At 64.0% G+C, this 56,438-nt stretch carries 54 protein-coding genes, 1 rRNA gene and 1 pseudogene (1 of these 56 running past the window's edge); 34 read left to right on the plus strand and 22 right to left on the minus strand.

What is annotated here, in order from left to right; all coding sequences use genetic code 11:
• Positions 1–433: 433 nt before the first annotated feature.
• From QPK31_RS00005 to rrf, 5 genes are all read right to left on the minus strand, one after another.
• Positions 434–2,854 (minus strand): penicillin acylase family protein, encoded by a 2,421-nt coding sequence (locus QPK31_RS00005; protein WP_290420899.1) that lies wholly within the window; start codon positions 2,852–2,854, stop codon positions 434–436.
• 195 nt (positions 2,855–3,049) lie between these two features.
• Positions 3,050–3,871 carry a M48 family metallopeptidase gene (locus tag QPK31_RS00010; protein WP_290420900.1) on the minus strand — a complete coding sequence of 274 codons (822 nt, stop codon included), beginning with the start codon at positions 3,869–3,871 and terminating at the stop codon, positions 3,050–3,052.
• Positions 3,868–4,341 carry a YbjQ family protein gene (locus tag QPK31_RS00015; protein WP_290420901.1) on the minus strand — a complete coding sequence of 158 codons (474 nt, stop codon included), beginning with the start codon at positions 4,339–4,341 and terminating at the stop codon, positions 3,868–3,870. The genes QPK31_RS00010 and QPK31_RS00015 overlap by 4 nt, the downstream gene beginning before the upstream one ends.
• 1 nt (position 4,342) lies before the next feature.
• The gene (locus QPK31_RS00020) at positions 4,343–4,657 is read right to left on the minus strand and encodes a YbjQ family protein (protein WP_290420902.1); all 315 of its coding nucleotides are present in this window, start codon (positions 4,655–4,657) and stop codon (positions 4,343–4,345) included.
• A gap of 282 nt (positions 4,658–4,939) precedes the next feature.
• Positions 4,940–5,052: ribosomal RNA gene (gene rrf / locus QPK31_RS00025) — 5S ribosomal RNA — on the minus strand.
• 145 nt (positions 5,053–5,197) lie between these two features.
• On the opposite strand from rrf, the gene QPK31_RS00030 reads away from it, so the two are divergent.
• The 11 genes from QPK31_RS00030 to QPK31_RS00080 all read left to right on the plus strand — a co-directional run bounded on the left by QPK31_RS00030 (position 5,198) and on the right by QPK31_RS00080 (position 15,519).
• On the plus strand, positions 5,198–6,685 hold the full coding sequence (locus QPK31_RS00030; RefSeq protein ID WP_290420903.1) for a B12-binding domain-containing radical SAM protein: 1,488 nt from the start codon (positions 5,198–5,200) through the stop codon (positions 6,683–6,685).
• Positions 6,686–6,741: 56 nt separating this feature from the next.
• Complete coding sequence (locus tag QPK31_RS00035) at positions 6,742–7,875, plus strand: ABC transporter permease (protein ID WP_290420904.1); 1,134 nt, start codon at positions 6,742–6,744, stop codon at positions 7,873–7,875.
• A complete protein-coding gene (locus QPK31_RS00040) occupies positions 7,875–8,735 on the plus strand; it encodes an ABC transporter ATP-binding protein (RefSeq protein ID WP_290420905.1) in 861 nt (286 codons plus the stop codon). The genes QPK31_RS00035 and QPK31_RS00040 overlap by 1 nt, the downstream gene beginning before the upstream one ends.
• 1 nt (position 8,736) lies before the next feature.
• Entirely contained in the window at positions 8,737–9,684 is a 948-nt protein-coding gene (locus tag QPK31_RS00045) for an MlaD family protein (RefSeq protein WP_290420906.1), read from the plus strand.
• A gap of 14 nt (positions 9,685–9,698) precedes the next feature.
• Positions 9,699–10,319 (plus strand): ABC-type transport auxiliary lipoprotein family protein, encoded by a 621-nt coding sequence (locus tag QPK31_RS00050; RefSeq protein WP_290420907.1) that lies wholly within the window; start codon positions 9,699–9,701, stop codon positions 10,317–10,319.
• Positions 10,316–11,476 (plus strand): VanZ family protein, encoded by a 1,161-nt coding sequence (locus tag QPK31_RS00055; protein ID WP_290420908.1) that lies wholly within the window; start codon positions 10,316–10,318, stop codon positions 11,474–11,476. Before QPK31_RS00050 ends, QPK31_RS00055 begins: the two co-directional genes overlap by 4 nt.
• A gap of 258 nt (positions 11,477–11,734) precedes the next feature.
• The gene (locus tag QPK31_RS00060; protein ID WP_290420909.1) at positions 11,735–12,061 is read left to right on the plus strand and encodes a ferredoxin; all 327 of its coding nucleotides are present in this window, start codon (positions 11,735–11,737) and stop codon (positions 12,059–12,061) included.
• 13 nt (positions 12,062–12,074) lie between these two features.
• Positions 12,075–12,716, plus strand: a complete 642-nt coding sequence (locus QPK31_RS00065) for an alpha/beta hydrolase (RefSeq protein ID WP_290420910.1) — start codon at positions 12,075–12,077, stop codon at positions 12,714–12,716.
• Positions 12,717–12,868: 152 nt separating this feature from the next.
• Entirely contained in the window at positions 12,869–14,014 is a 1,146-nt protein-coding gene (locus QPK31_RS00070; RefSeq protein WP_290420911.1) for a D-alanyl-D-alanine carboxypeptidase family protein, read from the plus strand.
• A gap of 277 nt (positions 14,015–14,291) precedes the next feature.
• Positions 14,292–15,206: an aldo/keto reductase family oxidoreductase gene (locus QPK31_RS00075; protein ID WP_290420912.1), complete on the plus strand. Its 915-nt coding sequence runs from the start codon at positions 14,292–14,294 to the stop codon at positions 15,204–15,206.
• Positions 15,207–15,210: 4 nt separating this feature from the next.
• Complete coding sequence (locus tag QPK31_RS00080) at positions 15,211–15,519, plus strand: metal-sensitive transcriptional regulator (RefSeq protein ID WP_290420913.1); 309 nt, start codon at positions 15,211–15,213, stop codon at positions 15,517–15,519.
• Here the strand turns inward: QPK31_RS00080 and pssA are convergent.
• Entirely contained in the window at positions 15,516–16,313 is a 798-nt protein-coding gene (pssA, locus tag QPK31_RS00085; RefSeq protein WP_290420914.1) for a CDP-diacylglycerol--serine O-phosphatidyltransferase, read from the minus strand. The genes QPK31_RS00080 and pssA overlap by 4 nt on opposite strands.
• A gap of 147 nt (positions 16,314–16,460) precedes the next feature.
• Between pssA and QPK31_RS00090 the strand changes: the two genes are divergently transcribed.
• Together QPK31_RS00090 and QPK31_RS00095 are read left to right on the plus strand one after the other, a co-directional pair.
• Complete coding sequence (locus QPK31_RS00090) at positions 16,461–17,477, plus strand: CAP domain-containing protein (protein WP_290420915.1); 1,017 nt, start codon at positions 16,461–16,463, stop codon at positions 17,475–17,477.
• 5 nt (positions 17,478–17,482) lie between these two features.
• The gene (locus QPK31_RS00095) at positions 17,483–18,145 is read left to right on the plus strand and encodes an Hpt domain-containing protein (protein ID WP_290420916.1); all 663 of its coding nucleotides are present in this window, start codon (positions 17,483–17,485) and stop codon (positions 18,143–18,145) included.
• Between the two features lie 75 nt (positions 18,146–18,220).
• On the opposite strand, the gene QPK31_RS00100 is transcribed toward QPK31_RS00095, so the two are convergent.
• The 7 genes from QPK31_RS00100 to rpmH form a co-directional block, all read right to left on the minus strand.
• Positions 18,221–18,388, minus strand: coding sequence for a hypothetical protein (locus QPK31_RS00100; protein WP_290420917.1), 168 nt, complete (start codon positions 18,386–18,388; stop codon positions 18,221–18,223).
• 378 nt (positions 18,389–18,766) lie between these two features.
• Positions 18,767–19,336 carry a DUF1439 domain-containing protein gene (locus QPK31_RS00105; protein WP_290420918.1) on the minus strand — a complete coding sequence of 190 codons (570 nt, stop codon included), beginning with the start codon at positions 19,334–19,336 and terminating at the stop codon, positions 18,767–18,769.
• A gap of 186 nt (positions 19,337–19,522) precedes the next feature.
• Complete coding sequence (gene mnmE, locus QPK31_RS00110) at positions 19,523–20,902, minus strand: tRNA uridine-5-carboxymethylaminomethyl(34) synthesis GTPase MnmE (protein WP_290420919.1); 1,380 nt, start codon at positions 20,900–20,902, stop codon at positions 19,523–19,525.
• Between the two features lie 68 nt (positions 20,903–20,970).
• Positions 20,971–22,641 (minus strand): membrane protein insertase YidC, encoded by a 1,671-nt coding sequence (gene yidC / locus QPK31_RS00115; protein WP_290420920.1) that lies wholly within the window; start codon positions 22,639–22,641, stop codon positions 20,971–20,973.
• A gap of 11 nt (positions 22,642–22,652) precedes the next feature.
• Entirely contained in the window at positions 22,653–22,913 is a 261-nt protein-coding gene (yidD, locus tag QPK31_RS00120) for a membrane protein insertion efficiency factor YidD (RefSeq protein ID WP_290420921.1), read from the minus strand.
• The gene (gene rnpA / locus QPK31_RS00125; protein WP_290420922.1) at positions 22,910–23,329 is read right to left on the minus strand and encodes a ribonuclease P protein component; all 420 of its coding nucleotides are present in this window, start codon (positions 23,327–23,329) and stop codon (positions 22,910–22,912) included. Before rnpA ends, yidD begins: the two co-directional genes overlap by 4 nt.
• A gap of 28 nt (positions 23,330–23,357) precedes the next feature.
• Entirely contained in the window at positions 23,358–23,492 is a 135-nt protein-coding gene (rpmH, locus tag QPK31_RS00130; protein ID WP_040378179.1) for a 50S ribosomal protein L34, read from the minus strand.
• Between the two features lie 337 nt (positions 23,493–23,829).
• On the opposite strand from rpmH, the gene dnaA reads away from it, so the two are divergent.
• From dnaA to QPK31_RS26195, 4 genes are all read left to right on the plus strand, one after another.
• A complete protein-coding gene (gene dnaA, locus QPK31_RS00135; RefSeq protein WP_290420923.1) occupies positions 23,830–25,227 on the plus strand; it encodes a chromosomal replication initiator protein DnaA in 1,398 nt (465 codons plus the stop codon).
• A gap of 260 nt (positions 25,228–25,487) precedes the next feature.
• Positions 25,488–26,594, plus strand: a complete 1,107-nt coding sequence (gene dnaN / locus QPK31_RS00140; RefSeq protein WP_229439883.1) for a DNA polymerase III subunit beta — start codon at positions 25,488–25,490, stop codon at positions 26,592–26,594.
• 88 nt (positions 26,595–26,682) lie between these two features.
• On the plus strand, positions 26,683–29,184 hold the full coding sequence (gene gyrB / locus QPK31_RS00145) for a DNA topoisomerase (ATP-hydrolyzing) subunit B (protein WP_290420924.1): 2,502 nt from the start codon (positions 26,683–26,685) through the stop codon (positions 29,182–29,184).
• Between the two features lie 633 nt (positions 29,185–29,817).
• Positions 29,818–30,798 (plus strand): HNH endonuclease signature motif containing protein, encoded by a 981-nt coding sequence (locus QPK31_RS26195; protein ID WP_290420925.1) that lies wholly within the window; start codon positions 29,818–29,820, stop codon positions 30,796–30,798.
• A gap of 43 nt (positions 30,799–30,841) precedes the next feature.
• Here QPK31_RS26195 and QPK31_RS00155 read toward each other — a convergent pair whose 3' ends face one another.
• Positions 30,842–31,984 (minus strand): acyltransferase, encoded by a 1,143-nt coding sequence (locus tag QPK31_RS00155; RefSeq protein ID WP_290420926.1) that lies wholly within the window; start codon positions 31,982–31,984, stop codon positions 30,842–30,844.
• A gap of 274 nt (positions 31,985–32,258) precedes the next feature.
• Here QPK31_RS00155 and QPK31_RS00160 point away from each other — a divergent pair, with 274 nt between their 5' ends.
• On the plus strand, positions 32,259–33,986 hold the full coding sequence (locus QPK31_RS00160) for a diguanylate cyclase (RefSeq protein WP_290420927.1): 1,728 nt from the start codon (positions 32,259–32,261) through the stop codon (positions 33,984–33,986).
• Between the two features lie 56 nt (positions 33,987–34,042).
• Here QPK31_RS00160 and QPK31_RS00165 read toward each other — a convergent pair whose 3' ends face one another.
• Positions 34,043–34,237: a hypothetical protein gene (locus QPK31_RS00165; RefSeq protein WP_290420928.1), complete on the minus strand. Its 195-nt coding sequence runs from the start codon at positions 34,235–34,237 to the stop codon at positions 34,043–34,045.
• Between QPK31_RS00165 and QPK31_RS00170 the strand changes: the two genes are divergently transcribed.
• From QPK31_RS00170 to QPK31_RS00180, 3 genes are read left to right on the plus strand one after another with little or no spacing between them, the layout of a single operon-like run.
• Positions 34,236–34,730 (plus strand): type VI secretion system tube protein Hcp, encoded by a 495-nt coding sequence (locus QPK31_RS00170; protein ID WP_290420929.1) that lies wholly within the window; start codon positions 34,236–34,238, stop codon positions 34,728–34,730. The genes QPK31_RS00165 and QPK31_RS00170 overlap by 2 nt on opposite strands.
• Before the next feature lie 8 nt (positions 34,731–34,738).
• A complete protein-coding gene (locus QPK31_RS00175) occupies positions 34,739–35,119 on the plus strand; it encodes a hypothetical protein (protein WP_290420930.1) in 381 nt (126 codons plus the stop codon).
• A complete protein-coding gene (locus QPK31_RS00180; protein ID WP_290420931.1) occupies positions 35,100–35,681 on the plus strand; it encodes a hypothetical protein in 582 nt (193 codons plus the stop codon). The genes QPK31_RS00175 and QPK31_RS00180 overlap by 20 nt, the downstream gene beginning before the upstream one ends.
• A 98-nt stretch (positions 35,682–35,779) precedes the next feature.
• Here the strand turns inward: QPK31_RS00180 and QPK31_RS00185 are convergent, their stop codons facing one another.
• Positions 35,780–36,343: a flavin reductase family protein gene (locus tag QPK31_RS00185; protein WP_290420932.1), complete on the minus strand. Its 564-nt coding sequence runs from the start codon at positions 36,341–36,343 to the stop codon at positions 35,780–35,782.
• Positions 36,340–37,983 carry an ATP-binding domain-containing protein gene (locus tag QPK31_RS00190; RefSeq protein ID WP_290420933.1) on the minus strand — a complete coding sequence of 548 codons (1,644 nt, stop codon included), beginning with the start codon at positions 37,981–37,983 and terminating at the stop codon, positions 36,340–36,342. The genes QPK31_RS00185 and QPK31_RS00190 overlap by 4 nt, the downstream gene beginning before the upstream one ends.
• Positions 37,984–38,161: 178 nt before the next feature.
• Between QPK31_RS00190 and QPK31_RS00195 the strand changes: the two genes are divergently transcribed.
• The 10 genes from QPK31_RS00195 to QPK31_RS00240 all read left to right on the plus strand — a co-directional run bounded on the left by QPK31_RS00195 (position 38,162) and on the right by QPK31_RS00240 (position 50,583).
• A complete protein-coding gene (locus tag QPK31_RS00195) occupies positions 38,162–40,630 on the plus strand; it encodes a PAS domain S-box protein (protein ID WP_290420934.1) in 2,469 nt (822 codons plus the stop codon).
• A 314-nt stretch (positions 40,631–40,944) separates the two neighbouring features.
• A complete protein-coding gene (locus QPK31_RS00200; protein ID WP_290420935.1) occupies positions 40,945–41,418 on the plus strand; it encodes an Rrf2 family transcriptional regulator in 474 nt (157 codons plus the stop codon).
• Positions 41,393–42,313 carry an NAD(P)/FAD-dependent oxidoreductase gene (locus QPK31_RS00205; protein ID WP_290420936.1) on the plus strand — a complete coding sequence of 307 codons (921 nt, stop codon included), beginning with the start codon at positions 41,393–41,395 and terminating at the stop codon, positions 42,311–42,313. The genes QPK31_RS00200 and QPK31_RS00205 overlap by 26 nt, the downstream gene beginning before the upstream one ends.
• Before the next feature lie 344 nt (positions 42,314–42,657).
• Positions 42,658–44,529 (plus strand): AI-2E family transporter, encoded by a 1,872-nt coding sequence (locus QPK31_RS00210; RefSeq protein ID WP_290420937.1) that lies wholly within the window; start codon positions 42,658–42,660, stop codon positions 44,527–44,529.
• A 69-nt stretch (positions 44,530–44,598) separates the two neighbouring features.
• Positions 44,599–45,228, plus strand: coding sequence for an HAD hydrolase-like protein (locus tag QPK31_RS00215; protein ID WP_290420938.1), 630 nt, complete (start codon positions 44,599–44,601; stop codon positions 45,226–45,228).
• Between the two features lie 222 nt (positions 45,229–45,450).
• The gene (locus tag QPK31_RS00220) at positions 45,451–45,921 is read left to right on the plus strand and encodes a MarR family winged helix-turn-helix transcriptional regulator (RefSeq protein WP_290420939.1); all 471 of its coding nucleotides are present in this window, start codon (positions 45,451–45,453) and stop codon (positions 45,919–45,921) included.
• The gene (locus tag QPK31_RS00225; protein ID WP_290420940.1) at positions 45,918–47,966 is read left to right on the plus strand and encodes an FUSC family protein; all 2,049 of its coding nucleotides are present in this window, start codon (positions 45,918–45,920) and stop codon (positions 47,964–47,966) included. Before QPK31_RS00220 ends, QPK31_RS00225 begins: the two co-directional genes overlap by 4 nt.
• A complete protein-coding gene (locus tag QPK31_RS00230; protein WP_229439865.1) occupies positions 47,963–48,169 on the plus strand; it encodes a DUF1656 domain-containing protein in 207 nt (68 codons plus the stop codon). The genes QPK31_RS00225 and QPK31_RS00230 overlap by 4 nt, the downstream gene beginning before the upstream one ends.
• Before the next feature lie 24 nt (positions 48,170–48,193).
• Positions 48,194–49,135: an HlyD family secretion protein gene (locus tag QPK31_RS00235; protein WP_290420941.1), complete on the plus strand. Its 942-nt coding sequence runs from the start codon at positions 48,194–48,196 to the stop codon at positions 49,133–49,135.
• A 5-nt stretch (positions 49,136–49,140) separates the two neighbouring features.
• Positions 49,141–50,583: an efflux transporter outer membrane subunit gene (locus QPK31_RS00240; protein WP_290420942.1), complete on the plus strand. Its 1,443-nt coding sequence runs from the start codon at positions 49,141–49,143 to the stop codon at positions 50,581–50,583.
• Between the two features lie 313 nt (positions 50,584–50,896).
• Here the strand turns inward: QPK31_RS00240 and QPK31_RS00245 are convergent, their stop codons facing one another.
• A complete protein-coding gene (locus QPK31_RS00245; protein WP_290420943.1) occupies positions 50,897–52,138 on the minus strand; it encodes an RtcB family protein in 1,242 nt (413 codons plus the stop codon).
• Positions 52,139–52,343: 205 nt separating this feature from the next.
• On the opposite strand from QPK31_RS00245, the gene QPK31_RS00250 reads away from it, so the two are divergent.
• Complete coding sequence (locus tag QPK31_RS00250; RefSeq protein WP_290420944.1) at positions 52,344–52,880, plus strand: PEP-CTERM sorting domain-containing protein; 537 nt, start codon at positions 52,344–52,346, stop codon at positions 52,878–52,880.
• Positions 52,881–53,012: 132 nt separating this feature from the next.
• Positions 53,013–53,417: a hypothetical protein gene (locus QPK31_RS00255; RefSeq protein WP_290420945.1), complete on the plus strand. Its 405-nt coding sequence runs from the start codon at positions 53,013–53,015 to the stop codon at positions 53,415–53,417.
• A gap of 22 nt (positions 53,418–53,439) precedes the next feature.
• On the opposite strand, the gene QPK31_RS00260 is transcribed toward QPK31_RS00255, so the two are convergent.
• From QPK31_RS00260 to folE, 3 genes and pseudogenes are all read right to left on the minus strand, one after another.
• On the minus strand, positions 53,440–54,048 hold the full coding sequence (locus tag QPK31_RS00260) for a phosphatase PAP2 family protein (RefSeq protein WP_290420946.1): 609 nt from the start codon (positions 54,046–54,048) through the stop codon (positions 53,440–53,442).
• A gap of 338 nt (positions 54,049–54,386) precedes the next feature.
• Positions 54,387–54,662 (minus strand): annotated as a pseudogene (locus QPK31_RS00265) (transposase); the annotation flags it as partial.
• A gap of 75 nt (positions 54,663–54,737) precedes the next feature.
• Positions 54,738–55,304 (minus strand): GTP cyclohydrolase I FolE, encoded by a 567-nt coding sequence (gene folE, locus QPK31_RS00270; protein ID WP_290420947.1) that lies wholly within the window; start codon positions 55,302–55,304, stop codon positions 54,738–54,740.
• A 149-nt stretch (positions 55,305–55,453) separates the two neighbouring features.
• On the opposite strand from folE, the gene QPK31_RS00275 reads away from it, so the two are divergent.
• A complete protein-coding gene (locus QPK31_RS00275; protein WP_290420948.1) occupies positions 55,454–56,377 on the plus strand; it encodes a hypothetical protein in 924 nt (307 codons plus the stop codon).
• Here QPK31_RS00275 and nudC read toward each other — a convergent pair.
• Positions 56,374–56,438: the end of an NAD(+) diphosphatase gene (gene nudC / locus QPK31_RS00280; protein ID WP_290420949.1), read on the minus strand. The gene runs 754 nt beyond the window's last position; 65 of the gene's 819 nt are visible here — the last part of the coding sequence; the start codon falls outside the window, past its right edge; its stop codon occupies positions 56,374–56,376. The genes QPK31_RS00275 and nudC overlap by 4 nt on opposite strands.

Genomic DNA, 56,438 nt, shown 5'->3' on the forward strand with positions numbered 1-56,438 from the left:
AGCTGGCACCTTCATCAAACGCCCACACTTATCGACTGTTAATTGTTAAAGAACTTATTCGGTGTTGCTTGCTGCATTTTCGACAAATCGTTTTGTTTGTCAGCAGCAGAGAAGTGAGATTATGCAGTGTTTCGCGATCTTCGTCAACCCCTTCGTTGCTTCAGCTCAGTTTCCTGAGTTCGCTGTTGTTAGATCAACTACTTGATTTCGTTGACGTTTTCATACAGCGCTGAAGCGGAGGCGAATCATAGCAAAGGTGCGTAGGGGTTCGCAAGGGCTTTGCGTGACTATGTTCAAGAGGGGGTACGGATGTGCATGCGGTGAGACGGCGTGGACATTAGGGCTGGCTAGATGCCAGCACTACGAATGTCCACCTTACCAAAGCCAAGGCAAGGTGGGTTCGAGAACCCACCCTACGGAGCGTCATCGGGTCTTACTCTTTTAGTGTGACCGTGGTGTAGTTGGGGTCGGCCTTGATCTTCGCTGCGGTGAACGGCAGCACCGGCCATTCCTTGCGCGAGAAGACCTGTACCTGGTCGGCATACCAGGGCGACTTGGGATCGGTGGACTGGCCATAGGTCAGCATGGCTTGCGCTACCGGGCCGGCGTCGTCGAAGGTGACGGTCTGGATGTAGCTTTGGCCCCAGTGCACGCCCTCGTAGCCGCCTGCGCCGAGCGGGTTGCGCATGGTCAGCGAGTTATACGAGCCGTCGAGATTGCCGATGCCGCCGTGCAGCGGGATGCGGACCCCATTGCGCGGTTCCACCTGATAGTCGCCGAGGCGGCCATCCAGGGGAATGCCGAGGCCCTGTAATTTAAGTGCGGCATTCTTCAGCGCGCTCAGCATGGCAGGCACGGCAGCTGGTGCGACGCCGCCTGGCGTGTGGATCGGGTCGGCCGGGTTGAACGGTACCGCCCACTTGTTCGGAATGCCGGCAGCCGTATTCCAGAACTCGCGGAACAGGACGGCGCCGCGGCTGTCGACGTTCACGCGGCGGTCCCAGGCGCCCAGCACGGTGCAGGCCTGGACCAGCACGGCGTCGGCATTGCCGGCACAGGCCGGCAGCAGCTCGGGCAGCACCAGCTCGGCCGCGTACAGTCGGTTGGCAAAGGCCAGCTCCTGGATATCGGTGAGCTTGAGCTTGCCGCGCTGGGCGACCATGTCCTCGAACTGCAGGAAGCCGATGCGGGTGCGCAGGCTCTGCTCGACACCCACGCGGCCGTACAGCGGCGAGAAGCCTAGCGGCGCCGGGCCGGTGAGCAGGGCCTTTGGATTGCTCAGCCAATAGCTGTCGTTCGAATTGCCGACGTAATCGGTGCGGAGCAGCCAGGGAGCCGTGGCCGGCGAGTAGATGCCCGGCGGCGCGCCGGCGTCCTGGCCCCAGCCGCAGCTGCTGCGCGAGCCGTCGAACAGCAGCGCCGCCTGCAGCAGCAGGCAACCGTTGGCGAACTTGTCGGCGTTCATGTGCGGCACCACGCTGGCGTCCGCGTACAGGGCGTTGCCGTCGCGGTCGGCGGCCACGGTGTTCACCCAGGGCAGGCCCACCGTTTTATCGAGCGCGGCTTTCAGCGTCTGCACGCTGGTGGCGGTGCCGATACCCAGCCATTGTTCGAGCATGCGCGTGTTGTTGCGGTTCGGATCGGCCAGTACATAGGCGGCGCTCGACGTCCAGGTCAGGCCTGCCTCCGGCTTGACGATCACGGCGCCCTGCTTCGCGAAGTAGAAGGTCTTGCTGCGCTTCTGGATGGCGCCGTCGGCCTGCAGCAGGTCGACCGTCACCGTCTTCGATGTCATCTTCTGGCGCTCGCCATCGACCATATAGGTCGTGCCGGTGGCGTCGCCGGCATCGAGCGCCAGGCGGAAGGTAGTGAAGTGCATCGCCGTGGTCACCGTATGGCTCCAGGCAATGTCTTTATTAAAACCAATGACGATGGCCGGCACGCCGCCGATGATCACACCCATGGCGTCGTAGCGGTTCGGCACCGTCAGGTGGGCCTGGTAGAAGCGGTCGGTGGTGGTCCAGGGATAGTGCGGGTTGCCAAGCAGGAGACCACGGCCGCTGGCGGACAGATCCTTGCCGACCGCCAGCGCATTGCTGCCGAAGCCCTGCGTGTTCAATTGCTCTAGCCGCGCCAGCAGGAAGGCAGGGTCGAGCTTGCGCGCCGCCCGTTTGGCCAGGCTGACCGGGGCGCTGGGCGTGCGTCCTGCGGCGACGAATTCTTTCGAGAATGCCTGGCCGGAAGCGTGCAGCGCCTTTTCCGCGATCACTAAGTACATGTCGTCGAGCGTGATCGGGCGCACCCATTTGGCGCTCGCGCAGGGTGCGGGCAGCTTGCCGGCGTAATCCTTCAGGTAGCGGTTATAGCCTTCAACATAGCCTTCGAGAATGTCGCGCGGTTCCTGGGCGCCGGCGGCATAGTTGGCGCGCAATTGTTCGATGTCGAGGTAGCCCTTGAAGAAGAAGTCGCTGTCCTCGTTCTTCAGGTCCATGAAGCCGCTGGCGGCGCCGTACTCGTCGGCGGTGCGTTTCGGCGCGCGCGCTTCGCCGCCAAAGAAGGCCGAGCGCTCGCCGCGTACCGTCAGCAGCGAGTCGGCGAACATGCAGACATTGTCCTGGGCATACGCATACGCCAGCCCATAGCCGAGGCTGCGGAAATCCTGGGCCTGCACGTGCGGCACGCCGTGGGTGGTGCGGGCCAGTTCGACGGTGATGCGCGAGGCGGTTACCGGCGGCGGGGGCGGCGCCGGTTCGTCATCGTCATCGTGGTGGTGGCAGGCGCCCAGGCTCAGGGCAAGGGATGCTGCAAGGAAGAGTCGGCACGGCTGGGTGACCGCACTGTTGCTACGCTTCATATGGACGCTTTCTGCGGCGACGGCCGCTTGACCGGGTGGTGAAAGTGAACTGTCTTGGGGCGGGCCTGCCCCAGATTGATGCGAAGAACCAGCTTGAATGCTGGCATGCCCCTTACAAACTCGTCAAGCCAATGGACGCGCTATCCCTGCCGTGTTTCCGCAGATGTCGCTTTTATGCGGAGCACGCCGACTTTCTTACTTTGGAGCAACGAGCGGGACCGCGGCGCGGGTCTGCATGCCCTGCCGGGCGATCGCAGCCTGCAACGCGGCGATGCGGGCACGCATGGCCGGGTGCGAATCGAAATAATGCGAACCCGGGATGGCCTTGTCCTCGCCTTTGTCCAGCGCTTCGAAGAATTCGGTGGCGCCGCCGGCGTGGCCGTAGCGGCAGGCCAGCACCTGCAAGGCCCTGGCGTCGGCCGCCGCTTCGCGCGTGCGCGAGTAATCGGCATCGCCCAATTGCTTGACCGGCGCCAGCACGCTGGCCAGGGCCGAGGTATCGCCGCTGAGCAAGGCGGCCAGGCCATACAGCACGATGCCGCGCCCGAGTGCGCGCAGGTGGTCGCGGTGCGACAGGTGGGCCATCTCGTGGGCCAGCACGAAGGCCAGGCCATTTTCCGATTGCACGTGCTCGAGCAGGGCCGAGAACACGTAGATGTTGCCGCCCGGGACCACGACCGCATTCGGCGTCTTCGATTCGACCAGCCTGACCGTGGCCGGGCCGGTGAAGCGGGCGCAGCTGCGCAGGCTGTCGACCAGGGCCTGCAGCCGGGCTTCGCGCACATCGCCCTGCCCCGGCGCAACGATCGCGGGCGCCTTGTCGGCGAGCAGGCGCGTCAGCGAAGCCTCGGTGGACGCGTCCATGCGGTCGACCACGGCGTCGACCAGCAGGCCCAGCACGAAGAAGGCCAGCAGCGCCAGCGCCGCCAGCTTGACCAGGATCGACACGAAGTCCTTGAGCGGATGCTCGTCGCTGACATTGTCGTTGCGGCTGGGCAAGGACGGCTGGTACTTCATGCTGCGCTTGGTTCCACCATATAGATCGCCGTGGCAAAGGCGAACACTTCGACGGCGCCGATGCCGCCCCGCGCGTTCTTCGACAGCGAGGCCGTCTCCAGGCGCAGGTTGACGATCTCGTGCGCGCCGGGGCAGCTTTCCTTCAGGCGCAGCACGGCTTCGCGCTTGGCGCGGTCGAGCAGGCTTTCATACGACTTGACCGGGCCGCCGATGATGCTGCGCAGGCCGGCGGCGGCACGCTTGAAGTAATCGATCGAGACGACGACGCTGCCGCCGACCAGCTCGCTACGCGCCACCTGGCCTGGCAGCAAGGGATAACGGCTGGCCGTGGCCGGCAGGTGCAGCCAGGCTTGTTCGCGTTCGTGGATCGAGCGGTAGTGGCGTTTTTCGTTGAGTTGCCCGAAGAAGAAGCCGAGCACGATGGGCACCACCCAGATCAGCAGCGGGAAGAAGGGAGCAAAGGCTTCCATGTCAGGCGACCGTGACCGCGGTACCGTAGACGTAGATCTCGGCCGCGCCGACCGCCACCGACGAGGTCGAGAAGCGCACATTGACGATGGCATTCGCGCCCATCTGCTGGGCTTGCGCCTTCATGCGTTCGATGGCCTGGTCGCGCGATTCGTTCAGCAGTTCGGTATAGCCGCGCAGTTCGCCGCCGACGATGTTCTTCAGGCCAGCCATGATGTCGCGGCCGACGTGCTTGGCGCGCACGGTGCTGCCCGAGACGACGCCGTGGCTGGCGGTAATGGTTTTGCCGGGGATGGTTTCGATATTGCTGAGGTACATGATTTACTTTCATGAAAAATCGCAGAGCATGCATTCTATGCATGATCGTTTGATAATTTCAATGCGGAAAGCATGTAGGGTGGGCGCCCCGTGCCCACGCGTGAGCTATGAACATTGTTGGCCGAGTTTAGTGTCAACACCATGCACATGTCACGCGTGGGCACGGAGCGCCCACCCTACGATTTCACCTGTCCACGGCCAAAAGTGCCGGTAACGAGCACAAAAGCAAAAAACCCCGCCAAGCTCACTTGGCGGGGTTTTCGCATTTACTACATATAACTAGCCTGACGATAACCTACTTTCACACTGGTTGCAGCACTATCATCGGCGCAAAGTCGTTTCACGGTCCTGTTCGGGATGGGAAGGGGTGGGACCGACTTGCTATGGTCATCAGGCATAACTTGCTGGAAAACTGTTCCACAACTGGGCAACAGGCTTCCTGAATTCCGGGGCGCATTCTAACAGGCAATATCTGAAAACGCTAGTGCCGCAGGAAGCGCCAGCGCGTAAAATGCCGGTTTCTCCAGACCGCACCGCGCCATGACCATCCTGCTCGCCACCCTGAACGCCCGCTACGCCCACGCTTCCCTGGGCCTGCGCTATCTGCTGGCGAACATGGGGCCGCTGCAGGAACAGACCGCGCTGATGGAATTCGTGATCGGCGCCAAGACCACCGAGGTGGTCGAACGCCTGCTGGCGCGCAAGCCACGGATTGTCGGCTTCGGGGTCTACATCTGGAACGTGGAAGAGACCACCAGGATCGTCGCCATGCTGAAACGTGTGGCGCCCGAGGTGACCGTCGTGCTGGGCGGCCCGGAAGTCTCGTTCGAGACGAACGAGCAGGAAATCTGCAGGCTGGCCGACTACGTCGTTACCGGCTGGGGCGACGTCACCTTCCCGAAACTGTGCGGCGAGATCCTGCACGGCCCCAAGCCACTGATGAAGGTGCACGCCGGCGTGCAGCCGCCGATGGCCGACATCGCCCTGCCCTACTCTTTATATAGTGCCGAGGACATCGCCCACCGCACGATCTACGTGGAAGCTTCGCGCGGCTGCCCCTTCAAGTGCGAATTCTGCCTGTCCTCGCTCGACAAAACGGCCTGGCCCTTCCCGCTGGATGATTTCCTGGCGCAGATGGAAGACCTGCACGCTAGAGGCGCGCGCCTGTTCAAGTTCGTCGACCGCACCTTCAACCTGAACGTGAAGACCAGCCTGCGCATCATGCAGTTCTTCCTCGACAAGCTGGAAGCCAACCCCGACGACCCAGTGTATGCCCACTTCGAGCTGGTGCCCGACCACCTGCCGGAAGCGCTGAAGGAAACCATCGCCAAGTTCCCGGCCGGCGCCCTGCAGTTCGAGATCGGCATCCAGAGCTTCAACCCGGAAGTGCAGGCCCTGGTCAGCCGGCGCCAGAACAACGAGAAGGCCGCCGACAACATCCGCTGGCTGTGCGAGCAGTCGCAGGCCCACCTGCACGTCGACTTGATCGCCGGCCTGCCCGGCGAAGACATGGCCAGCTTCGCGCGCGGCTTCGACCAATTGGTGGGCCTGGGCGCGCACGAGATCCAGTTCGGCATATTGAAACGCCTGCGCGGCACGCCGATCATCCGCCATACCGAGCCGTTCGCCATGGTCTACGACCCCTACCCGCCCTACACGGTGCTGGCCACCAGCACGGTGGACTTCACCACCATGCAGCGCCTGGTGCGCTTTGCCCGTTACTGGGACCTGGTGGCGAACTCGGGCCGCTTCGCGCACACGGTCAAAGCCTTGCTCGGCGACCAGCCTTTCGTCAACTTCATGGCCTTCTCGGACTGGATCTACGCCCGCACCGACGCCACCCACCGCATCGCCCTCGACAAGCTGGCCAGGCTGGTGGGCGAGTGGCTGGTGGAAAGCGGCATGGCGCGCGAACAGGCGGCAGCCCTGCTGGCCAGCGACTACGCCGGCAATGTCGACGCCAAGGCAAAAACCGCGCCGCAACAGGTCGCCGCCCCGGCAAGGCAAGTCCGCCACCTGGCAGCCTGAACACTCTACAGGAGCGCGAATGAGCAAAATTGGCCGATTCCTTTTACACTGCAACAATGCAGATTGATAATGCGCCAATATTAACTATCCAGAAATCCGCCTCCGGCGCGGGGCAATCTGTCATGGCGAGCGGCGTCTGGCAGGTGCACGCCCTCACCGCCAGCGGCAAGCTGAAGGGAATCAACCGCAGCCTGGCAGCCCTGAGGAAGGGCGGCCAGCTCGAATGGGACCTGACCGAAGTCGAGAGCATCGACCACATCGGCGCCCAGATGTTCTGGAATGCCTGGGGCAAGAAGCGCCCCGCCAGCTTGCGGCTCGACCCGCGCCAGGAAGAACTGTTCGCGCGGATCGAAAAAGCCAACGAAATCAACATGCCGCGCCAGCGCGTCAGCGCGCTGAACTGGATCATCGTGCTGGGCCAGGGTTTACTTACCTTCTTCGAGCACCTGCACGGCTTCATCGAACTGATCGGCCGCCTGGTGCAAGACCTGTGGCGCTTCGTGCGCCGTCCGAACACCGGGCCCTGGCGCGAAATCTCGGCCAACATCTACCACTCCGGCTTCCAGGCCCTGGGCATCACGGCCCTGGTCGGCTTCCTGATCGGGGTGGTGCTGTCCTACCTGTCGGCGCAGCAGCTGCGCCAGTTCGGCGGCGACATCTACCTGGTCGACATCCTCGGCATGGCCGTGATCCGCGAACTCGGCCCGCTGCTGGCGGCGATCCTGGTGGCCGGCCGTTCCGGCTCCTCGATCACGGCCCAGCTGGGCGTGATGCGGGTGAACGAGGAACTCGACGCCATGCTGGTGATGGGCATCTCGCATGGCTACCGCCTGATCATGCCGAAGGTGATCGCACTCGGCATCGCCATGCCGCTGCTGGTGGTCTGGACCGACGCCATGGCCCTGCTCGGCGGCGCCGCCTCGGCCAAGCTGGAACTCGGCCTGTCGTTCCGCTACTTCCTGCAAAAGCTGCCGGACGCGGTGCCGATGGCGAACTACACGATCGGCCTGCTGAAAGGGATGACCTTCGGCATGCTGATCGCCCTCGTCTCTTGCCACTTCGGCCTGCGCATCAAGCCGAACACCGAAAGCCTGGGACGCGGCACCACCACGTCCGTGGTCACCTCGATCACCGTCGTCATCCTGGCCGACGCCGTGTTCGCCATCATCTTCAGCGGAGTGGGCTTCTGATGGCCGACCAAAACCAGCCGCGCCAGCAGCGCCTGAACCGCAAGCCGGAAGAAGACGTCGGCCCGCCGGTGGTCGACATCCGCAATCTGTGGACCAAGTTCGGCAAGACCGTGGTGCACCAGGACCTGAACCTGGAAATCTATTCGGGCGAGATCCTGTCGATCGTCGGCGGCTCGGGCACCGGCAAGACCGTGCTGCTGCGCCAGATGCTGGGCCTGGAACGGCCGACGCGCGGCTGCGTGCGCGTGTTCGGCGAAGACATCAGCGAGGCCGGTCCGGAACAGCTGCAGCGCATGCGCAACCACTGGGGCATGCTGTTCCAGCAAGGTGCGCTCTATTCGGCCCTGACGGTGTTCGACAACATCGCCCAGCCGATGCGCGAGCTGCGCGCCCTGCCCGAGGACGTGATCCGCGACGCCGTGCTGCTGAAGATGGACATGGTCGGCCTCGGCGCCGAGCACGCCAACAAGATGCCGTCGGATCTGTCGGGCGGGATGATCAAGCGCGCCGCACTGGCGCGCGCCCTGGCGCTGGAGCCGCGCCTGCTGTTCCTGGACGAGCCGACCGCCGGTCTCGACCCGGACCTGTCGGATGCCTTCGTGGCCCTGATCCAGGCCCTGCACCGCGAACTGAAACTCACCGTGGTGATGGTGACCCACGACCTCGACACGCTGTTTGCGCTTTCCTCGCGCATCGCGGTCCTGGCCGAGAAGCACGTGCTGGCGGTCGGTCCGTCGCGCGACGTGCTGCGGGTCGACCATCCGTTCATCAAACATTTCTTCCTCGGCTCGCGCGGGCGCCGTGCACTCGAAGTGCTCGACGAACGCGACGAAGCCGCCGAAGACGAAGCGAAGGAGTGACATGGAAAACCGATCGTATGCCCTGATGACAGGCGTGTTCACGATTGCCCTCTTGGTGGCCACCGTGCTGGTGGGCCTGTGGCTGAACCGCGACAAGACCGAACTCTCACCTTATGAGATCGTCACCACCCAGTCGATCCCGGGCCTGAACCCGCAGGCGACGGTGCGCTACCGCGGCCTGGAAGTCGGGCGCGTCGACGAGATCATCTTCGACCCGAAGGTCACCGGCCAGATCCTCATCAGGCTGTCGGTGGAAGAAGGCTCGCCGATCACCACCACCACCTTCGCTTCGCTCGGCTACCAGGGCGTGACCGGTATCGCCTTCATCCAGCTCGACGACGAGCGCACCGGTTCGCCGCTGCTGAAGACCGACACCGATCACGTGGGCCGCATTCCGCTCCGCCCGGGCCTGCTGGACCAGCTGGAAAAGCGCGGCCTGGCCATCCTCGACCGCACCGAGGAAATCACGGCGCGCATCAACAACCTGATGAGCGAAGAGAACCAGAAGACCATCATCGGCGCGTTCGACAACATCAGCAAGGCGGCCGCCGCCTATGGCGAGATCCCGCAGAAACTCGGCCCGACCATCGACCGCCTGCCGGCCCTGGCCGACAAGATCGACCGCAGCGCCGATTCCTTCGGCGCCTTTTCCGACAGCGCCAAGGCCACCGCCGACAATTTCGACCGCCTGGCCACCGGCCTGCAGGCGCCGGACGGTCCGCTGAACCGCCTGAACGGCGCCATCGATTCGCTGACCGGCGTGACCGCCGACCTGGAAGCGGAAACCCTGCCGCACGTGGTCCGCATGACCGACGAGGCGCGCACCGCCCTGCGCTCGGTGCGCCGCACCGCCGATTCGCTCTCGGACCGCCCGCAAAGCATCCTGTTCGGCGCGCCCGACGCCCCACCCGGCCCCGGCGAACCGGGCTTCGTCGCTCCGACCAAATGAGGACCATCCAGACCATGATTTCGCCCCGCATCCTCGGCGCCGCCGCCCTTGCCACGACCCTTGCCCTGGCCGGCTGCGCCTCATCGAGTAAATCCAGGGCCAGCAACGACCAGTTCGACTTCGGTCCGCTCGGCGCACCGGTTGCCCAGATGCCCCAGGCGCCGCTGGCCGCCGTGGTCGTGATGGACGCCACCGGCTCGCCCGCCCTCGAAAACGAGCGCATGCTGTACCGCCTGAACTATGCCGACCCGCTGCAGGCGCGCACCTATGCCAACAGCCGCTGGAGCGCGAACCCGCTGATCCTGGTCACCCAGCGCATCAAGGCGCGCCTGGCCCAGTCCGGCGTCAAGGTCTTGTCGGCAACCGACACCATGAACAACGTGCCGATCCTGCGCATCGAGATCGACGACTTCACCCACGCCTTTGCCAGCGCCGCCCAGAGCGAAGGCCAGGTCGTGCTGCGCGCCTCGGTGTTCCGCGGCCACACCCTGCTCGACCAGAAGACCATCAGCCGCACCGCGCCGGCCCCGAGCGCGGATGCCGCCGGCGGCGTGCGCGCCCTGGCCGCCAGCACCGACGCCGCCGCCGCCGACATCGCCGCCTGGCTGGCCGGAATCGATACGCGGGCAAAATGACCAGCAAGGCAGTAACAGACCCGGCTTCCAGCCCCGAGCTGCCCGAAGCCGCGCCGCGCCGTGGCTCGCCCGTGGCGCGCGCGGCCCTGCTCGCCTACTTCCTGCTGATCGTCTACGCCAGCTGGTATCCCTTCACCGGCTGGCGCAACAACGGCCTGCCGGTGTTTTCCTTCCTGAACCTGGTCAAGCAGCGCTACTGGACCGGCTTCGACGTGATGGTCAACATCGTCGGCTACGTGCCCTTCGGCGTGCTGCTGGTGCTGGCCATGTACCCCTTCCTGCGCGGCATCTGGGCCACGCTGCTGGCCGCCGTTATCGGCATCCTGGTGTCCGGCGGCATGGAGGCGGTGCAGAACTTCCTGCCCAGCCGCGTGCCCTCGAACCTCGATCTGCTGACCAACAGCGTCGGCTGCTTCATCGGCGCCTGCATCGGGCCTTTCCTGGCGCGCGGCCTGCTCGACGAGGGCAGCCTGAACCGCCTGCGGCGGCGCTGGTTCGCCCCGCACGCCAGCCAGGGCCTGGTGCTGCTGGCCCTGTGGCCGCTGGCCCAGATCTACCCGCAAAGCTTCTTGTTCGGCCACGGCCAGGTGCTGCCGATGGTGTCGGGCTGGCTGTCCGACTGGTTCGAGGAAGACATCGACCTGGTCGCCATGCTGCGCCCCGGCCCGGCCATGGGCGTGGAACAGTACTGGCTGTCGGAAACCATCATCACCGCCTGCGGCATGACCGGGGCGGCCCTCACCCTGCTGTGCCTGCTGCGCCGCGGCGCGCCGCGCTACACCCTGGTGATGCTGATGCTGTTCGCGGCCCTGGTGCTGAAGACCCTGGCCAGTTCGCTGCTGTTCCGGCCGGATAACGCCTTTGTCTGGGTGACGCCGGGCGCCGAGGGCGGCTTCCTGATCGGCCTGATCATGCTGGCCGGCCTGGCATTCGCGCCGCAGATCGCCCAGCGCCGCCTGGCGGTGGTGACCCTGGTGCTGAGCCTGATCGTGGTGAACACGATCCCGGCCAATCCCTATTTCACTTCCACGCTGCAGGGCTGGGTGCAGGGAAAATTCCTGAACTTCAACGGGGCGGCCCAGTTCCTGTCGATTACCTGGCCATTCTTTGCGCTCTGGTTCCTGCTGCTGCCCTCGCATAAGTTAAACCGGCATTAGAACGGCGCATCCTCGTAGGGTGGGCACTCCGTGCCCACGCGGTACGCACGTATCCGAAGGCCGATAACGGTAAAGCGCCGCTCGAAACGCATGCGGCGGCCAGCGGCTCCGTTCAAGGTTAGCGAGCGATGTTTCGCCGCTGGAGGGGAAAGGACGTGCACGTCACCGCATGGGCACGGAGTGCCCACCCTACAAAGCGGAAACGCTGCAGCATAAAGAGCGCGTATCATGGCGCATGGCCTCTGCATTGGACACGATATGAACGACGAAAAACCCTTCTACGAACACCACGTCTTTTTCTGCATGAACGTGCGCGAAGGCGAGAATTGCCGCCAGAGCTGCGGCAAGGCCGGCGCCGAGGTCGCGCAAAAGCACGCGAAAAAGCGCATCAAGCAGCTCGGCCTGAACCAGCCGGGCAAGGTCCGCATCAACCAGGCCGGCTGCCTGGAGCGCTGCGAAGAAGGCCCGGTGCTGGTGGTCTACCCGCAAGGCACCTGGTACACCTATGTCGACACCAGCGACATCGACGACATCATCGACACCCACATCCTCGGCGGCCAGGTCGTCGAGCGCCTAAAGATCTGAATCCCTTAGCAAGATGAACAAGTTTTCGAAGAAGTTTTACCTGACCGGCCTGGCGGGCAAGATGGAGTGCCTGCTCGACCTGCCCGAGGATGCGCCGCGCGGCATCGCGCTGGTGGCCCACCCGCATCCGCTGTACGGCGGCACCATGGAAAACAAGGTCACGCAAACGCTGGCGCGCACCTTCGTTTCGCTCGGCTATGCCACGGCCCGCTTCAACTTCCGCGGCGTCGGCGAATCCGAAGGCGAGCACGACCGTGGCCACGGCGAGGTCGACGACATGCAGGTCATGCTGAACCACATGCGCGAACAGTATCCGGGCCTGCCGGTGGCCTTGTCCGGTTTCTCGTTCGGCACCTTTGTCCAGGCCCAGCTGCATGCGCGCCTGGCCGCCGAGGGCAACGAGGGGGACAAGGCGATCGAGCGCATGGTGCTGGTCGGCACCGCGGCCGGCAAGTGGCCGATGCCGGCGGTGCCGGAAGACACCATCCTGATCCACGGCGAGCAGGACGACACCATTACCCTGCAAATGGTGTTCGACTGGGCACGTCCGCTGGAGATCCCGGTGGTGGTGATCCCGGGCGCCGACCACTTCTTCCACCGCCGCCTGAATCCGATCAAGAACATCGTCACCCAGATGTGGCGCCGCGACATTTGAAACCGGGTTAAGGCTGGGTTAAGATTTTCGGCTTGAAGACTGTAGAGTTGGCCCCAGCACTGGCCTATAATGGGTCTCTTCTTTTTCCCCAGGCAATGTCTGTACGGGCATTGTCTGCGCTTCACCCACCCACTGAACAGACTTACGCTCCCATGAAAAAACTGATTGCGGCACTCGCCGCCAGCCTGCTGGTGGTATCGGCCAACGCGCAAACCGTTCCAGCGCCCCAGATTGCAGCGAAATCGTGGCTGCTGCTCGACGCCACCAGCGGCCAGGTCATCGCGGCCCAGGACCCGGGCCTGCGCATCGAACCGGCATCGCTGACCAAGATCATGACGGCCTACGTGACCTTCGAGGCCATCCGCGACAAGAAGCTGGCCCTGAACACCATGGTCAACGTCTCGACCCGCGCCTGGAAAGTCGATTCGAGCAGCTCGAAGATGTTCATCGACCCGGCGACCCCGGTCAGCGTGAGCGACCTGCTGCACGGCCTGATGGTGCAGTCGGGTAACGACGCCGCCGTCGCCCTGGCCGAAGCCGTGGCCGGCGACGAAGGTACGTTCGTCACCCTGATGAACCGCGAAGCCCAACGCATGGGCCTGAAGAACACCAAATTCGCCAACCCGCACGGCCTGCCGAGCCCGGACAACTACTCGACCGCGCAAGACCTGGCCACCCTGGCGACCCACGTGATCCGCGACTTCCCCGAGTTCTACAAGATCGACTCGGTCAAGCAATTCACCTACAACAAGATCACCCAGCAGAACCGCAACCGCCTGCTGTGGCTGGACCCGACCGTTGACGGCATGAAGACCGGCCACACCGAATCCTCGGGCTACAGCATGATCGCCTCGGCGCGCCGCCCGAACGGCAACAGCGGCGAGCGCCGCCTGATCTCGGTGCTGTCGGGCGCCAGCTCGGATGGCGTGCGTACCCAGGAAAGCCAGAAGCTGCTGAACTGGGGCTTCCAGAACTTCGACACGGTCAAGCTGTATTCGAAGGGCCAGGCCGTGGCGACCCCGGAAGTGTGGAAAGGTTCGCAGGCCAACGTGAAGCTGGGGTTCACCAACGACGTGCTGGTGACGGTGCCGAAGGGCGTGGCCGGCAAACTGAAACCTGTGCTGGAGCGCAAGGACCCGCTGGTGGCCCCGCTGGCGCGCGGCGCCCGCGTCGGTACCTTGAAGATGATGGTCGACAACAAGCCGCTGCTGGTGCTGCCGGTGGTGGCGCTGGAAGAAGTGCCGGAAGCCAGCATCTTCGGCCGCGCGTGGGATTCGATGCGCTTGTGGATGAAGTAAGCGTGTAACGCGCTTCGAACAATGCCCGCCCGGCCTGTGCCTCGCGGGCATTTTGTTTGGCCTGCGGCTTGATGGTTTTGTAGGGTGGACACCTGTGTCCACGCGGTACGGCGGTGGATCAGTGTTTGCCACGAGATCATATGGGGCCGTATATCGATCGGTGAGACAGCGTGGACACAGGTGCCTGCGCGGCCCGGTCCACCCTACGAAACCCACCGGCTAATCTGGCCGGCCACGGCTATAATTGACTGTTACCGTTCAAGCAAGAAAGTCCCCCATGACCCAGCCCGCCCTCTGCCCTCGCATCGCCACCCGCCAGGGCGGTCTTGACCTGTCGCGCATCATCGCCGGCATGTGGCGCCTGGGCGAATGGAACATGCCGGTCGCGTCGCGCGTCGCCTTCATCGAGGAATGCATCGCCCTCGGCGTGACCACCTTCGACCACGCCGACATCTACGGCGACTACGGCGTCGAGGGCCTGTTCGGCGAAGCCCTGCGCGCCCAGCCCGGCCTGCGCGAGCGCATCGAGATCGTCAGCAAGTGCGGCATCAAGCTCTTGTCCGGCAAGCGCCCGGCGCATACCATCCAGCATTACGACACCAGCTTCGAGCACATCGTCGCCTCGGCCGAGGAATCGCTGCGCCAGCTCGGCACCGACCGCCTCGACCTGCTGCTGATCCACCGCCCCGACCCGCTGATGCACTTCGACGAAGTCGCCGAAGCCTTCAGCCGCCTGCAGCAGGACGGCAAGGTCCGCCACGTGGGCGTATCGAATTTCACCCGCCACCAGTTCGAGTCCCTGAACCGGCGCGTGCCGCTGGCCACCAACCAGGTCGAGTTCTCGCCGCTGCACGTGGCGCCGCTGTTCGACGAAACCTTCGACGGCCTGCAAGACCTGGGCGTGGCGCCGATGATCTGGTCGCCGCTGGGCGGCGGGCGCCTGTTCACTTCGGCCGAACCGCACATCGTCAAGCTGCGCGCCACCATCCAGGACATCGCCGACCGCCTCGGCCAGTCGTTTGCCAGCGTGGTGTTTGCCTGGATCATGGCGCTGCCGAGCCGGCCGCTGCCGCTCACCGGCAGCGGGCGTATCGAATCGATTCAAGCGGCCGTGGCCGCGACCGGCTTCGCGCTCGACCGCAGCGACTGGTTCGCCATCCTGCGCGCCGCGCGCGGGCACGAGGTGGCGTAAGACGATGCCGGACCAGCTCAAGATCGTCGAGGGCAGCGCGCTGACGGCGCAGCAGAAGAAGGACCTGCTGAACCGCCTGGCGCGCATCGAGGGGCAGTTGCGCGGCGTGCAGAAGCTGATCGCCATGGCCGCCGACCCGTCGGATTGCGACGCGGTGGCCCAGCAGATGGCGGCGGCGCGCAAGGCGCTCGACCGTTCCTTCGTCCAGTTGTTGATGGCGACCGTGGTCACCGGCAGCGAACAGGCAGGCGACCTCGATGAAGCCCGTAGCACGGCGGCGCGGCTGGCCGCCCTGCTCGACAAGTTCGTTTAAGAGGCGGCGCCTTCTTCTTCGTCATACACCTTCGGCGGCGCAATGCCCCGCCAGCCGCCCTGCCAGGCGATGTTCAGCAGCAGGGTGGCGCAGATGTAGACCAGGAAGAAGAGCACGAAGAAGCGCGTCTGCAATATGATCAGGAGCAGCACCGCGGCCGCCAAGGCGATGTAAATTCCTTTGGTCAACTTTTGCTTGCTGCTAGGAAAGCGTACGGTCGAGACCATCAAGGTGCCGACGGCCACCATCAAGGCCATCACGGCAAATGCCTGGGCCATGTTCACCACCGGATCGGGCCAGGCCACCACCACCGCCGCCACGCAGGCCGCACCGGCCGTGATCGGCATGCCGACGAAGTAGCGCGGGTCGGTCTTGCCAACCGAGACGTTGAAACGCGCCAGGCGCAAGGCGCCGCAGGCAACGAAGATGAAGCAGGCCAGCCCGCCCATGCGTACGATGGTGGGATGTGCCGCGCCCAGCTGGGCGAAGCCGTAGCAGTACAGCAGCAAACCCGGTGCGCAGCCGAAGTTCATGACGTCGGCAATCGAATCGAGCTGGACGCCGAAGCTGGACTGGGTGTTGGTGGCGCGGGCCACGAAGCCGTCGAGGGCGTCGAACACGCCGGCCAGCACCAGCAGGATCGCGGCCAGCCGGAAGTCGCCCGGTGCGCCAACCTGGGCGTTGTCGACCGAGATCACGATGCTGCCGAAGCCGCAGGCGATCGACAGCAGGGTGACAAAACTCGGCAGGGCAAACTTGGCGCGCGCCAGGCGCTTGGGTCGGGGCTGGTTCAATTGGTGTCCGCTGGAGAAATGATGTCCGTATTCTACCGTGGCCGCCCGGGCACGGTCGCGCACGGTCGCGCACGCCCCGGCGGTCATGCATTTTCGATTTGCCCTAAAATGGGCACCCACGGATTAGATCGATTTCAGGAGTGACGGATGAGCGACATGCTTCGCGCGAGGACAATACTGGCGGGATGCGTCACCGCCCTGGCCCTGGCTGCCTGTGGCGGCGGCGGCGGCAACGACAACCCGGCCCCGGTGACACCGCCGACCGGCAACCAGCCCGACCCGAACCAGCCCGTCATTCCGGATCCGCTCACCCCGAGCCCGCCCGTCACGGATACGCCGGCGACACCGGGCGCGCCCGCGGTGACCGGCAACATCGCCGTCGACGGCCGCGCATGGCTGAACTTCCGGCGCGCCCAGGTCGGCCTGTCCACGCTCAGCCAGAACACGGTCATCGATGCCGCGGCCCAGGGCCATTCCGACTACCAGCGCCTCAACAACACCATCACCCACGACCAGGTCGCGGGCCGCCAGGGCTTTACCGGCGTGAGCGTGGGCGACCGCCTGACGGCCGCCGGCTACGTATTCAACACCAGCGCCGCGCGTGCCTATGGCGAGGTGATCTCGGCCACTTCGAGCGGCACCGGCCAGTACATGGCCGAGGAACTGATCACCGCGATCTACCACCGCTTCGTGATCTTCGAGCCGGTGTTCAAGGAAATCGGCACCGGCGCCGCCACCTCCACCAGCGGGCGCAGCTATTTCACGGCCAACTTCACCGCCAACAACGGCTACGGCGCCGGGCTGGCGCGCGGCCAGGTCGCGGTCTGGCCGTTCGACGCCCAGACGTCCGTGCCGCGCAACTTCTTCAGCGACACCGAATCGCCCGACCCGGTCCCGGACCGCAACGAAGTCGGCTACCCGATCAGCGTGCACGCCAACATCAACGTGCCGGTGACGGTGCAGAGCTTCACGGTGCGCCCGCGCGGGGGCGCCGACCTGGCCACCCGCCTGCTGAGCAACGCCAACGACACCCACACCGGCCGCTCCTCGGCCGCGATCGTGCCGCTGTCGCCGCTGGCGGCGCGCACCACCTACGACGTCACCTTCACGGGCACGGCCGACGGCGCGGCGGTCAGCCGCAGCTGGTCGTTCACCACCCGCTGAACGGGATGGACAAGCCGCCCACGGCCGAGAAGACGACACCGGCGGCAGCGGGCACGGCGCCCGCGCCGCTGGTGGACGTCGAGGCCGGGGTCGAGCGCCTGATGGGCAACCGTCCGGTCTACCTGCGCGCGCTGGCGCGCTTCCGCCACGATTACCGCAGCGCCTGCGCCGCCATCGGCACCGCGCTCGAGACCGGCAACCCGCTGCTGGCCGGGCGCCTGGTGCACACGCTCAAGGGAGCGGCCGGGATGATCGAGGCCAGGTCCCTGCACGCGGCCGCGCTGGCGCTCGAAACCGCGCTGCGCCCGGCCAGCGCCCCGGCCGGCGCCACCGCCATCGACGCGGCGCAGGTCGAACTCCTGTTCGTGCGCCTGGATGCCGAACTGGCGCACGTGCTGCGCGAGCTCGACGGCATGGCCGGCCTGGCCGACGCCCAGGTGGCGACGCCGCGCCTGGTGCGCCCCAGCGACCTGCTCGGCCGCCTGCGCGCCCTGCTCGACATCGGCGACGGCGAGGCGGTCGACCTGGTCGAGCAATCGCAGGACGAACTCATCGCCCAGTTGGGGGAAAGGGATTACGGCCGGCTCAGCGGCGCGGTGGCGGAATTCGATTTCGAGCGCGCGCTGGCGCTGCTCGATGGCCCGGGGCGGGCCGGCGTGAACGGCTGACGGCGCGGGCTGCCAGCCTCGCAGCAGGAACGCTTCAGGCAGGCTGCCGTGCAAGGCGGCAGGTTGCCGAAGCGCTCAGCGCGTGTATTCGGCTTCTTCGTCGAAGGCGTCGGTACACATCTTGCCGCAGAAACGGCGCACGCTGTCGAGCGGCTTTTCGCAATACCAGCACGAACCCTTGGGCGGCAAACTCAGGCGCGTTGGCCTGGCTTGCGCGGCAACGGCCGCCATCGGTTCAGTCATGACACCCTCGACCGGCACACTTTCTTGTATCGTTTCCAAGATCACCCCCAACCAGCAGCACGTCAATCCGTAGAGCAAGATTACTTCAGCGGAACATTCCAGGTATGAGAAAACGCAACCTGGAAGTGTGCGCCGTTACGCTGTCACAGCCGTTCTGCAACCCAGTTTGCGCCGATCCTGGCGCATCTGCAATGCCATCGGTGACTGTCTTTCGTTGTTGCGGCAACAGAACAACACCTCGTTGAACTGCGCAAAGGAGGACTGCGCCAGCGTTTTCAACAGCGGAAATCTTAGCAGTGTTGACAACAAATTCATCTGTGTTTCAATCGTGCGCGCCTCTGTCCTACAGAAAATTTTGTAACGGTCGAGAATGCGGGTTTAACGTTGTGCCTGTGCCGGTTCGAGCGAAACGCGCAGGCCGCCCGGCCTGGTGGCGATGCGGGTCGGGATGTATTGCACGCCGGCGTAGCGCAGGTCTTCGCTGCGGAAGGTGTAGACCGGGATGTCGAGGACGACCTTGTCCATCACGCCATTCGCGGCGCGCGCCAGCTGGCGTTGTACCGAAGCGTCCAGGCCCTTGATCTCGAAGCGCTCGATGCGCGGCTCGGCCATGTAGACCCCGCTGCGCGTCTGATCGATGTAGAGGCGGCCGGAAAAGGCCAGGCTGCCGGCCAGCGGATGGCGCAGGAAGGATTGGGCGACGCTGGCGTCGACCGTCAGCGAGACGCGGTCGCCTTCGTGCACGGCCAGTTGCGGGCGGGTCAGGCGCACGTCGAACAGTTCCAGCAGACGGTTGTCCATCGGGAAGCGGCGGTCGAGGCTGGCCTGGAGTTTCGGGAGCGGCAGGTCGACTTCGCGCGGGCCGAGGATGCTGGCGCAGGAAGCGAGCAAGGCGGCACCGGAGACGGCAGTAATGGTGGTCAGCAGTCTGCGGCGGGTGATGGTCATAGTAGTTCCTTGTTGTAGGGTGGGTTCTTGAACCCACCGGTACGGCGTTTGAAATTTGATGCGCGTCTGGCGCATGCCCCGTCATTGGTACATTCAACGGTGGGGGCTTGGCGGTAACGGCGCTTCTAATCAACTGGTGAGAACGGTGGGCTCAAGAGCCCACCCTACGCCCCATCACCTGTACGATTATTTACCGATACAGAACCGGCTGAAAATCACCCCAAGCAAATCATCCGGCGTGAATTCCCCGGTAATGCTCGACAACTGATCCTGCGCCAGCCGCAATTCCTCGGCAAACAGATCCAGCGACTGGTCATCCTGCGCCGCATGCTGCCCGGCCATGTCCAGGTGGGTACGCGCCGCGCGCAGGGCGATCAGATGCCGCTCGCGCGCCAGGTACAGCGATTCACCGGTCTGCTGCCAGCCGGCGATGCGCAGCAATTCCGCGCGCAGCAGGTCGATCCCGGTCTTCTCGTTCGCCGACAGATAGATGTGGGTCGCATCCGCCGCCCCTTCCACCGCCGCGCGGTGTCCGGACAGGTCGATCTTGTTCCAGATGCGCAGCACCGGCACACCCTCCGGGAAGGCGGCGACAATCGCTTCGTCGGCCACGCTCGGCCCCAGGTTGGCGTCGAGCAGGTGCAGGATCACGTCGGCCTTGCCGACTTCGCCCCAGGTGCGCTCGATGCCGATGCGCTCGACCACGTCGATGCCCTCGTCGATCGCGCGAATGCCCGCGGTATCGATGATATTCAGCGGAATGCCCTCGATCTGGATGGTCTCGCTGACCTTGTCGCGGGTGGTGCCGGCGATCGGCGTGACGATCGCCACCTCGGCCCCAGCCAGCGCATTCAGCAGCGAGGACTTGCCGACGTTCGGCTGCCCCACCAGCACCACGTTCAAGCCTTCGCGCAGCAGCGCACCCTGCGCGGCCTGGCGGAACACGTGTTCCAGCGACTCGACGATGCCGGCAAGCTGTCCGCGCGCATTCGATTTTTCCAGGAAGTCGATTTCCTCTTCCGGGAAGTCCAACGTGGCCTCGACCAGCATGCGCAGGTTGATGGTCTGCTCGACCAGCCGGTGCACGACTTGCGAAAAGGCGCCCGACAGCGACTGCGAGGCGGACTTGGCCGCCGCTTCGGTCGAGGCGTCGATCAGGTCGGCCACGGCTTCGGCCTGGGCCAGGTCGAGCTTGTCGTTGAGGTAGGCGCGGCGCGTGAATTCGCCCGGCTCGGCCAGGCGCAGGCCGTGCTCGGCGCCCGCTTCCAGCACGCGCGCCAGCAGCATCTGCAAGACCACCGGGCCGCCGTGGCCCTGGAGTTCCAGCACGTCTTCGCCGGTGTAGGAATGCGGCGCCTTGAAGTACAGGGCCAGGCCCTGGTCGAGCACGGTACCGTCGGCGGACTTGAAGGGAATATAGGTGGCGTTGCGCGGAGAGAGCGTGGTGCCGGGGAACAGCGATTCGATCAGCGGCCCGAGCGACTTGCCCGAGGCGCGGACCACGCCGATGCCGCCGCGTCCCGGTGCGGTGGCGATGGCGGCGATGGGGGAGGTATCAAGCTTCATGGGGAAATTGTAGATGATAAAAAAAGCCCGTGGAATTCCACGGGCTTTTGCTGAAACGCGTCAGACGATTACTTCATGGTGGCCGGGGCCAGCTTCTTGGTGATGACCCACTGCTGCGCAATCGACACCAGGTTGTTGACCACCCAGTACAGGACCAGGCCCGACGGGAAGAACACGAACATGACCGAGAACGCCAGCGGCATGAACAGCATCATCTTTGCCTGCATCGGATCGGCCGGCTGCGGGTTCAGCTTGGCGGTGATGAACATCGAGATCGCGTACAGCACCGGCAGGATGAAGAACGGATCCGGCTGGGTCAGGTCGGTAATCCAGCCCACCCACGGCGCGCCGCGCATCTCGACCGAGGCCTGCAGCACGTAGTACAGCGCCAGGAAGACCGGCATCTGGATCAGGATCGGCAGGCAGCCGCCCAGCGGGTTGATCTTCTCGGACTTGTACAGCTCCATCGTGGCCTGCTGCATCTTGACCGGGTCGGCTTTGTAGCGTTCGCGGATCGCCTGCATCTTCGGCGTGACCACGCGCATCTTGGCCATGCTGCGGTAGCCGGCGGCCGACAGCGGGAAGAAGGCCAGCTTGATCAGGATGGTAAAGGCGATGATGGTCCAGCCCCAGTTGCCGAGCAGCTGGTGGATGTGGTCCATGATCCAGAACAGCGGCTTGGCGATGATCGCGAACATGCCGTAGTCCTTCACCAGCTCCAGGCCCGGGGTGATGGTTTCCAGCTTCTTCTCTTCCTGCGGGCCCGAGTACAGGCGCGCGGTGTTCGAGACGGTGGCGCCCGGCGCCACGGTGCCCAGCGACTGGGTGGTGCCGATGGCATACATGTTGGTCGCCAGCTTCTTGGTGTAGATCTCGCGCGCGGTGTTATCGGCCGGGATGAAGGCCGACACGAAGAAGTGCTGCGAAATCGCCACCCAGCCGCCGTTCGACTTGTTCGGGTGCTCGGCGCTGTTCTTCTCGATCTTCTCGAAGGTCAGCTTCTGGTACTTCTCTTCCGGGGTCCACAGGGTCGGGCCGGTGAAGCTCGGGGTGAACCACGAGTCGCCAGGCGGCTTGTTGCCGTCGTGCTGGAGCTGCAGGTAGAGCGCAGGCTGGACCGGCGCGGCCGTCAGGTTGGTCACGTCGTGGCGCACGTCGATCACGTAGTCGCCGCGCTTGAAGGTGAAGGTCTTGGTCAGCTTCACGCCGCCCTGCTCGGCTTCGAGCACGAGTTGCACCTGGCCGTTGGCGTCGACCGTGCGCACGCCTGGACGGGCGGTGAACACCGTGTTGTGGTTCGGCAGCACGCCGGCCGGGGTTGCACCGATCAGGCCGGTCTGGCCCAGGTAGGTGTTGTTGCCGGCGACGTCGAACAGGACCTGGTTCTTGGTCTTGTCGAAGTGGTCCGGGTACTGCAGCAGCTCGAGACGGCGGATCACGCCGCCCTGGGTGTCGACCTCGGCCTTGACCACGTCGGTGGTGATGGTGATGCGCTCGGCGCGCACCGGGGCTGGAGCAGCCGGCTGGCCGGGAACGGCAGGGGCGCCTGCCTGGGCCGGGGCGCCCGGCACGCCGGCGGTGCCGCCCGCATTGGTATTCGCAGGCGCCTGCGCGACCTTGGCCGGCGGCGTAGGCGAGAACATCGACTGCTTACCGTTCGACACCATCCAGTTGTTCCACAGAACGACTAGCGAGACGGCGAAGACAATCCACAGAATGGTACGTTTGTTGATTTCCATTGAGGTATTCGTCAGGAGTGGTTGCAACCGCAAGCGGCTGATGAGGAATGCTTGTGCCGCTTGGGCGGTACGGGATCCAGTCCGCCCGCGTTCCAGGGATGGCAGCGGCCGAGGCGGCGCACCGTCAGCCAGCTGCCGCGCAGCGCACCATGGGTCTGGAGCGCCTCGATGGCATAACCGGAACAGGAAGGATAGAAACGGCAGTTCTGCCCGAGCATCGGGGACAGCACGAGCCGGTAGGCACGCACGATCCAGATGAGCAGGGTTTTCATGAGGAAGATGGAGCAGCCGCTGCCGGAGGCACCGGTGCCGACTTTCTCGGACGCTGGGAAGCGAGCAGGCGCGACAGTTCCGCGTGCAGCAGGCGCTTCAGGGCACTGTTGGTGGCGGGGCCTTGCTTGGTATTCACCGGACGCGCCAGGCGCACGATGCAGTCGACCGACTGGATCCGGCTGGTGCGGAACAGCTCGCGCGTGATGCGCTTGATGGTGTTCCGGGTCACCGCGCGCGGCGCGAAGCGCTTGGCCGCAACGATGCCCAGCCGCGCATGCGGCAGCGGGCTGGGCCGGGTATAGAGCACGAAATGCGCGGATTTTTGCGTGGGCCGCAAACGAAAAACGGATGAAAATTCATCCGTTTTCAGAATGCGCCGAGCGCGCGCGAAGTCGTGCGAACCTTCGCCTGTCATGTGACCGCGGTCAGCTGGTGCGGCTGGCTTAGACAGCCAGACGCTTGCGGCCCTTGGCGCGGCGTGCGTTCAGAACCTGACGGCCACCACGGGTAGCCATACGTGCGCGGAAGCCGTGCGTGCGCTTGCGACGAACGACGGAAGGTTGGTAAGTACGTTTCATGGTGGTCTCGCTTAAAGCAAAATAGTATGCAAAATCGGGTCTGACGTCTGTTCGTCAGGAATCGGCGCCAATGACAGTTCGCTTCGTTCAGCCAGCGTCACGCCACAGCTAGTCCGTGCATTTCTCGACCATCAAACGAAGGCTGAGCAGGCGGCCGGACAGGGAACCCTGAATTAGACCCTACTTGACAACCCGCTGTCAAGGAGCCTGTTGTTTTTGACCGTGTAGATAACTTTGCTTTTATCCCCAGCCTTTCGTCAAAAACTGTGGCCTGCCTGTGGATAACCTCGCCAAAGACATGTAAAATAGCGTGTTACGTATCACTTAGCCGCACACCATGGATAACTTTTGGCAGACCGCCTCCGCGCAGCTGGAGCTCGAGCTGACGCCGCAACAATATAGCGCATGGATCAAACCGCTCGTCGTGCTCGACTACGAGGACGGCAAGCTGCGCATTGCGGCGCCGAACCGCTTCAAGCTCGACTGGGTCAAGACGCAGTTCGCCAACCGCATCACCGCCCTCGCCTGCCAGTACTGGGAAGCGCCGGTCGAAGTGCAGTTCGTGCTCGACCCGAAGAACGCGCCCAAGAAACCGGCCGAGGTGCGCCCGGCGCCGGACAGCTCGCCCATGCCGGGCGAACTGCGTCCGTCCGCGCCGGTGCACAGCATCGAGCCGCAGCCGAACCTGAACATCGCCAACTCGCCGAAGCGCGAGCAGAGCCGCATCAACCCGGACCTGACCTTCGACAGCTTCGTGACCGGTAAGGCCAACCAGCTGGCGCGCGCCGCCGCGATCCAGGTGGCGAACAACCCGGGCGTGTCGTACAACCCGCTGTTCTTCTACGGCGGCGTCGGCCTCGGTAAGACCCACTTGATCCACGCGATCGGCAACCAGGTGATGGTCGACAATCCGGGCGCCCGCATCCGCTACATCCACGCCGAGCAGTACGTGCGCGACGTCGTCACCGCCTATCAGCGCAAGGGCTTCGACGACTTCAAGCATTACTACCACTCGCTCGACATGCTCCTGATCGACGATATTCAATTCTTCGGTGGCAAGAGCCGCACGCAGGAAGAGTTCTTCTATGCCTTCGAGGCCCTGATCGCGGCCAAGAAACAGATCATCATCACCTCGGATACCTATCCGAAAGAGATCACCGGCATGGACGATCGCCTGATCTCGCGCTTCGACTCCGGCCTGACGGTGGCGATCGAGCCGCCGGAACTGGAAATGCGCGTGGCGATCTTGCTCAAGAAAGCGCAATCCGAGGGCGTGGTCCTGTCGGACGACGTGGCGTTCTTCGTGGCCAAGCACCTGCGCTCGAACGTGCGCGAACTGGAAGGCGCGCTGCGCAAGATCCTGGCCTACTCGCGTTTCCACGGCAAGGACATCACGATCGACATCGTGAAGGAAGCGCTGAAGGATCTGCTGTCGGTGCAGAACCGCCAGATCTCCGTGGAAAACATCCAGAAGACGGTGGCCGACTTCTTCAACATCAAGGTCGCCGACATGTACTCGAAGCGCCGCCCGGCCAATATTGCCCGTCCGCGCCAGATTGCCATGTACCTGGCGAAGGAACTGACGCAAAAGAGTCTGCCGGAAATCGGCGAACTGTTCGGCGGCCGCGACCACACCACCGTGCTGCACGCGGTGCGCAAGATCGCGGGCGACCGCCAGAAGAATGCCGAGTGCAATCACGAATTGCACGTGCTGGAACAGACGCTGAAGGGTTGATGGGATTGGGTTCGTCTGTGCCAATCTGGTTGAACGCGTGGGCACGGGGCGCCCACCCTACATATCAAACTGAACCGGGCAAGACACGCTCATGTGGTCTGCCTCGCATGTGAAGCACCGTAGGGTGGGCGCCCCGTGCCCACGCGTTGTGTGAAAACCGTTGGCCCATGAAACCAACGAATTTGTGTTTGCCCCACACAAACGGCAAAATAGTGCTGTAGCAACAATTTCACTGTATTAACACTTATCCGAGGATAACTATGCAACTGGTCAAAACCACCCGAGACACGCTTCTCCGGCCACTGCAGATCGTGAGCGGTATTGTCGAGCGTCGGCACACCATGCCGATTCTGGCCAATATCCTCATCCGCAAGGACGGCGAGAGCGTCTCCTTCCTGTCGACCGACACCGAAGTGCAGATCACCACGCATGCCAACATCGGTTCCGGCCCGGACGTGACCGGCACCACCGTAGCCGCACGCAAGCTGCTGGACATCCTGCGCGCGCTGCCGGAATCCGGCGACGTGACCATGACCCTGGCCAACAAGCGCCTGGCTGTGCAGAGCGGCAAGTCGCGCTTCGCGCTGCAGACCCTGGCCGCCGAGGAATTTCCGACCGTCTCGGTCGCGGAAAGCCACAACGCCTCGGTGACCCTGCCGCAAAAGACGCTGAAGCACCTGTTCAACATGGTGCACTTCGCGATGGCCCAGCAAGACATCCGCTACTACCTGAACGGCCTGCTGCTTGTGCTGGACGGTAACAAGGTGATCGCCGTGGCCACCGACGGCCACCGCCTGGCCTTCAGCCAGGTCGAAGCCGAGCAGACCTTCGAGCGCCAGGAAGTCATCATCCCGCGCAAGACCATCATCGAACTGCAGCGCCTGCTGGAAGAAAGCGACGAGACCGTCCAGCTGGACATCGCCGCCTCGCAGGTGAAACTCACCTTCGCCGACATCGAGCTGGTGTCGAAACTGGTTGAGGGCAAGTTCCCTGACTACACCCGCGTGATCCCGAAGGGCTACAAGAACGACTTCACGATCAGCCGCGACGAACTGCTGCGCTCGCTGCAGCGCGCCGCGATCATGACCAGCGACAAGTTCAAGGGCGTGCGCTGCATCATCACCCCGGGCAGCATGAAGATCAGCTCGACCAACGCCGACCAGGAAGAAGCGGTGGAAGAACTGGAAATCGACTACGGCGGCGACGCCATCGACATCGGTTTCAACGTCACCTACCTGCTCGACGTGCTGAACAATTTGAAGTGCGACCAGGTGAACATCGCCCTGGGCGATTCGAATTCGTCGGCCCTGATCTCGATTCCCGACAATGGCGACTTCAAGTACGTCGTCATGCCGATGCGTATCTGATTCAACGCATCCGGGCCGCGCCTTGTTTTATCTGGGTCGCGGCCCGAACTGAGCAGTCTGAATACACAGTTTTTAGAGAAAGCAGTCCATGTCCGAGAACACTAACGAAATGCCGCAATCGCCGATGCAGTCGGACGACTATGGCGCCGCCTCGATTCAAATTCTGGAAGGCCTGGAAGCAGTCCGCAAGCGTCCGGGCATGTACATCGGCGATACCTCGGACGGGACCGGCCTGCACCACCTGGTGTTCGAAGTGCTGGATAACTCGATCGACGAATCGCTGGCCGGCTACTGCACCGAAATCCACGTCACGATCCACTCGGACAATTCGATCTCGATCGCCGACAACGGCCGCGGTATCCCGACCGGCGTCAAGATGGACGACAAGCACGAGCCGAAGCGCTCGGCCACCGAGATCGCCCTGACCGAACTGCACGCCGGCGGCAAGTTCAACCAGAACTCGTACAAGGTCTCCGGCGGCCTGCACGGCGTGGGCGTGTCGTGCGTGAACGCGCTGTCGAAGCTGCTGCGCGTGACCGTGCGCCAAAAAGGCAAGGTCCACCAGATGGAATTCGTGCGCGGCGTGCCGCAGAACCGCGAAATCGAGATCGTCGACGGCGTGGAAGTCTCCCCGATCAAGGTGATCGGCGAAACCGACAAGCGCGGCACCGAAGTGCATTTCTGGGCCGACGAGGAAATCTTCACCACCGTCGAGTACCACTACGAGATCCTGAGCAAGCGTATCCGCGAACTCTCGTTCCTGAACAACGGCGTCAACATCAAGCTGAGCGACCACCGCACCGGCAAGGAAGAAATCTTCGCCTTCGAAGGTGGCACCCGCGGCTTTGTGGAATACATCAACAAGGCCAAGGCCGTGCTGCACCCGACCGTGTTCCAGGCCACCGGCGACCGCATGTCCGACCAGGGCACGAATATCGCGGTGGACGTGTCGATGCAGTGGAACGACTCGTACAACGAGCAGGTGCTCTGCTTCACCAACAACATCCCGCAGCGCGACGGCGGCACCCACCTGACCGGCTTGCGTGCGGCGATGACGCGCGTGATCAACAAGTACATCGACGAGAACGACTTCGCCAAGAAGGCGAAAGTGGAAATCTCGGGCGACGACATGCGCGAAGGCCTGACCTGCGTGCTGTCCGTCAAGGTGCCGGAGCCGAAGTTCTCGTCGCAGACCAAAGATAAACTCGTGTCGTCGGAAGTGCGCGGCCCGGTCGAGGAAATCGTGGCGAAGACGCTGACCGACTTCCTCAACGAAAAGCCGAACGACGCCAAGATCATCTGCGGCAAGATCGTGGAAGCCGCCCGTGCGCGCGAAGCGGCGCGCAAGGCGCGCGACCTGACCCGCCGCAAGGGCGTGATGGACGGCCTGGGCCTGTCGTCGAAGCTGGCCGACTGCCAGGAACGCGACCCGGCGCTGGCCGAGCTGTACATCGTCGAGGGTGACTCGGCAGGCGGCTCCGCCAAGCAGGGCCGCGACCGCAAGTTCCAGGCGATCCTGCCGCTGCGCGGCAAGGTGCTGAACGTGGAAAAGGCGCGCTTCGAGAAGATGCTGTCGTCGGAGCAGATCACCACCCTGATCGCCACCCTCGGCACCTCGATCGGCCCGGACGAATTCAACGTCGACAAGCTGCGCTACCACCGCATCATCATCATGACCGACGCGGACGTCGACGGCGCCCACATCCGCACCCTGCTGCTGACGCTGTTCTACCGCCAGATGCCGCAGCTGGTCGAACGTGGCCACATCTATATTGCCCAGCCGCCGCTGTACAAGGTCAAGGCAGGTCGCGACGAGCGCTACCTGAAGGACGACGTCGAGGAAGCCAGCTACATGATGATGGTAGCGCTGAACAGCGCGTCGCTGCTGCCGCGCGAAGGCGCCGACCCGATCACCGGCGAAGCGCTGTCGGAACTGGTGCGCCAGTACAACCTGGCGAACGCCATCATGATGCGCCTGACCCGCGTGATTGACCGCGCCGCGCTGACCGCCATCATGAGCGGCGTAACGCTGGACATGATGACGCTGGAAGCGGCCACCGCATCGGCCCAGGCACTGGAAGCGGCCATCAACGACCCGGCCGTACGCGTGGTCGTGCGTTCGGATGAGCTGAGCGAAAAGCACGCGCTGCGCATCGAGCGCATGCGCCACGGTAACGTGAATGTGACGTCGATCGATGCCGACTTTGTTGTCAGCAACGACTACGCCGTGCTGGCCAATGCAGCCGCCACCTTCCAGGGCCTGATGGGCGAAGGCGCCATCGTGCGCCGCGGTGAAGGCGAGAAGATGAAGGAGTTTGCGGTGCGCGAGTTCCATGAAGCGATGATCTGGCTGCGCGAGGAAGCGGAGCGTGGGGTGTCGAAGCAGCGTTACAAGGGTCTGGGTGAGATGAATCCGGAGCAGCTGTGGGAGACGACCATGGATCCGACCGTGCGTCGCTTGTTGAAGGTGCAGATCGAGGACGCGATTGCGGCGGATCAGATCTTTACGACGCTGATGGGGGATGAGGTGGAGCCTCGTCGTAATTTCATTGAGTCGAATGCGCTGCAGGCGGGGAATATTGATGTTTGATGGTAAACGTCAGCTGCAATTGATGTGCTAGAACCCTACAAAGGGCCAGCCTATGGGCTGGCCCTTTGCTTTTACCAGCGCCCTTTTGACATAGCAAGCGCTATCAAATAGAAAACTCCCGCCCACAGTAAGACTACGGCGAAAGCACAGCAAGTGCTATACACATAGGTCCGTTTTCGGTAGGAATCGCTCTTAAACATTGGCAAGGTAAAGACGAGCGGAGCACAGACGATGCATACCCCTAAAAGAACAATTAGCGCTTCAGGCGCTTGCATGAAGATGATAAGCGGTGTGAGATGCCAGATGAGAAATGGAAAAACAAGCAACCAGGCTAACCGGTGAAGCAAGTTTCGACTTAATCTCATCGCTTCCTCACACATATACGTTTAATTTTTTTTCAATGAACACCGTCGTGTAGTTGATGAAACAAGACGCTCAGTAGTATCGAAAAGCTTAGTACAGAATGCCTGCTTATCTTTGCATTTGCTCATAGTCAGCCCTAACTACACGATGTGTGTATCGAATGTGTAACTCACAGCACTAGTTTGTTCAATTTCTATTTGACATCTTTGTGCTTGCCAACTCTACAATGTAGGCGCCACTTGAAGCTGGCCCAACAATGAAAGAGCTGCCGTGAACGTCGCTTACTTACTTGCCAATACTCTTCAGCCGACCCAACAGCAATCTGCAAAAAACTACTGGTGGGTCAATCAAAACCAAACCTATGCGGAAGAGATCGCCGGAAGCTTTCTCTGGTCTCCTAAGCTAAAGGCGAATGGTCACCAAAACCAGTTTTACAACTTCATGAAAGAGGTGCAGCCGGGTGACGTCATCTTCTCGTACTGCGCCACGCGCATCAAAGCCATCGGAATCGCTACCGGTCCTGCAGAAAGTGCACCTAAACCCGATTTTGGGCAAGCAGGTGGTAACTGGTCCGATGATGGTTGGCTTGTTCCTGTTGACTACACAGAGCTGATCAATACCATTCGTCCAAAAGATCACATCGACATTCTTCGCTCGCTCCTCCCCTCAAAGTACTCACCTCTACAGACGAATGGAGATGGGCTGCAATCGGTCTATCTCGCACACGTACCGACGCAAATGGCTGAGCTGCTGATTGATCTCATCGGTAAAGAATACGTCGCAGTGTTGGAACGTGCGAATGACTTGCAGTACAAAGCTGAGTGCGATGTGCTTGAGGAAGGGATCGTTGGACGAACCGATATTGGCGTCACGATGAAAGAGCAACTCGTGAAGTCGCGCCGAGGCCAAGGCCTCTTCAAAATCAATGTCCGTCGGAACGAAAAGGCCTGTCGCGTTACTGGCGTAACGGACCCTCGCAATCTACGTGCAAGCCATATCAAGCCGTGGAAAGACTGCTCAGATACAGAGAAGCTCAACGGTTGTAACGGCTTCATGTTGGCGCCGCACGTTGATCACTTATTCGACCGAGGCTTCATCTCTTTCGCCGATAACGGTGACCTGATTATCTCTCCGACATTGGACCGCTCTATCCTGCAGCGATGGGGTATTCCCGATGTGCTGAACATTGGCTCGGTGAAGAGCCAAGCTCCCTTTCTTGCCTACCACCGCGCCCACGTACTGAGAAAGTAAGTTCGATCCCAGTTGATGCTCGTGCTAGGCACACGTGCGTGCCCTACATCTTTTCTTTTAACGCCAACGTGCCAACTGCAACGGTTTTGCCATGGAAGACAAACAAACGCCCCAGCGGGCGCTCTACCCAACGGTGAAAAAACACGCCGACAACCATACTAGTCGCCCAGGCCATTGCTACCCCAAGGGCTTGCCATGCAGGTTGAAGATTGATGAAGCGAGCGAAGACTGCATTCATCACCAGGCAGATTGGGAAGTGAACCAAGAACACCGAGTACGAGACATTACCGGCAAATCGCAGGAATGACGTGCCAACTGAACGGGACGCGAACAGTGAAGCGCGTCCAAACATACAGAGCAGGCATGCCACCACCAAAGCCAGCGCAATACGCACTCGGAAGTCGACTGCCAGCGCAGCCAAGGCAGGAATAAGCAGCATGCCAAGCAAAATCGTGACAGCTCGCGAGGACCGCTGGGTATCGCTGGCCCACCAGGCCAAGACGCCTAGCCCATAGCTGCCAAAGAAGTAAAACGCCGAGATATCCCAGTCCGCGTCACGGTTGAAAACGAACAGTGAACTGCTCACTGCCGCCATGACAACGACAGGCATCAACCAGCTCTTCAAGCGGCTAAACGCGACTCGACCACAAGACCAAAGCAGCACAGTCATCAAGGCATAGAGCTGAAAGTCAATCGCCACATACCAGGCTCCCGCAGACAATGCTTCGTAGCCGAGCACATCATGTAGCAGGAGGGCGTGTGCGCTTAGCTGAGCAAAACTTGGGGGCGCAGAAATCGACGGGTGTGTCATCCACATGCTTGCTAGTGCAGATGCACCGATCGCGAGCAGCATGGCGACCAAAAACGGCGGCGCTAGTTTGACGTAACGTCGATAGATCGTTTGGAAAGGATGAGCCATGCCAGGCAAGCCGCGAGGCGAAAGCGACTTCGCAGCCAGGAACCCGCCGATCACTAGGAACACCTGCACCGCAATCCGCGCATCGTCTGCCAGAAAATCAAACACCCCCGGCGCCAACACCCGCGCATGATCCGCCATCGGCCCATAGAACGCCAGATGATGCAGCACGATCAGCTGCGCTGCCACGGCCTTCAATAGATTAATCAGTACATACTGTTTATCCTGCGCCCCAGCCGAACCGGGCGCCACCGCTACTGTTCCACTCATCGCAACCTCACCTGCTTACCTTCAACAAATCCGCTCGACATAACCCAAGCAAGAATGCTGTCGATACTGCCGGCCGGCCTGCATCATAGCCGAGCTTGCAACTTTGTGTCGTCGCCCAGCTGAGCTTGCAATACAGTTGCCCTAAAGTGAAAGTTGCTCGCTATTGCACTGTGGTACCCTCACCGCATGCGCAAGGTGCACCACCACCCAGCATGCAAGGTACAGGCAGCAAACCCGCGCATTGTTTTCGCCAACAACGACGTGGCCTTACCTGATGAAATTTGAAACGAAGATCAAAACCGCAGCGGCCGCCATCATCCTGGTGATGTCTACTGTTGCCATCCTGCCGATGATCGTCAACCGCCAGGTCGCGGCGGTGATGGATGAACTCGATAGTGCCGCCAACGTCGAGCGGCTGCAGTTGACCCTGCTGGAGATGCTGCTGAATGCCGAAACGGCCCAGCGCGGCTTTGTTGTCACCGGCAGCGAACGCTTCCTCGAACCGTATTACGCGGCCCTCAACACCATCCCGTCGACCCAGGCCGCGTTACGCAAGGAGATGACGAGCAGCGCCGAAGTGGCACGTGCCGACGCCATCGAGCAGGCCACCGCAGCCAAGCTGCATACCGTAACGGAGACGATCAACCTGCGCCGCGACCAGGGTTTCGGCGCGGCCGCCTCCCTGATTGCGATGGGCATGGGCAAGGCGCAGATGGACAAGCTGCGCCAGCTCATCGGCAGCGAGCTCACTTTCTACGCGCAGCGGCGCAGCCAGCTCAGCGCACAGCTGCGCAACACCGCGAATTCGGCCGCCACCGTGAGCCTGGTCGCCACGATCACCAACATCCTCTTCCTGGCCGGGATGCTGTTCGCCGGCCAGCGCGTGCTGCGCCAGAGGAATGCGGCCGAACACAAGGCCCAGGCCGCCGCCGATCACGCCGAGGTGACGGCCGAGCGCATCTCGATCCAGAACGACCTGCTCTTCCGCAGTGCCGAGCTGATGCATTCCCTGGAGCTGGCGGAGTCGGTCGACGAGTCGGCAGGCATCATCGCCAGCTACCTGCCGCGCCTGCTGCCCCGGCTGTCGGGCAGTCTCTACCTGTACAACAATTCACGTGATCTCCTCGAACGCAAGGCCGGCTGGGGCGTGTTCGATGCCGAGCCGGAGACCATCGAAGCGCTCGACTGCTGGGCGCTGCGGCGCGGTAGTCCGCACCTGTACGTCGGTGGCGACGGGCTCGTCTGCCGGCATGCAAGCGATACGAGCCTTGACCGCCTGTGCCTGCCGCTCGTCACGCAAGGCGACGTCATCGGCTGCATTACCGTCACCGGCGACGAACTGGCCAAGGCCGAGGAAATCCAGCGCGCCTGGATCGGCCAGGTGGCCGAGCAGCTCGGCTTGGCGCTCAGCAACGTCAAGCTACGCGTGTCGCTGCGCCAGCAATCGATCATCGACCCGCTCACCCAGCTCTACAACCGCCGCTACCTGGACGAAGTGCTGAAGCGCGAACTGGCGCGCGCCAGCCGCAGCGGCGTGCCGCTGAGTGTGCTCGTGCTCGACCTCGACCACTTCAAGCGCATCAACGATACCTATGGTCACGAAGGCGGCGACGCCATCCTGCGCAAGGTGGCGGCGGCGCTGCGCGAGAATATCCGCTCGGGCGATGTCGCCTGCCGCATGGGCGGCGAGGAAATGGTGGTGCTGCTGCCCGAGTGCGATACCGAGAACGCATTGAAACGCGCCGATGCGCTGCGCATCGTGATTGCCGCCGGCGACGTGCTGCACAATGGCCAGCGCATTGGCGCGACCGCGTCGATCGGGGTGGCGTCCTATCCGGCGCATGGGCACAACGTGCAGACGCTGGTGCATGCGGCCGACCTTGCGCTGTACGAGGCCAAGCATGAGGGGCGTAATTGCGTGCGCGTTGCACGAGCCAGTGCATTGCTTGAACTAGGTGGGCAGGAGTCTGCTGAGGACAATAAAGAGCGTCGATCCAGTTAAGAATTTTCTTATCTCGGCAGGAATTCAACAGTAAGTGCTAGCGTCAAACCGGCGAGCTATTCAATCAGCTCGCCGTCTCTTTTCCTTCTCTTCTCATCAAATTCTCCAGCAATTGCCAAGCGCTCTTGGCGTTGACCTTCCTTAACGTCGGCTAGTAATCCTGGCTCCACAATCTCGGCTGTTCGAATCGCTTGCAGTGACCTGCTCGCGTTCACGAGCACACCGTTTAACAACTGGATTGGAGCGAACATGGCTATCGACGCATATCTGCAAATAGACGGAATCAAAGGTGAGTCCCAGGACGATGGGCACAAGGGTTGGATCGAATGCCTCGATGTGGACTTTGGCGTGACACAGCCGCGCAGTGCAACGGCATCCACGGGTGGCGGCCATACTGCGGAGCGTGCCGAGTTCGACGACATCCTGCTGTCGAAGATGACGGACCTGTCGACACCCATTCTGCTTCAGCACTGCGCGATGGGCAAGACCATCCCGAAGGCGAAGTTCGAATTCATGCGTGCGGATGGCGATGGCAAGCCGATCAAGTATTTCGAGATCGAGCTCGAGAATGTGCTGATCGGTATGTGCAAGCCTGGCGTTCAACCGGGTACTGGCATGACCGAGAACCTCTGCCTGAAATTCTCGAAAGTGAAATGGAAGTACACACAGCAGAAAATCGCTGGTGGTACGGGAGGCAGCACGCTGGGAGGCTGGGACTTGGCAGTGAATAAAGTGGCAGCATAGGGGTACACATGCCGCTCGATACCGAAAAACTCGCGAAGCATTTGCGCGACAAGGCGGTGGACAGAAGTCGAGGCCAATGCGCGTACTACGTCCGACTTGCTTTACAGGCTGGCGGTGCGAACCTGGAAGGTCATCCCAAACATGCTAAAGACTACGGACCTACCCTGCGAAGGATTGGATACAAGGAAATCGCAGTGGCGAACCCGGCAAGCTATAAATTCATGAAAGGCGACATTGTTGTGCTCCAGCCCTACGCGGGAGGGAATAAGTCTGGACACATTGCAGCATATGACGGAACGCAATGGATTTCGGATTTCTTTCAAAAGGACTTTTGGTCCGGTCCAAACTATCGAAAGCACAAACCCAGCCATGTATTTTACCGCCCTTAGCCGCCTTGTTTCGGCAGCCACTCTGGCGATGGCCACAGCCAGTTCAGTTGCAGCACTGCCATCTCCTCGTATCCTGAGCGAACCGGTCCTGGGCCTTCGCTACGAAGCGGCTCGAGTGAAATTCGAACCACTGCCCAAGCATGTAATTGCGAACTGTGAAAATATGGACGGTAACGCCGAGTGGCAAAGTGTATGGTTTATTTATGCACAGGCCACAACACCATCAGGCAGAACGTACTATGCTACCGGCGGCTATGAGATTGCCAGGAATTCATCTAGCAAACCTGGCTTCACGACCGGCGATGCGGGTCTTATCCTGTTCACGGACCGCGGCACCTGCACCACCCTCGAGCAAGTGCGCGACACATTCGATGCCAGATTATTCGATGACGAGATAACGGAACCTGTTCTCAAGCTTCTTGCAGGCGATTATGCGAAAAGACTGGAGCGCGCCTTTGGAAGCAAGGCAAAGGTTCGAGCAGAAATACGGAATCAACACATCGACGAAGAATCGCTGTCGATCGAGCTGAAACAGGCGTTAAAACCGTATTTTTCGAAATAGGACATCATATTCGTCGCTAGCGATTTATGGCGAATAGGCCTCAACAGGGTGGTATCGGCAACGATACCACCCTTTTAACCAACTTAGCGGCAACCTGGCTAAGGCTCCTTCGCCAGCATCCCCTTCGTCTTCCGACTAATCACCTTCCCCGCCACCCTGAACTCACCCGTCCCCGTGTAATGCAAGGTCTCCGGATGCTTCGGCGACCGCGCCACCCGCGCCGCCACCACTTCCCAGATAAAGAAGTTGTACTTCCCGACCAGGCTATCGTCATGCAAGCGGCAGACAAAATTCGCATAGCATTCGCGAATTACCGGCGCCGGCGCATCGAACCCATCGTCAACCGTCAGCCCGAAGCGCTCGAACTTGTCCACCTCGCTTCCCGAACAGGTGCCGATCCCCACCACCGCATCCACCAGCGCCGCGGTCGGCACATTGATCACACACTCCCGGCTCCGGCGCACCAGCTCGAAACTGTGATTCGACGATGCAATCACGCACCCCACCAGCGAAGGCGAAAACTCCATCACCGTATGCCACCCCATCGTCATCACATTGCGCTCGCCCGCATGCGATGAACTGAGCAGCACGATCGGCCCCGGCTCCAGCACACGCCGCACCTGCTCCAGCGGCAAATCCACCTTGTCGAAACGGCGCCTCACGCCAAGGCCTCGCTGCTGCGGTCCAGCACCTGCAGCGATGCCCGGTCGCTCATCACCAGCACCAGCTTCAGCCGCGCCCGCGTCATGCCGACGAACAGCTTGCGCAGTACCAGGTCGTCCATCTCCTCGAAATCGATCTCGGTAAAGATCAGGCAAGGCGCGCTCTGCCCCTTGAAGCGGTAGACCGACTCGGCCAGCAACCCGCCTTCGCGGAACACGGGATTGCCGAACAGGTCATATGCCCCGGTGAACGAGCGCAGCGTGTGCGCATCGCTCAGCTTGTCCATGTTCAGGATGGTCGACTTTTCCCGTCCGCGGAACGAGCAGATCGCAATGTCCTGGCGCCCGAACCCGGCCTGCAAACACAGCGTCACCGCACGCCGGGTCTGGGCCAGCATCGCCTCGACATCGCCTTCGGGATAAGTCAGCTCCTCGATGTCGGCGCCCTTGAACGGGCTGCCCGCCTCCACCGGCTGGCGCGCCGCGCCGAGCGATTGCAGCATGCTGACGATCTGGCGCGGGCTGCGGTAATTCGTGTTCGAGTGCAGCACCACCCAGCCCGGCAGCGGCACCATGGCGCGGCCGTACAGGTTCTGGTCCGGGTCCTCGAGCCAGATCGCGCGGCCGTTTTCCTTCAGCATGCCCAGCACGATGTCGCGCCAGGCGATCGAGAAATCCTGGCCTTCGTCGACGATCAGCACGTCGAACTGCCAGGTCTCGGGCAGCGTGACGGCGGCCAGCGCGCCTTCGATCTTGTCCCACACCTCGGGCGAGGAATAGTCGGGCGTCGCATCCTGGGCGCGCATGTAGGCGTCGCTCAGCATGTGGAAGGTGGCGACGCGTCCGCCGGCCGGCACCAGGCGCTCGATGTGGTCGGCCAGCGGCCGGTTGAAGCACACGTACAGGGGGCGCAGCCCGGCGTCGATGGCGGCGGTGTATTCGGCCAGCGCCAGCTGGGTCTTGCCGCTGCCGGCCGTGCCCACCACGCGCAGGCGGAACGGAGAAAATTCCAGTCGCCGCGCCCAGGTCGCCAGGCCGCCCGACAGGCGCGTCACCATTTTTACCGCCGAGCCGATCATCGCGCTCGGATCGGGGCGCAGGCTCAGGGTGTCGCCGAGGAAGCGCGTCACCTTGTCGTAGTCCTCGGTCTTGTCGGTCAGCGGCAGCGCCTCGCGGATGGTCTGGGCCAGCCGGCCCTTGCGCGTGGAGTCGATGATGTGGGCGGGGTCGATACCGGCCAGGTGCGGGTCTCGCACGATGTAGTCGGGGCAGTACAGCAGGTAGTCGATCGACAGCTCGCCCTGGTAGCGCCGGGTCAGGCCCTCGATGGTATGCAGGATCTGGGTGCGGATCTTGCGCGGCTTGCCCTGGTAGTTCTTGACCAGGCCGTCGCGCGTCTCGTTCAGGAAGCCGGCGACCTGCTCGATCAGCAGCATGCGCCCGTTCGGCGCGACCACGATGAAGTCGACGTCGCCATACACCGAATAGCCCTGTTCCACATTCGTCCAGTGTACGCCGTGGTAGATGGTGTAGGGGGTGTCGGTGAAACGCTTGTCGAGCAAGGCGAGGGTTTCGATCTCGCGCGCGGCGGCGCCGGTGACCGACATTTCGCGCCAGCCTGCGGGGTGGATTTGGGCCATGGTGGTTTCCAGCATCTGCCGTGACGATGATGACAAGATTGTAATGGTGTTCGGACGAAGCAAACACACGGTTGGCAACGCAGTTTCCCGTGGCGCACATCTCGCTTCGCCTAGCGCTAAATGCAATTGTCATAAGCTACAATCGCGTAGGCAATTACGCACGCGATTGGATACACACATGAGGCCACACGCAGCAGGCTTGGATTTCGACGGATTGAAGAACGTCCTGTCTATCGCCGTGCGCGGTGCGCCCTATGAAGACACGCTGCAAAGCCTGCTGGGCGAGGTGCGCCGCCTGATCGGCGCGCAGTCCTGGGCCGCCATCTACCTGGCCGGCGACGCCGGCACCCGGCTGCGCCTGGCGGCAAACGAGGGCCTGCCGCCGGCATTCGCCGAGGCGCTGGCGCTGCTGCCGGTCGGTCCTGCCGAGGCAGCCTGCGGACGGGCGACGCACTCGGGCCAGATCGTCGTCGTCGACGACGTGCTGACCGAACCGCTGCTGGCGCCCTACCGTCCCCTGGCCGCCAGCCACGGCGTGCGCGCCTGCTGGTCCTTTCCCCTGCATTCGCCGGGCGGACGCGTGCTCGGCACCCTCGCCTTTTACCATCCGGCGCCCGGCGCCCCGGGCAAGGCCCTGACAGGCGAGATCGCCTATTTCGCCGACCTGGTCGCCCTGCTCACCGAACGCCACCTGCGCGAACAGGAAAACGAAGCGCGCCACGAACACGCCCAGCGCGACCTGGCCGCGATGGCGGCCGCATCCGAGCGCGAACGCCGCCTGTACGAGACCGTGCTGTCGAACACGCCCGACCTGGTCTACGTGTTCGACCTCGAGCACCGCTTCACCTACGCGAATGCCGTGCTGCTGCAGATGTGGGGCATGACGCGCGAGCAGGCGCTCGGCAAGAATTGCCTCGAACTCGGCTACCCCGACTGGCACGCCGCCATGCACGGCCGCGAGATCGAGCAGGTCAAGGCGACCCGCGCGCCGATCCGCGGCGAGGTGCCGTTCAACGGCACCTTCGGACGCCGTATCTACGACTACATCTTCGTGCCGATCATCGGGCCGGACGGCGAAGTCGAGGCGGTGGCCGGCACCACGCGCGACGTCACCGACCGCAAGCGCTTCGAGGAGGAGCTGCGCGCCAGCGAACTGCGCTTCCGCACGATCACCAACGCGATGCCGCAGATGGTGTGGACGGCGCTGCCGGACGGGACGATCGATTACCACAACGAGCGGTTCTATGACTTCGTCGGCCTGCAGCCCGGCGAGGCCGAAGGCACGACCTGGGCCGAGGTCCTGCTGCACCCGGAAGACCAGGCAGGTTCACACGCGCGCTGGATGCGCAGCGTCGCCAGCGGCGAGCCGCACGAGATGACCTTCCGCCTGCGCCACCATTCCGGCGAATACCGCTGGGTCCTGGCGCGCGGCCTGCCATTGCGCAACGAGGACGGCGAGATCGTCAAGTGGCTGGGCACCGACACCGACATCCACGAAAATAAACTGAACCAGGAAGCGCTGCAGGAAGCCAACCACCGCAAGGACGAGTTCCTGGCGATGCTGGCGCACGAGCTGCGCAACCCGCTGGCGCCGATCAGCGCGGCGGCGCAGGTGCTGCGCATCGCGCCCGGCCAGCCGGACAAGGTGCGCCAGTACAGCGAAGTGATCTCGCGCCAGGTGAACCACATGACGACGCTGGTCAACGACCTGCTCGACGTCTCGCGCGTCACGCGCGGCATGGTGCAGCTGGAGATGGCCGAGGTCGACATCAAGGCGGTCGCCACCCAGGCGGCCGAACAGGTGCATCCGCTGATCGAGGCCGGCGGCCATACCCTGCAGGTGCAGTTGGGCGCGGCGCCCGTGGGCGTGCTGGGCGACCGTGCGCGCCTGATCCAGGTGACGGCGAACCTGCTGGCGAATGCGGCGAAGTACACGCCGGCCGGCGGGCGCATCGTGCTGTCGGTCGAGCCGGCGGACGGCAAGGTGCGCATCACCGTGACCGACAACGGCAGCGGCATCGATGCGCAGCTGCTGCCGCAGGTGTTCGACCTGTTCGTGCAGGGGAAGCGCACGCCGGACCGGGCGCAGGGCGGGCTCGGTCTCGGCCTGGCGCTGGTGAAGAACATCGTCGGCATGCACGGCGGCCAGGTGGCGGCGCACAGCGACGGGCCGGGCCAGGGCAGCGCCTTCACGGTGGAGCTGCCGCTGGTCGTGCGGGCCGGGCCGGTGCAGCCCGCGCCGGCTACTTCGGCCACCTCGCCCACCGCGCACAAACGCCTGCGCATCATGCTGGTGGACGACAACGTCGACGCCGCCCAGACCCTGGCCGCGCTGCTGGAGGGCGCAGGGCACCGGGTCCAGACCATCAACGATCCACGCGCGGTGCTGGCGGAAGCCGTGACGGGCGTGCCGGACGTGTTCATCCTCGATATCGGCATGCCGGACATCGACGGCCACGCCCTGGCACGCCAGCTGCGCGCCCAGCCGGCGCTGGCCGGCGCCGTCTATCTGGCGCTGACCGGATACGGGCAAGCCAGCGACCGCGCCAGCTCGCGCGAGGCGGGGTTCGATCATCACCTGGTCAAGCCGGTGGATGCGGGGCAGTTGCTGGCATTGCTGGATGAGCGGGCGAATGCGCCTGCTTGAAGTCCGCTGTCTTCCCTGACGCGGCGCTGACCCTATGGTGGGCACCCCGTGCCCACGCGGACCTTCGATCATTGTTGGCATTGATCGATGATGGAACGGCGGCCTACCGGTAGCGCGTCCAAATGATCATCCAGACACGCCTCGTTCTGGCGGCGTGCACGATACAAACACTGCCAACACCCCGCGCGCATCCGCGTGGGCACGGAGTGCCCACCGTACGGTTAGCGCCAACGCATCAATCATCTGCTAACGCGATCCCACGGTTTTTACAACGCCCGCCCCACTTCACCCATTTTTGTACTATCATAAGTTACATGAGACGCGACAGCAAACTATCCTCGGTCCTGCACCTGCTCCTGCACATGGCCCACAGCGACCGGCCGCTCACTTCCGACGAGCTGGCCGGCTTCCTGCACACCAACCCGGTGCTGGTGCGCCGCACCCTGGCCGGCCTGCGCGAGCGCGGGTATGTCGGCTCGGGCAAGGGCCACGGCGGCGGCTGGGTCGTCACGGCCGACCTGCGCGAAGTCACCCTGCGCGACATCTACGAAGCCGTCGGCGCGCCGACCGTGTTCGCGATGGGGAACCGGGTCGAGGAGCCGACCTGCCTGGTCGAACGGGTAGTCAACCAGTCGCTGGCTTCGGCCTTCGACGACGCCGAAGCCCTCCTGATCAGCCGCTTCGCCGACGTCACGCTGGCGGAGCTGTCCGAACGCTTCAACGCGCAATACGCCCAACATGCCCAACATCGAGGAGCACACCATGACCACCATCCAGAACCCGATTGAATTCGACGCCATCGTCATCGGCGGCAGCTACGCCGGCCTGTCCGCCGCCATGCAACTGGCGCGGGCACGGCGCCGCGTGCTGGTCGTCGACGCCGGCCAGCGCCGCAACCGCTACGCCGACCGCTCGCACGGCTTCCTGACACAGGACGGCGCCAGGGCCGCCGACATCGCCGCCCAGGGCCGCGCTCAGTTGCTGGCGTATCCGACCGTGCGCTGGCTGGAAGGCAAGGCAGTGCAGGCCGCGGCCGAGGGCGAAGGTTTCCGCATCGTGCTGGAAGACGGCGCCGCCGTGCACGGCCGGCGCCTGGTGCTGGCCACCGGCGTCACCGACGAACTGCCGGCCATCGACGGGCTGGCCGAGCGCTGGGGCAAGAGCGTGTTCCACTGCCCCTACTGCCATGGCTATGAACTGAATGAGGGCGCGATCGGCGTCATCGCGACCGGCGAGCTGGCGATGCACCACGCGCTGATGCTGCCGGACTGGGGAACGGTGACGCTGTTCCTGAACGGGGCGTTTGAACCCGATGCGGCGCAGCTGGCGGCGCTGGCCAGCCGCGGCGTAGCGCTGGAGCGCACGCCGGTCGCGCGCATCGAGGGCGAGGCCGAGGTGGTGCTGGAGGACGGCCGCACGCTGCCGATGGCGGGCTTGTTCGTGATGTCGCAGATGCGCATGGCCAGTCCGATCGCCGGGCAGCTCGGGTGCGCGATGGAAGACGGCCACGCCGGCCAGTTCGTGCGTACCGACATGATGAAGGCGAGCAGCGTGCCGGGTGTGTTCTGCTGCGGCGACATGGCGCGCGCGGCGGGGAACGTGGCGATGGCGGTGGCCGATGGGACGATGGCGGGGGTGGGGGCGCACCGGTCCTTGATCGAGGCATTCAACGTTCCAGCCTGACTGGCCGCAGGCGGCAACCGTACGGTGGGGTCATTGATGCCGGGGGCATCAATGACAAAGTGCCCACGCGGAACGTCGATCATTGTTGGCGCTGATCGATGATTCAGCGGCGGCCTACCGGTAGCGCCTCCAAATGATCATTTGGAGGCGCCACTTTCTGGCGGCATGCACGACGCGAGCCCAGCCAACACCACGCACACTTCCGCGTGGGCACGGAGTGCCCACCGTACGGTCACGGCCGCAGGTATGAGCGCGCACCGCGTGAACGCATCCTCACCCTCCTGCCGCGTTCCCATTGGTGCTAGACTGCACGCGCCGACCGACTTCCGCCGCCCCCGCACTCGATGCCCGATTCAAGCCTGTTCAAACACCTTACCGCCAGCACCATCGTCACGGCCACCTGCGTCCTCGGTTTGCTGTATTTCGGCCGCGATGTGCTCGAACCGCTGGCCCTGGCCTCGATCCTGAGCCTGGTCCTGGCGCCCCTGATCCGCACCCTGCGCCGCGTCGGCCTGCCGCAGTTGCCGGCGACGCTCCTGTCCGTGGTCCTGGCCGGCACCTGCGTGGTCGGCATCGGCACCATCCTCGCCTTCCAGCTGGTGGCCGTCACGCGCGACCTGCCGCAGTACCGCGCGGCGATCAAATCCAAGGTGGAAAAGGTCCGCGAGATCACCGAGCGTCCCTTCGCGCGCCTCGAGGCCGAACTGAGCGCGGTCACGCCGCAGTTCGCGCCGCCGCCGGCGCCGCCGGTGACGGTCAAGCGCGGCACGCTCACCACCGCCGCCAATCAACCGCTGCCGGTGGAGGTGCGCGCCCCGCGTCCGACCACGCGCGACGCCCTGGCGCGCCTGCTCTCGCTGGTGCTGGGGCCGATCGGCGAGGCCGGCCTGGTGCTGGTGCTGCTGGTCTTCATCCTGCTCGAACACGAATCCCTGCGCGACCGCGCGATCCGGCTCGCCGGCCAGGCCGAGATCGGCCGCACCGTGCGCGCACTGGCCGACGCCACGCGCGGCGTGTCGCGCTTCTTCCTGTCGCAGTTCATCGTGAATCTCACTTTCGGCGCGCTGATCGGCGCGGTGCTGTGGGCCTTCGGCGTGCCGCATGCGCTGCTGTGGGGCGCCCTGAGCGGCCTGATGCGCTTCGTGCCCTACCTCGGCATCATGGCGGCCGGCGCCATGATCGCGGTGTTCGTGGCGGCCATCGACCCCGGCTGGACGCTGGCCCTGTCCTGCGTGGCCGTCTTCGTGGCGCTGGAACTGCTGGTGGCGAACGTGATCGAGCCGAAGGTGTACGGCCACAGTTCCGGCCTGTCGCCGCTGGCCGTGATCGTCTCGGCGCTGTTCTGGGGGGCGCTGTGGGGGCCGATCGGCCTGCTGCTGTCGACGCCGCTGACCCTGTGCCTAGTGGTGGCCGGACGCCACGTGCGGGCATTGGAACCGGTCACCATCCTGCTTGGCGAAGTGCCGAACGTAACCCACTCGCAGCGCTTCTACCAGCGCGTGCTGAGCGGCGACCGGCGCGCCATCCTCGAGGACGCGCGCAGCTACATCGGGCGCCACGGCCTGGCGCGCTATTGCGACCAGGTGCTGCTGCCCGGCCTGGTGCTGGCCGTGGCCGAGCAGCGCGGCAACGGGATCGACAGCGCGCAGGCAGAACATATCCGCGCCACGATCGCCGACGTTGCCAACGCGCTCACGCCGGTCTCCGCCTACCCCGGCAACCGCCGGCGCCAGCGCGTGTCGCTGCTGGACGCGAATGTCGGCGCCCATTTGCGCAAGATGCGCGAGGAAAAGCTGGGCCGCTGGCAGGGTTCGCTCGACGTGCCCTCGCGCTCGATCGTACTGTGCGCGGGCCTGGGCACCGAGCGCGACGACCTGCTCACCGAACTGCTGGTGCGCGCCCTGCGCGAAGCCGACATCGACGCGCGCAGCACGGTGGTCGGCGCCGAGCAGGAAAGCCCGGGGCCGGATGCGGCCGACCTGATCTCGACCGTGTTCATCACCTACCCGGTCGAGGCGACGCTGGCGCAGTGGGTGGAGGCGGCGAAGGACCTGCACGCGCGCCTGCCGAACGTGCTGCTGGTGACGATCCGCCTGCCGTTCGGCGAAGCCTCGGTCAGCCAGACCCTGGTGCAGGAACACGTGGACATGGTGCTGCGCTCGTTCGAGGAAAGCCTGGCCTTCGTCGCGCCCGAGCGTACCGCGCAGGCCGCCTGACCCAGGCGGAACGGGGCCTGGAGGCGCGCTTGTGTATCATGCAAGTGCGCCCACCGATACCCTGTCAGCATGACCTATCGTCTCGCCATCTTCGACTTCGACGGCACACTCGCCGACTCGTTTCCCTTCTTCCTCAGCGTGTTCAACCAGATCGCCGACCAGCACGGTTTCCGGCGCATCGACATCACGCAGGTGGAGCGCCTGCGCCACTACGAACCGCGCGACATGATGCGCCACGTCGGCATGCCGCCCTGGAAGCTGCCGCTGGCCGCCGCCAGCTTCAAGACCCTGATGAGCGAGAACGCCGGGCAGGTGCGCCTGTTCCCGCAAGTCGACCACGCGCTGCGCGAACTGGCGCGCGGCAATCTCGAACTGACCATCGTGTCGTCGAATTCCGAATACAACGTGCGGCAAGTGCTGGGGCCGGAACTGGCGGGCTTGATTAGCCAGTACGAGTGCGGGATGTCGATCTTCGGCAAGACCTCGCGCATCCGCAAGGTGGTGAAGCGGGCCATGGTGGAACCGTCGGCCGCGCTGTACATCGGCGACCAGGCCACCGATGCCGAAGCGGCGCGCAAGGCCGGGGTCGACTTCGCCGCGGTGCACTGGGGCTATGCGCCGATCGAGGTGCTGCGCAAGGTCGATCCGGAGCATGAGTTCGATAGGCCAGGGGCGCTGGCAGGAATCGCGACATTGTAGGGTGGGCCGGGCCGCGCAAGGCACTCTGTGCCCACGCGGAACGATGCACAGTGTTTGCAGCGTTTACAGCACAGAGCTAGCGCCAACAATATTCCGTCGGGTCAGCAAACAATGATCATCGTTCCGCGTGGGCACGGGGTGCCCACCCTACGAATCAGGCCTCGCCTGCAAAAAAATACTTCGCATGCTAAACTTTAGCACTCAAACGAATTCCCTCACGGCATGAATCCCCTCGATCAAACCCTGATGCAACTCACCGCGACGCTGACCCACGCCTCGCGCGCCTACAAGGCCATGGCGGACAAGGTCGCCTCGCAGTACAGCCTGTCCCAGGCCACCGCCCTGCCGGTGCTGATCCTCGGCCGCCTCGGCCAGGACGGCGTGCGTCCCGGCGTGCTGGCCGACGCCCTCGGCCTGGAAGCCTCGTCGCTGGTGCGCGTGATCGACCTGCTCATCGAAAACGGCCTGGTCGCGCGCCACGAAGACCCGCAAGACCGCCGCGCCAAGCTGCTGCAGCTCACCGCCGACGGCAAGACCCGCGCCGCGCAGATGGAAGAAGCCCTGATCCCCTTCCGCCGCAACCTGTTCGCCGAATTCGCGCAGGCCGATATCGATGCCTGCCTGCGCGTCCTGACCGGCCTGCAATCGAAGATCAAGCCTTGCGAACAACAGCCTGGGGACAAGCAGGCGTGAAGCTCTTCAGCAAGGCCGAAGTCCTGTTTTCGGTAAAAAGTTTCACGGCAGCGATGCTCGCGCTTTACCTGGCGATGCGCATCGGACTGCCGCGTCCATTCTGGGCGCTGATGACGGCCTACATCGTCGGCGCCCCCTTCTCCGGCCCCACCCGCTCGAAGGCGCTGTACCGCTTCGGCGGCACCTTCCTTGGCGCCTTTGCCACGGTGTTGATCGTGCCGGCATTCGCCAACTCGCCCGAGCTGCTGTCGCTGGCCCTGGCGCTGTGGGTCGGCGGCTGCCTGTACGTGTCGCTGCTGGACCGCACGCCACGCTCCTACCTGATGATGCTGGCCGGTTACACCGCCGGCCTGATCGCCTTCCCGGCCGTGAACGATCCCGGCACCATCTTCGACATCGCCCTGGCGCGTGTCGAGGAGATCCTGCTCGGCATCACCTGCGCCACCGTCGTGCACTCGCTGGTCTTCCCGCAGAGCTTCGGCCCGGTGATGCTGGCGCGCCTCGACAACGCCCTGCGCGACGCCCGCAACTGGATCGCCGATGCCCTTGCCCCGAACGGCGACAGCAACAGCACCGGCGACCGCCGCAAGCTGGCCGGCGACATCACCGAGCTGCGCATGATGGCCGTGCACCTGCCCTTCGACACCTCGCACCTGCGCTGGACCGGGAATGCCATCCACGCGCTGCAGGAACGCCTGGCGGCGATGGTGCCGATGCTGTCGGCCATCGAAGACCGCCTGCTGGCGCTGCGCCAGCTCGGCGCCCTGGAAGACAATTCGCGCTGGCGCACGCTGCTGGCCGACATCACCGCCTGGGCCGGCACCCGCAAGGACGAGGCACCGCACGACCCGCAAGGCCTGCGCGCCGCCATCGATGCCCTGGCGCCCCAGCCTTCGCGCAACAGCAGCTGGCTGGAACTGGTGCAACTGAATCTGGCCGCCCGCCTGCGCGCCCTCGTCGATGCCGGCGCCGAGGCGCAAACGCTGCGCCGCTGTATCGGCAAGGGCGCCAGCGGGCCGCTGCCGCCCGAAGCACGCCACCTGCCCGGTGTGCCGGCCAACGCGCTGCACCTGGACCGCGGCATGGCGGTGGTCTCGTCGCTGGCGGCGATCATCGCCACGCTGGCCGGCTGCGCCTTCTGGATCGCCACCGGCTGGCCTTCGGGCGCGGCGATGCCGATGATGGCCGCCGTGATGTCCTGCTTCTTCGCTACCCAGGACGATCCGGTGCCCTTCATCAAGGGCTTCCTGGTGTGGACGATCTATTCGGTGCCGCTGTCGGCCTTTTACCTGCTGGCGGTGCTGCCGGCGATCCACAGCTTCGAGATGCTGGTGCTGGCCTGCGCGCCCGCCTTCCTGGTGCTGGGCGCGCTGATCGCGCGGCCAAGCACCTTCGGGCGCGCCATGCCCTTCCTGTTCGGCATCGGCGGCACCCTGGCCCTGCAGGACACGAATACGGCCGACGCCGCCTCCTTCATCAATTCGACCCTGGCGCAACTGGCCGGGCTGGCGCTGGCGGTGCTGGTGATCGGCATGTTCCGCAGCGTGAGTGCCGGCTGGACCGCGCGCCGCCTGCTGCGTGCCGGCTGGAAGGAACTCGCTACCATGGGCGCTGGCCGGCAAGTGCCGTCGATGCCGGAATTCTCCGCACGCATGGTCGACCGCATCGCCCTGCTGACACCGCGCCTGGCGATGGCCGGCGCCCAGCAAGACCTGCAGGCGGCCGACGCCCTGGTCGACTTGCGTATCGGCCTGAACATGACGCAATTGCTGGCCGCACGCCACGAACTCGGCCGCAGCCAGGCCGCGCTGTGGGCGCTGCTGGAACACCTGTCGCAGCACTTCGATGCGCGGCCGCATGTGGACGCTGGAGAAAATGCGCACCTGCTGGCCTCGATCGACAACGCCTTGCGCTCGGTCAGCGCGGCGCAAACGTCGACCGCCCAGCGCGACGCCCTGGCGGCGCTGGCCGGCATCCGCCGCGACCTGTTCCCCGAGGCGCCACCTTATCAACCCTCGCCCGTATTAGAAAAGGAGATCCGATGATCGGCGAAGTCAGCCTCTACGGCATCTATGTTCCACCGCTGCTATTGCTGGCCCTGCTCGCACTCGTGGTCTCGCGCCTGTTCAACTGGGTGCTCGCGCGCACCGGCCTGTACCGCCACATCTGGCATCCGGCGCTGTTCGATTTTTCGCTGTTCGTCATCGTGCTCGGCGCCCTGGTGTTCTTCGGTTCCAATCTGTTCTGAATCTGTCCTGAATTTACTTTGATCATGTTCAAGAAATTTTCTCTTCCGGCAGTGGGCCGGGTCGGTATCACCCTGATCGCCGCCGCCGGCGCCGCGTATGCGGGCTGGCAGCTGTGGCGCCATTACGAAGTCGAACCCTGGACCCGCGACGGCCGCGTCAAGGCCTACGTGGTGCAGGTCGCTCCCGACGTCACCGGTCAGGTAACGAAGGTCTACGTGCACGACAACCAGCAGGTGAACGCGGGTGACTTGCTGTTCGAAGTCGACCGCGCGCGTTTCGAGCTGGCCCTGCGCCAGGCCGAAGCGGCCGAGCAGGCGGCCCAGGCGGCGCTGAACCAGGCCCAGCGCGAATCGCGCCGCAACGTCCAGCTCGACGACCTGGTGGCGCTCGAGACCCGCGAGCAAGGCCAGTCGCGCGTGGAAACCGCACGCGCCGCCCTGGCCCAGGCCGTGGTGAACCGCGACACCGCCAAGCTGAACCTGGAACGCACGCAGGTGAAATCGGTGGTCAACGGTTTCGTCACCAACCTCGATTTGCGGCCGGGCGCGTATGTGAGCGCCAGCCACCCGGTAATGGCGCTGGTCGACCGCGGTTCCTTCTATGTCGAAGGCTATTTCGAAGAAACCAAGCTGCCGCAGATCCACCTGGGCGACCGCGTGACCGTGTCGCTGATGGGTGCGCAGCAAAAGCTCGGCGGCCACGTGGAAAGCTTCGCCGAAGGCATTTCGGACCGCGACCGCACCACCGGCACCAACCTGCTGCCGAACATTAACCCGACCTTCAACTGGGTCCGCCTGGCGCAGCGCATTCCGGTGCGCGTGGCGCTCGATCCGGTGCCTACCAATGTGCGCCTGGTCGCCGGCCAGACCGCCACCGTGCAGGTGTTACCGGATGCGGCCAAGCCTGCCACCCGTCCGCAAGCACAGGCGATGGCGGCGCCGAGTTCGCTGAATACCAAGCGGTGATCATGATGGACTATCAAACTTTTTCATTGAAAGCAGGAGCGGTAGCGGCACTGCTGGCGGTGAGCGCCTGTACCACGACGGTCGGCCCGAATTACCATGTGCCGGACGAGGCCGTGGTGAAACGGCCTGACGCCGCCGCGCCTTTCGTCAGTGCTGCGGAAAAACCGTTCACCCTGGCGCCGCTGCCGACACAATGGTGGCGCCTGTACCACGACAGCACGTTGGATGGGCTGGTCGACAAAGCCTTTGCCGCGAACACCGATTTGCGTGTGGCCGCCGCCAACCTGGCGCGTGCCCGCGCCGTACTGTCGGAAGCGGAAGAATTGCGCCGGCCGGAAGCCAGCGTCTCGGCCACACCCGGCTACGGCCGCGCATCCGGCGCCGCCAACGGCTTGCCGGGTTCGATGGCGGACCGCGCCACGTACGACACCGGCCTGCACGTGTCTTATCAACTCGATTTGTTCGGCAAGATCCGCCGCGCCGTGGAAGCGGCCGGCGCCGACACTGAAGTCGCCCAGGCCGCGCTCGACCTGACCCGGGTGACGGTGGCGGCCGACACGGCGCGCGCCTATGCCGAGGCCTGCTCGGCCGGGCAGCAGATCGCGATTGCCCAGCAATCGGTGGACTTGCAGCGCAAGTTCGCCGCGTCCACCGCGCAGCGCGTCAAACTCGGACGCGGCGCGGCGCTCGACAACAGCCGCGCCCTCGGCCAGCTGGAGCAATTGCGCTCGGCCCTGCCGCCGCTGGAGGCGCAGCGCCGCACGGCCCTGTACCGGCTGGCGGTGCTGACCGGTGAGGTGCCGGGCAAATTCCCTCAGGCAGTGGCGCAATGTGCAAAGGTGCCGCAGCTGGCGGCGGCGATTCCCGTCGGCGATGGGGCGGCCTTGCTGCGCCGGCGGCCGGATATCCGCCAGGCCGAGCGTACGCTGGCAAGCGCCACGGCGCGCATCGGCGTGGCCACCGCCGAGCTGTATCCGCAGATCAGCCTGGGGCTGACGGCGGGCAGCACCGGCGGCCTGTCGGGCTTCGGCGAGGGCAATACCTTCCGCTACAGCCTGGGACCGCTGATTTCCTGGACGATTCCGTCGACCGGCACGGCGCGCGTGCACATCGAGCAGGCCGAGGCGAGCACGGCTGCCGCGCTGGCCAGGTTCGATGGCGTGGTGCTGAACGCCTTGCGCGAGACCGAGACGGCCTTGACGGCGTATGCGCGCGAGCTGGACCGGAATGCGGCCTTGAAGGCGGCGCGCGACCAGAGCGCACTGGCGTCGCAACAGGCGGCGAAGCTGTACCGCTTCGGGCGCACCGATTTCCTGACCACGCTGGATGCGGAGCGGACGCTGGCGTCGGCGCAGGCGGCGGTGGCGGCGTCGGATGCGAAGCTGGCGAGTGACCAGGTGGGGTTGTTCCTGGCCTTGGGTGGTGGCTGGGAAAAGGTGGACGAGTAAACACATGTCCAGGGCGTAAAACCGTAGGGTGGGCCGGGCCGCGCTAGGCACTCCGTGCCCACGCGGTTACGTGCGCATGCGTGCGGCCAGCTGCCGCGAATCATCGCTCGCGGAATATGCAAACTAACGCGAAGCAAGAGCTGGCGACTGGCGGCCATGACACGAGCGAAATTTCACCGCTAACGCTGAACGGACACGCGCGTAACCGCGTGGGCACGGAGTGCCTAGCGCGGCCCGGCCCACCCTACGGTTGAGTACGTGGACAAGAGTCTAATACCACGCATCACTGCATTGCTGTAGATGCTTTAAACCGTCAGCCCTTTACGCAAACAATCTGCTTCAGGGTATGCACCACCTCCACGAGTTCGTCCTGGGCCTGCATGACCGCATGGATGTCCTTGTAGGCCATCGGGATTTCGTCGATCACGCCTTCGTCCTTGCGTGATTCCACGCCCTGCGTGGCGCGCTCGACGTCGGCGCGGGTGAAGCGGCGCTTGGCTTCGGTGCGGCTCATGGTGCGTCCTGCGCCATGGCTGCAACTGTTAAAACTCTCCGGGTTGCCCTTGCCGCGCACGATGAAGCTTTTTGCGCCCATCGACCCTGGAATGATGCCTAATTCCCCCGCTTTTGCCGAGACCGCACCTTTGCGGGTAATCAGCACATCGCGGCCGAAGTGGCGCTCCTGCTGCACGTAGTTGTGGTGGCAATTCACGGCTTCCACGTGGGTCTCGAAAGGCTTGGCGATCACGCTGCGTACCGCGTGGATCAGGTTCTGCATCATCACTTCGCGATTGATGCGGGCAAACTTCTGGGCCCAGCCGACCGCCTCGATGTAGTCCTTGTAATGCTGGGTGCCTTCTTCCAGGTAGGCCAGGTCCTGGTCGGGCAGGTTCACCATGTGGCGCCGCATGTCCTGCTTGGCCAGCTCGATGAAATGGGTCCCGATGGCATTGCCCACGCCGCGCGAGCCCGAGTGCAGCATCAGCCAGACGAAGTTGTCCTCGTCGAGGCAAATTTCCACGAAGTGATTGCCGCTGCCGAGGGTGCCGAGATGCTTGTAGTTGTTCGTGCCGCGCAGCTTGGGCCACTTGCGGCACAGGGCGTCGAACTCGTCCTTCAATTTGGCCCAGCCGGCATCCACCGGCGGCGGCGGACGGTCCCAGGAACCGGTGTCGCGGCCCCTGGCATTGCGCGTCTTGTGCGACATGCCGTGCGGGATGGCTTGCTCGATGGCGCTGCGCAGCTTGCCCAGGCTGTCGGGCAGGTCGGTGGCGCGCAGGGTGGTCTTGGCGGCCATCATGCCGCAGCCGATATCCACGCCGACCGCGGCCGGAATCACCGCGCCCAGCGTCGGGATCACGCTGCCGATGGTCGAACCTTTGCCGAGATGCACGTCGGGCATCACGGCAACATGGTGGTAAATGAAGGGCAATTGCGCAAGCTTACCCAGTTGCTTCTTGGCGGCTTCCTCGACCGGCACGCCACGGGTCCACATCTTGACCGGCTTGGCGCCGGGCGCTTCCAGCAATTGATAGGCAGTCTGATCGGCTCGCATGATTCGTGGTAGGGGCAATAACGGTTTCATGATCCATGAAATCCATCGACGGTGGAGCGCGCGAGCCTGGGAGCAACTGTCGAAATGTCTTACAGAACAGTTTAGTTGATCAGAAAGATCATTGATTTACATAGATAAATTTCATTGGCATGGCAATTGCTTATTTATAAGAACCAATAACAATTCATTAATAACAAGGAAAACCATGTCCAAACTTCTGTCTACCCTGAAACGCGCCGGTCTCGCTGCTGTGGCTGGTACCGTGCTGCTGAGTGCCGGGTCCGCCCACGCCGGCTTGCTGCTGAACCAGGAACCGGATGCCTCGCTGATCGTCCGCGCCGGCGGTTACGAATGGGTCTACGCCAGTCCATGCGGCGGCGGCGCCGGCAGCTGCGACCTGGTCGTGCGTCACCACGGTTTCGATTTCGCTACTGCCGAACAATGGAACGCCAGCTTCGCCAGTCTGCAAGCACTCTCGGCTGCCTTTACGCCGAACGGTGGGGTGCTCTGCGCGTCGACGTATTTCTCGACGAACTACAACCACTGCGACACCGGCGATATCCTGGCAGGTTATGTCTGGGGCGCGCCTTTCGCACCTGGCTGGGGCGCACAGGCAGGCACGTCCGAAACCTTCCTGGTCCGCGCCATCGCGCAGTCGGATGTGCCGGAGCCTGCCACGCTGGCGTTGACCGCGCTGGGCCTGGCGGCTGTGGTGGCAAGCCGCCGCAAGCGTGCACGGTAATCGGCAAGCCAGGAGGCCGCCTGCGGGCGGCTTTTTTTTGGCTGTCCGCGTTCTCCGCTCAGTTGCGCGGCAAGAAAGACGCGTTCTATACTGGCTGAGGCGCCATCCCGCGCCAGACCACGGAACTCTTGCATGCGACCTCTTCTTCTCCTGACTCCCCTGCTGCTGGCCGGCTGCGTCGACGACTCGGCCACCTACTACATCGACGGCAATACGCACGCGCTGACGGTGCGCGCGGTGCAGGAGCAGTTCTGGAAGAAGGAAGTCACGCTGGACCTGATCGCGGCGCGCATGCCGGATTGCCAGCGCCGTTTCGAATTGGCCAGGCTACCGGTGGCGGATGTGGAACTGGAGCTGTTTGGGTCGGGCGAGAATGTCTACACGGTACGCGCCGGAGACACGGCATGGCGCTTCGAGACGCAAGGCTGCAGCCAGCTGGAAGAACCCGAGCAGGTGACCGGGCAGCCGCTCGGCCTGTTCCACTTCGACGAAAACAACCACTTGGTGTTCGAGGAAGCGGAAGCGCCGACCGAGTAAGCGTTGATATCAAGCGTTCACATCAAGGGCGCAGCCAGCCGCGCTTGATTGGCGTGCGCAAGACACGCCGGTACACCACCTGCATCTGCGGCACCACCAGCGCCGCCAGCGCCTGCCCTGTGCGGGTATTCACCAGCACGGCCGCGAAGCCCGACGTGAGCAATGCCCCGGCCATGTCCAGCGGCCAATGCACACCCAGGAACACCCGCGCCCACGCCACCACCACGCCCAGCGCCAGCAAGGCGACACCGAAGCGGCGTGCCTCGCGCAGCGGTCCGAAGGCCAGCGCCAGCGCCACCGAGAACATGCTGGTGCCGTGGTCGCTCGGGAAGGAAGAGTCGGGCGCGTGGAACATGAAGGTCTGTCCGACCTCGGCCATGAAGGGACGCGGATGGAACCACGCCAGGCCGATCATCTTGTTGATCGTCAGCGCGATCACGGCCGCCATGAAGGCCCGCACCGCTGCCTCGCGCTGGGCGGTATCGCCGTTCATCCACATCAGTACCAGGCCGAGCGGCAGGATCATGATCACCCATTCCGCGGCAAACACGGCGCCGTGCAGGCGCCAGCCCTCCAGGCCAGGTGCGGAATTGATCAGTGCAAACAGGTACAGGTTGAGTTGGTCGAACATCGGGGCGCCGGCGTAAAAGAAAGACAATAGCTCCAGCGTAGCTCAGCCGTTCGGCGCGCACGGTTTGAAATCGCAACAGAATGTGACAAAGCAGGAAATGGCTGCGCAGCACAGCTGGTGCGGCCGCTGTTGTGATCAGTTTATACAATTGCAGCGCATCCACGCCACACGGCTGGGAAACCGCCTTCAGAGCGTGAGAAAAAATGGCCAGGGCAAGGCGCCGAGTCGAAGACAGTACGAGCGTACGGCGAGACGAGGCAACGCCGCCATGGCCATTTTTTCTCACGCTCTCAGCGCGGCCGCATCAGGCGCTGCAACTGGGCCAGCTCGACGTCGCGCCCGAGCGTATCGAGCGTCTGCTCGAGCAGCGAACGCTCGCCGTTGCGCAGCATGGTCCATTGCGTGAAGTATTCGTGCACGGTGCGCCAGGGAGGAAACTCGCGCGGCAGGCTGCGCCAGGCGGCGCCGGTGTGCAGGAACCAGAGCACGGCGCAGTACACGTCGTACAGGTCGTGCTTGCGCGGACGCGTCTTGCGGCGCGCCGCTTCAAGTGTCTCGCGCACGAGCTCGAACTGCTCGCGCCCAATGTCGCTGGGGAATTCGGGCCGGGCCATGACGTTCGCCCCCTAAACATCCTTTGAGGGCGAAGTTAATGAACAGGTTCCCGCAGGCGGGACCGGCCCGCGCGTTTAATCGCGTGCGAGCGCCAGGAACTCGGTGCGCAGCGCCAGGTTCGGCTGCAGTTCGCCCAGCATGGCCGAGGTGATGGTTTCCTCGCCCTGGGTACGGATGCCGCGGCTTTCCATGCACATGTGGCGGCACTTGACGACCACGCCCACGGCTTTCGGCTCCAGCACTTCCATCAGCGCATTCGCGATCTGCATCGTCATGCGTTCCTGCACCTGCAGGCGCTTCGAGAAGATGTCGACCAGGCGGGTCAGCTTCGAGAGGCCGACGATCTTCCCGTTCGGGACGTAGCCGACGGTGGCCTTGCCGAAGAACGGCGCCAGGTGGTGCTCGCAATGGCTGTACACCGGGATGCCGCGCACCACGATCAGTTCGTTGTACTGCTCCGCGCCATCCTCGAAGGCTTTCAGGACTTCGACCGGGTCCTGGCCATAGCCGGAGGTCCAGTGTTTCCAGGCTTTTGCAACCCGTGCCGGCGTTTCGTGCAGGCCGGGACGGTTCGGATCTTCACCGAGGCTGGTCAGCAAACGGCGCCAGTCCTGTTCGGTAAATGCTTCTTTGTCAGACATGTGTAACCCTACGAAAAACGATTGCCGTCAGTATATAGAAAATGTGCGGAGCCTTCCGGCGCCTGCCGATTTCTTGAGCAAAACGGACTCCTCTGTTGTATCGATGCGCTAGCGTGGACAGGTTCACAACCAAGCGTTGGAGGATTGTCATGTTCGGGAGCTCTGTACTGGAATTGGCGATTGGCTTGACGTTCTGTTACGGCACCGTGGCCCTGATCGTCGCCACTTTGCAGGAAGCGCTGGCGGCGGCGTTCCGCCTGCGTGCCAACACCCTGCTGGCCGGCATCAAGAGCATGCTCAACGATCCGCGTTTCGACGCCCTGGCGCAGATGGTATACGCGCATCCCCTCGTCAACCCGCACGGCAATGGGCTGCCGGTCGACGAACGCCACCTCGCGGCCCGCCCATCCTACATCGAACCGGCGCAGTTCGCGATCGCGCTGATCGACAGCATCCAACGCGCCCCCGGCGACTTCGCGCGCCTGGGCGCCGACATCGACGCCGTATCCGATCCCCAGGTGCGGCGCGCCCTGCATGCGCTGTATGCGCGTGCCGGCGGCGACCTCGAGCGTTTCCAGGCCCTGGTGGCGGGCTGGTTCGACAACGCCATGGAGCGCGTGTCCGGCGCCTATAAACGGCGCCAGCTGCTGATCTCGCTGCTGTTGTCGCTGCTGCTGGCGATCATGTTCAACATCGACAGCATCTCGCTGTTCCGCACGCTCTGGCAGCAGCCCCAGCTGGCGGCCCACATCGACGCCGTGCCGGGCATGCTCGACGCCGCCACCCTCGACAAGCTATGGGCGCTGCCGATCGGCTGGACGACCTTCCCGCCGGTACTCGACAGCAGCTTTGCGCTGCAGGCGGCCGGCTGGCTGATCACGGCGGCCACCACCCTGTTCGGCGCGCCGTTCTGGTTCGACTTGCTGCAGCGGGCGGTGCAGCTGCGCGGCACCGGCGCGCGGCCGGAGGAAACGCCGCGCACGCTGCCGGCCGCGCATGCTACCGTGGTCCCGGCCGTCCCGCTGGTACAAGTACAAACCTCGCCGGCACTGCCGGCGGCGAGCGAGACTTAACGCCCGACTGGCCGGTGCGCGTCGACAAGCACACTCGATACCGAAATGTGCGGTACGCGCT

This window comes from Massilia sp. YIM B02769 (assembly GCF_030411995.1).
In the GTDB taxonomy this organism is placed as follows: Bacteria; Pseudomonadota; Gammaproteobacteria; order Burkholderiales; family Burkholderiaceae_D; genus Telluria.

Excerpts from the sequence above, each read along its gene's own strand:
- QPK31_RS00005 (WP_290420899.1), bottom strand. The coding sequence starts at position 2,854 with ATGAAGCGTAGCAACAGTGCGGTCACCCAGCCGTGCCGACTCTTCCTT.
- QPK31_RS00010 (WP_290420900.1), bottom strand. The coding sequence starts at position 3,871 with ATGAAGTACCAGCCGTCCTTGCCCAGCCGCAACGACAATGTCAGCGAC.
- QPK31_RS00015 (WP_290420901.1), bottom strand. The coding sequence starts at position 4,341 with ATGGAAGCCTTTGCTCCCTTCTTCCCGCTGCTGATCTGGGTGGTGCCC.
- QPK31_RS00020 (WP_290420902.1), bottom strand. The coding sequence starts at position 4,657 with ATGTACCTCAGCAATATCGAAACCATCCCCGGCAAAACCATTACCGCC.
- QPK31_RS00030 (WP_290420903.1), top strand. The coding sequence starts at position 5,198 with ATGACCATCCTGCTCGCCACCCTGAACGCCCGCTACGCCCACGCTTCC.
- QPK31_RS00035 (WP_290420904.1), top strand. The coding sequence starts at position 6,742 with ATGCAGATTGATAATGCGCCAATATTAACTATCCAGAAATCCGCCTCC.
- QPK31_RS00040 (WP_290420905.1), top strand. The coding sequence starts at position 7,875 with ATGGCCGACCAAAACCAGCCGCGCCAGCAGCGCCTGAACCGCAAGCCG.
- QPK31_RS00045 (WP_290420906.1), top strand. The coding sequence starts at position 8,737 with ATGGAAAACCGATCGTATGCCCTGATGACAGGCGTGTTCACGATTGCC.
- QPK31_RS00050 (WP_290420907.1), top strand. The coding sequence starts at position 9,699 with ATGATTTCGCCCCGCATCCTCGGCGCCGCCGCCCTTGCCACGACCCTT.
- QPK31_RS00055 (WP_290420908.1), top strand. The coding sequence starts at position 10,316 with ATGACCAGCAAGGCAGTAACAGACCCGGCTTCCAGCCCCGAGCTGCCC.
- QPK31_RS00060 (WP_290420909.1), top strand. The coding sequence starts at position 11,735 with ATGAACGACGAAAAACCCTTCTACGAACACCACGTCTTTTTCTGCATG.
- QPK31_RS00065 (WP_290420910.1), top strand. The coding sequence starts at position 12,075 with ATGAACAAGTTTTCGAAGAAGTTTTACCTGACCGGCCTGGCGGGCAAG.
- QPK31_RS00070 (WP_290420911.1), top strand. The coding sequence starts at position 12,869 with ATGAAAAAACTGATTGCGGCACTCGCCGCCAGCCTGCTGGTGGTATCG.
- QPK31_RS00075 (WP_290420912.1), top strand. The coding sequence starts at position 14,292 with ATGACCCAGCCCGCCCTCTGCCCTCGCATCGCCACCCGCCAGGGCGGT.
- QPK31_RS00080 (WP_290420913.1), top strand. The coding sequence starts at position 15,211 with ATGCCGGACCAGCTCAAGATCGTCGAGGGCAGCGCGCTGACGGCGCAG.
- QPK31_RS00090 (WP_290420915.1), top strand. The coding sequence starts at position 16,461 with ATGAGCGACATGCTTCGCGCGAGGACAATACTGGCGGGATGCGTCACC.
- QPK31_RS00095 (WP_290420916.1), top strand. The coding sequence starts at position 17,483 with ATGGACAAGCCGCCCACGGCCGAGAAGACGACACCGGCGGCAGCGGGC.
- QPK31_RS00100 (WP_290420917.1), bottom strand. The coding sequence starts at position 18,388 with ATGACTGAACCGATGGCGGCCGTTGCCGCGCAAGCCAGGCCAACGCGC.
- QPK31_RS00105 (WP_290420918.1), bottom strand. The coding sequence starts at position 19,336 with ATGACCATCACCCGCCGCAGACTGCTGACCACCATTACTGCCGTCTCC.
- mnmE (WP_290420919.1), bottom strand. The coding sequence starts at position 20,902 with ATGAAGCTTGATACCTCCCCCATCGCCGCCATCGCCACCGCACCGGGA.
- yidC (WP_290420920.1), bottom strand. The coding sequence starts at position 22,641 with ATGGAAATCAACAAACGTACCATTCTGTGGATTGTCTTCGCCGTCTCG.
- yidD (WP_290420921.1), bottom strand. The coding sequence starts at position 22,913 with ATGAAAACCCTGCTCATCTGGATCGTGCGTGCCTACCGGCTCGTGCTG.
- rnpA (WP_290420922.1), bottom strand. The coding sequence starts at position 23,329 with ATGACAGGCGAAGGTTCGCACGACTTCGCGCGCGCTCGGCGCATTCTG.
- rpmH (WP_040378179.1), bottom strand. The coding sequence starts at position 23,492 with ATGAAACGTACTTACCAACCTTCCGTCGTTCGTCGCAAGCGCACGCAC.
- dnaA (WP_290420923.1), top strand. The coding sequence starts at position 23,830 with ATGGATAACTTTTGGCAGACCGCCTCCGCGCAGCTGGAGCTCGAGCTG.
- dnaN (WP_229439883.1), top strand. The coding sequence starts at position 25,488 with ATGCAACTGGTCAAAACCACCCGAGACACGCTTCTCCGGCCACTGCAG.
- gyrB (WP_290420924.1), top strand. The coding sequence starts at position 26,683 with ATGTCCGAGAACACTAACGAAATGCCGCAATCGCCGATGCAGTCGGAC.
- QPK31_RS00155 (WP_290420926.1), bottom strand. The coding sequence starts at position 31,984 with ATGAGTGGAACAGTAGCGGTGGCGCCCGGTTCGGCTGGGGCGCAGGAT.
- QPK31_RS00160 (WP_290420927.1), top strand. The coding sequence starts at position 32,259 with ATGAAATTTGAAACGAAGATCAAAACCGCAGCGGCCGCCATCATCCTG.
- QPK31_RS00170 (WP_290420929.1), top strand. The coding sequence starts at position 34,236 with ATGGCTATCGACGCATATCTGCAAATAGACGGAATCAAAGGTGAGTCC.
- QPK31_RS00165 (WP_290420928.1), bottom strand. The coding sequence starts at position 34,237 with ATGTTCGCTCCAATCCAGTTGTTAAACGGTGTGCTCGTGAACGCGAGC.
- QPK31_RS00175 (WP_290420930.1), top strand. The coding sequence starts at position 34,739 with ATGCCGCTCGATACCGAAAAACTCGCGAAGCATTTGCGCGACAAGGCG.
- QPK31_RS00180 (WP_290420931.1), top strand. The coding sequence starts at position 35,100 with ATGTATTTTACCGCCCTTAGCCGCCTTGTTTCGGCAGCCACTCTGGCG.
- QPK31_RS00190 (WP_290420933.1), bottom strand. The coding sequence starts at position 37,983 with ATGGCCCAAATCCACCCCGCAGGCTGGCGCGAAATGTCGGTCACCGGC.
- QPK31_RS00195 (WP_290420934.1), top strand. The coding sequence starts at position 38,162 with ATGAGGCCACACGCAGCAGGCTTGGATTTCGACGGATTGAAGAACGTC.
- QPK31_RS00200 (WP_290420935.1), top strand. The coding sequence starts at position 40,945 with ATGAGACGCGACAGCAAACTATCCTCGGTCCTGCACCTGCTCCTGCAC.
- QPK31_RS00205 (WP_290420936.1), top strand. The coding sequence starts at position 41,393 with ATGACCACCATCCAGAACCCGATTGAATTCGACGCCATCGTCATCGGC.
- QPK31_RS00210 (WP_290420937.1), top strand. The coding sequence starts at position 42,658 with ATGCCCGATTCAAGCCTGTTCAAACACCTTACCGCCAGCACCATCGTC.
- QPK31_RS00215 (WP_290420938.1), top strand. The coding sequence starts at position 44,599 with ATGACCTATCGTCTCGCCATCTTCGACTTCGACGGCACACTCGCCGAC.
- QPK31_RS00220 (WP_290420939.1), top strand. The coding sequence starts at position 45,451 with ATGAATCCCCTCGATCAAACCCTGATGCAACTCACCGCGACGCTGACC.
- QPK31_RS00230 (WP_229439865.1), top strand. The coding sequence starts at position 47,963 with ATGATCGGCGAAGTCAGCCTCTACGGCATCTATGTTCCACCGCTGCTA.
- QPK31_RS00235 (WP_290420941.1), top strand. The coding sequence starts at position 48,194 with ATGTTCAAGAAATTTTCTCTTCCGGCAGTGGGCCGGGTCGGTATCACC.
- QPK31_RS00240 (WP_290420942.1), top strand. The coding sequence starts at position 49,141 with ATGGACTATCAAACTTTTTCATTGAAAGCAGGAGCGGTAGCGGCACTG.
- QPK31_RS00245 (WP_290420943.1), bottom strand. The coding sequence starts at position 52,138 with ATGCGAGCCGATCAGACTGCCTATCAATTGCTGGAAGCGCCCGGCGCC.
- QPK31_RS00250 (WP_290420944.1), top strand. The coding sequence starts at position 52,344 with ATGTCCAAACTTCTGTCTACCCTGAAACGCGCCGGTCTCGCTGCTGTG.
- QPK31_RS00255 (WP_290420945.1), top strand. The coding sequence starts at position 53,013 with ATGCGACCTCTTCTTCTCCTGACTCCCCTGCTGCTGGCCGGCTGCGTC.
- QPK31_RS00260 (WP_290420946.1), bottom strand. The coding sequence starts at position 54,048 with ATGTTCGACCAACTCAACCTGTACCTGTTTGCACTGATCAATTCCGCA.
- folE (WP_290420947.1), bottom strand. The coding sequence starts at position 55,304 with ATGTCTGACAAAGAAGCATTTACCGAACAGGACTGGCGCCGTTTGCTG.
- QPK31_RS00275 (WP_290420948.1), top strand. The coding sequence starts at position 55,454 with ATGTTCGGGAGCTCTGTACTGGAATTGGCGATTGGCTTGACGTTCTGT.